The following is a 53750-nucleotide window of genomic DNA, read 5'->3' as shown; positions in this document are numbered from 1 at the left end:
GCGATCGCGAACGACCTGGACCGCTTCGACGGCTGGGCGGTCGAGCACGACGAGGACGTCGACGACTGGTTCGTGCAGGCGGTGCGCAACGGGCGCCGGGTCGGGCCGCTCGCGGTGATCAGCGCTCTGGACCACCGGACCCGGCCGGGCCCGGCGATCGTCGAGGAGTGGGAGCGTCGGGTCTCGTTCGTCGGCCAGACCCCGGCCGAGGCGTTCGCGATGGCCGCCGACTGGCTGGAGCGCCGCCCCGACATCGAGACCCTCGGCGACGTCGGCTGGCACCACACCGCCAGCGGCCATCAACTGCGCATCTATTTCCGGGGTTAGCGCTAGGCGGCCTGGTCCTTCAGGGAGCGCTCCAGGTCGGTGCGCATGGTGGCGAAATCCACGTGGTGGTCGGCGAGGATGCGGGCGGCCAGGCCCTCGCCCTCGCGCAGCAGGCCCAGCATGATGTGCTCGGGCGCGATGAAATTCTGGTGCAGCCGGATGGCCTCGCGCAGGGACAGCTCCAGCAGCTTCTTGGCGCGCGGCGAGAACGGGATGTGCCCGCCGGAGGCGTAGAGCTTGCCGAAGAAACCGCGCTTCCTCGGCGGTGGCTTCGGCAGCCGCAGCGCGCCCGCGCCGAAACTCTCCTCGATGGCGGCGCGCACCTTGTCGAGGTCGATGCCGATGGCCTTGAGGGCGGCCGCGTCCTCGGCGTCGGGGTCGGTGAAGGAGAGCTCGGGCGGCTCGATCACCCCGATCAGCCGCTGGACGTCGGCCTGGGCGGTGTCGCCGTCGAGGCCGTGCTCGCGGAGCAGCCGGGTGACCGTGCCGTCCTCGTCGCGGAGCATCGCGATCAGCACGTGCTCGGTGCCGATGTGCTCGTTGCCCAGATCGCGGGCCTCCTCCTGCGCGCCGATGACGACCTGGCGCGCGGCGGCGGTGAACCTCTCGAACATGTCAGTCCTCCCGTGGGTCGCGCGCCGGCATCAGGTGCGCGTGCTTCTTGTGGACGCCCTGCCGGGTCACCCCGAGCGCGTCGGCGATCTCCTGCCAGGACCAGCCGTTGCGGCGAGCGTTGGCCACCTGCAGGTGCTCGAGGCCCTCGAGCAGGCGGCGCAGTGCCACGACCGCACGCAGGCCGACCCGTGGATCGGCGCTGCCGGCGGCGGCGGCGAGGTCGGTTGCTTCAGTCATGCTGTCAACTTACGTTGACGAACGGCAAGCGTCAACCCCGGTTGACACGACGGGCAAAAAGAAGGGCCGGCGCGAACGCGCCGGCCCTTCTATCGCCAGGTCAGCCGCCGTAGGTGAGCTCCAGGCCGATGATGTCGTTGTAGGCCACCGACAGCTCGACCGGGCGCGGCACCGGCGCGGTGATCGCGAACGGTGTGCCCAGCGGGTCGATGATCTCGACGTATTTCCCGAGGCCCATCTCCATCGGGCCGGCCGCCACCCGGCCGCCCCGCCGGGCCACGTGGTCGACGAGCTCCAGGCAGTCGGCCACCTGGAACGACGGCTGCCAACGGAAGTCGTACCGCCCGGTGATCAGCCCGGCCACCGAGTCGTGCGCTTCCGTCAGCCACTCGCCACTGCCGAACTCGTGGGTCAGCGACCAGCCGAACACCGAGCCGTAGAATTCGGTCGCCGCACCGATGCCGTCGGTCAGCAGGTCGGACCAGGCCATCGTGCCCGGCTCGCCGCGCAGCTGCGCGCCGGCGAAACCGGCGGCCTGCCACAGACCGAAGATCGCGCCGGTCGAGTCGGCGACGATCGCGCTGCGCGCGCCGGGCCGTTCCTGCGGGCGGACCAGAGTGCGACCGTACGCGGCCTCGACGCGCTCGATCGTCTGCTCCAGGTCGGGCGCGGCCAGGTAGGTCAGCCAGCCCTCGGGTCGATCCGGGCGGCTCCGGGCGAGGCCGGCCACCGGGCGGCCGTCGAGCAGGAACCGGTCACCGTCGAGCTCCCAGTCGAACAGATCCGCATAGAACCTGGCCGCTCGGGCCGGGTCCGACGTCGTCAGTTCCGCCCAGCAGGGTGTCGATGGCGCAAAGCCTCTTATCCGCATGTGCCGCTCCAACGTGGATGCCCCGATTTAGTTGACCACCTTACGGCACCCAATACGCTTCGTCACTACCCCAGGGTTCAATGTCCGCTTTGGCGGGTGTTGTGGCTACGAAGAGTAATCGTTCAGGGGGACGGACGTTACATGACCGTTAAACACTCGGTCAGTCCGATGTGGAACGGAGCAGCAACTCGAACCACACCGTGGAGCCGCGGACCGACGGGTCGGTGCCCCACGAGTCGCTCAACTCCTCGATCAGACCCAGCCCGCGGCCGCGGCTGCTCATCGTGTCGGTGTGCGCGCGGATCACGCTGCCCCGGGTGCCGGTGTCGGCCACCGAGACCAGCAACCGCTCGGCGTTCAGGTCGATGTGCACCTGCGCCGGGGTGCCCGCGTGCAGCAGGGCGTTCGTGGTCAGCTCGCTGGTGCACAGGATCGCCGAACTGATCACCTGCTCGGGGACCGTCCACTCGCGCAGGCGGGTCGTCATCCACTGCCGGACCCGGCTCGGCCCGGTCGGCTCGGCCGCCACCAGCATCGTGGCCGACCGGCTCAGCGCCACCGCCCGCTCCACGGCGAGCACCGCCACGTCGTCGTCGGTCGAGCCGGGCACCGCGGTGGTGGCCAGCGCGCAGAGGTTTCGCGGGTCGCCGCTGGACGCTCCGGCGGCCACCGCCACCAGTGCGTCCAGGCCGTCGTTCAGCGCCCGGCCGCGCCGCTCGACCACGCCGTCGGAGAACATCAGGATCGAGTCGCCCGGCTCCAAGCGCACCTGCCCGGTCTGCCACCGGCCGCCCAGGCCCAGCGGCGCACCCGGCGGCACCTTGACCAGCTCGGCCGTCGGCGGCCCGCCGGCCACCCCGGCCCGGCGCAGTACCGGCGGCGGATGGCCCGCGCTGGCCATGGTGATCGTGCCGTCGGCCGGGTCGAGCACCCCGTAGACGACGGTCACGAAGATCTCCTCGTTGCGCGACTCGGCGCCCAGCGAACCGACCAGCCGGTCGAGCCCGGCCAGCACGCCCGGCGGGTCGGGCTCGGTCAGGGCGAGCGCCCGCAGCGCGGCCCGGACCTGGCCCATCACCGCGGCGGCGCGCACGTCGTGGCCGGCCACGTCGCCCAGCACGATCGCCAGCCGGCCGTCGGCCAGCCGGAAAGCGTCGTAGAAGTCGCCGCCCGCCGCGTTGCCGTCCACGCCGACGTCGTAGCGGGCCGCGATGCGGAACCGCTCCAGCTCGGGCAGGTGCTCCGGCAGCATGCTGCGCTGCAACAGCTGGGCCGTGCCGTGCTGCGCCTCGAACCGGCGGGCCCGCTCGGCCGCCTGCGCGACCAGCTGGGCCGCGGCGTTGAGCAGGGCGCGCTCGGCCGGCAACCAGGTGTGTGAGCTGCGGTAGCCGATGCTGAGCGCGCCGCTGAGCGAGGCGGTGCGCAACGGCAGCACGGCCAGCGCCCGGATGCGCCGCTCGTGCCGGTCGGTCGCCACCACCCGCAGCGGCTCGCCGTCGGGCACGAACGAGGGCTGGTTGGACCGGGCCGCCGCGACCAGCGGGGCGTGCGGGTCGTCGGACAGCCGCTTCCACACCGGGGGCAGTCGCTCGTCGGCCTCGTCGAGCATCTCGCCGCGGATGCGGCGGACCGCCCGGAACGTGTTGCCGTCGTCGACCGCGAACATGCAGAGGTCGACGTCGAAGGAGGCCATCGCGTAGCCCAGAACCACCCGGGCCACGTCGTCGACGGTCAGCGCGGCGGCCAGCCGGGAGGTCAGCTCGCTGAGATTTTGCAGGCGGCGGGTCACCTGGGTGGTCTCGGCGGCCACCGTCAGCACGCCGGCGACCGTGCCCTGCGAATCGCGCACCATTGAATGCCCGCGGGTGAAGAACGCCTGCTCCGGGCGGGTGCCCTCGGCGCGCACGACGGTCAGCTGGGTCTCCGGCTCGAGGAACGGCTGGCCGCTGCGGTAGACGTCCTCGACCACCCCGCCGATGCCCGGCGAGCGCCAGATCTCCCCGAAGGACTCGGCGGCGGGCCGGCCCAGGGCGGCCGGGTGCAGGGTGCCGATCAGATCCGCGTACGCGTCGTTGTAGATCAGCACGAACCGGTCGCCGTAGCAGAACGCCATCGGCATCGGCGAGGTCAGCACCAGCTCGACGGTCGCCGTGACGGCCGGGTCCCACCGGTCGCGCGGGCCCAGCGGAGTGCTCTCCCAGGCCAGGTCGTGGACGAGCTCGGCGCAGCCGGTGCGGCCGCCCGGCTGCGTGGGCAGCGTGGGCGTGTGCGAAGGGCTCACCCCACCCGTACCGGCCATGCTCAAAAGGGTAGCCCGACTCGGCCATTCGGACGATGCCCCACCGGCCGACCGTCCGATTGTTGACGGCACGGGCGGACCCGGATCACGGTCAGGCACGGGTTGAGCTTGGCAAATGCTTGTTTCCCTCACGTAAGGTCGCCGCCGTGATCGACGCGGAGCCCTTGATCGACCTGTCCGAGCCCCGCCACCACGAGCAGGTGACCCCGCGCGGCCGTCGCCGGCGGCGGGCCGCGATGCTCGCTCTGGCGGCGGTGGCCGCGCTCGTCGCCGGCGGTGCCGGTTACACCGTCGTGCACCGCGCCGCCGCGCCGGCGACCGCACCGGTGCCGGCCCCGACCACCCGGCCCGCCGTCGCACCCGACGCTCTCACCGCTCCCGGCGACCGTCCGTCGCCCGGCCTGGACCCGGTCCGGTCGCGCTGAGCCGCTGATCGGCACCGTCCGGAGGACGGGGTGCCTCGACGGGCGGAATCGTTCGTTTCGTCCTATGGTCGCAGTGCTGGCGGACGCCGAGCTGCCGGAAACCATGGGAGTGTGTGATGACCGGGAACGGGCTGGGCCAAGGGCTCAGCGACATGTGGCGATCGGTGCTGTTGTTCCTGCCTGCCGCGCTGGCCTTTGTCGTGATCCTGGTGGTCGGCTACATCGTGGCGCGACTGTTGCGGACCGTGGTGGCCAAGGGCCTGCGCCGGGCCGGCTTCGATCGGGCCGTGTCGCGCGGTGCGGTCGGGCGGGCGCTGCGGGGCGGCGGGATCAGCGCCACCGACCTGTGCGCGAAGATCGTCTTCTACGCGGTGCTGCTGTTCGCGCTGCAGCTCGCCTTCGGGATCTGGGGACCGAACCCGGTCAGCGACCTGCTCACGGCGCTGATCGCCTGGCTGCCGCGGGCCTTCGTGGCGATCGTGATCGTGGTGGTGGCCGCGGCGATCGCCGGAGCCGTGCACGACCTGATCGTCAGCGCGCTGGGTGGGCTCGCCTACGGGCGGCTGGTCGCCCGGGTGGTCGCCGTCGTGATCGTCGCGCTCGGCGTGATCGCCGCGCTGGACCAGGTGCGGATCGCGACCTCGGTGACCCAGCCGCTGCTCATCGCGGTGCTCGCGATGGTCGCCGGAGTGGTGATCGTCGGCGTCGGCGGTGGGCTGATCCGGCCGATGCAGCAGCGCTGGGAGACCTGGCTGGAGCGGGCCGGGGCCGAATCGTCGGTGATCCGCGAGCACGCGAAGGCGTACGCGGAGGAGCGGCGCGTTGCCGACGAGGCCCGCAAGGCGGAGGAGGAGCGGGTTGCCGAGGCCCGGCGGGCCGAGGAAGTGCGCCATGCCGAGGAGGCCCGGGCGGAGGAGACCCGCAAGACCGAGGAGAAGCGGCGGGCCGAGGAGGCCGGGCGGGCGCAGGAGGCCTGGCAGGCCGAGGAGAAGCGGCTCGCGGAGGAGCGCCGGCGGGCGGACGAGGCTCGCCGGGCCGAAGAGGCCCGGCACGAGGCGGCCCGGATGGCCGAGACCACCCAGGCGGTGACCGGTACGGTCGGCCGGGACGCCGCCGAGACACAGGTGGTGCGGGACGACTCGGCGGTGACGCAGGTCGTGGCCGACACCGGGCCGGGGGCGGCCACCACCGATGACATCTATCGGGAAGCGGGCTCTGCGGTGGCGGACGAGACCCAGGTGATTCCGCCGCCGCGGCAGGGACGGCCGCGGCGGGTGACCGACACCACGGTCGACCTGGAGGCGGTGGATGATCGACCGCACGTGGTGCCCGGGTTCGACCGGGACGACGATCCGGACAGCACCACGGTGATCAGCTCGGACACCGCCGACACCACGATCGTCAACCCAGGGCCGAACGCCGTGGTCATCGGCAGCGACTCGACCCAGGTGATCCCGCCGCTCGACGAGACGCCCGGCGAGACCGAACCGCCGCGCAAGGATCGGAAATAGCTGCACAGGGCCCGGAAATAGGAGAGGGGCCGGCGCCAGGAAAACCTGGCGCCGGCCCCGGTGTGACGGTAAGCCTGTAGCGGTGGTGGTTAGGTCAGTTGGCCGTGGGCAGGGTGCGGGCGAGGGAGCAGACCGCCAGCAGGCGCTGCATGACCCAGTCGTTGGCCGCCCAGTCGAGCGGGCCGACCGGCGGGCGCCAGCCGTGGGTGAAGGCGGCGTCGCGTACGCCCTCGGCGTACGCGGCCAGCAGCACCGCGGTCAGCGGGCGGGTGTCCGCCGAGAGGCTGTCGCGGACGCCGGCGGCGTGCTGGTCGACGAGTGCCATCAGACCCGGGTTGGTGTCGGCGGCGGCGAGGCCGCTGACTCCCACGGTGTCGTGCAGCTCGGCGAGGCAGGCGTTGGCGGAACGGAGGGCAGCACGGGCGGCGGCGCCGCTGAACAGGCCATTCATGAGGGAAAAGTTACGGAGCCCGGGGTAGTGAACGGTTCTCCCCAACGGTGCAGCTTGGTTGAGGATTCAGGAGGCGGGGGCATGCGCGACGACGGGCCGGATGAGGCGCACCGGCGGCCGGACGGGCTCGACGACCTGACGGTGCAGGCGCTGGGCAAGCTGAGTGAGGCGCTCGAGACGACCGAGCGGGCCCGCGGCCACCTCTACTCGATGCACCAGCTCACCGGCACGGCCGACTTCCAGCTGGACGAGGCGGTGTCGCTGTTCATGCAGGCCGGCCACGAGGAGTTGGCGGGCCGCATCCAGCGGGAGCTGATCGGGCGCAACGTCACCCCCGGCCACTGGACGTTTCAGCTGGTCGAGGAGTACGACGACGGGTACTGGTCGGAGCTTCGCGCGCTCGAGAAGGCGGCCCGGGACGAGTTGGCACAGGGCCGCCGTCATCTCTACGAGGCGGAGCTGAAGGAGCACCGGCGCACCCACGGGCGGCCGGGACACGAGGCCTGCTAGGCCCGGTCAGCCCTCCTCGACCGCTTCCGGGCGGCGGCGCTCGACGTCGTCGGCGAGGATCACGGTCGCGACGACCATGGCGACCACGACGGCGAAGAGCCAGGACGCGTCGTCGACGAACTTGGCGGCCAGTGGCGCCTGGAAGGCGGCCAGCAGGAAGCCGACCCAAGCGAGGCGGCGCTGACTTTCGGACAGGAAACCGGCAGATCGCATTCGGAAAGTTTGTCTCGATCCGGACGGATCGCCGTCACCCGTTCGGCCGATTCTCCGTTGTCCGATGGTGCCCCCTGCCTTGCGTCCATGCGGCTCAATGATTCGCCTCATCGTCGCATTGTCGCTGCTCAGCGCCGTGTCCGGATGTATGAACCGAAAACCCGTCCCGGTGCAACCGCCGCCGGGGGGCGATCACGTCGTCGCCGCGGCCCGGCTGGGCCGGACCGGTGGCTATCTCACCGTCCGGAACGCGGCGTCCCGGATCCGGGTGGTGCTGGCGACCCTGCCCGGCCTGCTCTACCGGATCAGCACGCCGGCCGACTCCGGGCTCACGCCCCGGGTCACCGGAGCGGGCGGCCGGGTCGGGGTGTCGCTGCTGCCGACCGGCGGGGACGGCCCGGACGAGGTGCGCATCGTGCTGAACCGGGAGGTGCGCTGGCAGATCAGCCTGCCCGCGGGGGCCGGTGAGCAGCAGCTGGACCTGCGGCGAGGCCGGATCTCCCGGCTCGACCTGGGTGCCTCCGGCCTGGTGGAGCTGAACCTGCCGGAACCGGACGGCGCGGTGCCGATCACGCTGGGCGGGGGAGTGGGCAGCGCGACCGTGACGGCCGAGGCGGGCACGCCGCTGCGGCTGCAACTCGATCAGGGCGCCGCGGCCTGGCCCGGCGGGCCGGCCGCCCCGCCGGGAACCGTCTGGCAGACCCTGGGCCGGCCGGCGGCTTCCGGACGGTACGCGATCAGGGCGCTCGCCCCGATCGGCACCCTGACGTTGCGCACGCGTCAGAAGGAGTAGGGCCCGAACCGGCCCCAGACCACCACGGCCGCCAGGATCAGCAGCACCACGTTGGCGGCGGCCATCTGGTTCTCCTTGCGGCGCACGTGCACCACGATCGCGCCGATCATGATGATGACCAGGCCGAGCGCGGCCAGCGGCACCAGGATCGGGGCGATGTCGAACGCGGCCGGCAGGATCAGCCCGATCGCGGCGAGCACCTCGGCGGCACCGATCAGCTTGATCGTGCTGTCGCTGACGTCGGTGGCCCAGCCCATCCCGGACTCGACCAGCTTGGACTTGGGCTGCAGCAGCTTCATCACGCCGGCGGCGAGGAAAGCCAGGGCGAGCAGGCCCGCGATGATCCACAAGACGACGTTCACAGGTCCTCCAGGACTTGATGAGTGAAGCGCAACCTACGCGACAATGACTTCACGGCGCAAGTGATCGTAACTTCACACGTTAAGCTACGATGGCGGGTATGGAGAGCGAACCGCGCTGGCTGGGGGCCGATGAGCAGGAGACCTGGATGGCTCTGGCCGGCGTCCTGATGCGGCTGCCCGGCGCGCTCGACGCCCAGTTGCAGCGCGACGCCGGTGTCACCCACTTCGAATACCTGGTGCTCTCCGGCCTGTCGATGCAGCCGGAGCGCACGATGCGGATGAGCGAGCTCGCGGTGGTCGCCGAGGGTTCGCTGCCCCGGCTGTCCCAGGTCGTCTCGCGGCTGGAGAAACGCGGCTGGGTGCGCCGCACCCCCGACCCGGCCGACGGCCGCTACACCCTGGCGATCCTGACCGACGAGGGCTGGGACAAGGTCGTCGCGACCGCGCCGGGGCACGTCGAGGCCGTGCGCCAGTTCGTGTTCGACCCCCTCACCAAGGCGCAGCAGCGGCAGCTCGGCGAGATCGGCCGCCGCATCATGCGGGTGGTCGCGCCCAGCGAGTCCTGCCCCTCCCGGAAGGCCGACTCATGAGTTCTCTCTTCAATCCGGCGGTCCCCGCGGGCGCCTACGACGAGTTCCTGTCTCGGCGCACTGGGAGAGCGCGCCGCTGATGCTGTCGTCGGCCGCGGCGCACACCCCGCTGGTCTACGACTTCGGCGGCTTCCACCCGAGCTACTACTCGATGACCTACGAGCTCGATCACGGCGCGTGGGTCCCGCTGATGGCGATGTACCCGCCGCTGTTCGTCACGCTGGGCGCCGCAACCGACCCGGAGGCGCCGGTGCGCACGGCGATCGAGGGCTACATGATGGGGTTCGCCAAGCGCTCGTTCCAGACCGTGGGCTGAGACGCACCCGGCCGGTCGCCGGGCCGGAAGCCCGGTGACCGGCCGATGTGGCAGTCAGGTCCCGCTGTAGCTACGGGACCGTTTCGATGCCCGTATTATTAATTTTGGTTTAGTTCGGACCGGTGTGGCCGGTGGTGCTGGGCTCGTCGTCGGTCGGTTCCGCGCCGGTCTCGTTGTCCGACGGGTCGTTCTGGCCGTCGGTGTCCCAGGTGGCCATCGCCTTGTCGAGCTCGGCCAGCGGGAGCTTTTCCTCGTCGCGCCACACGCCGTCGTCTGTCGGATGCGTCATGGCGTCAAGCTACCCCCGTCGGCGAGTGATCAACCCGGTCAGATGCCCGGGCGGTCGACCTGGCCGCGCCACGAACCGGTCTCGGTGCCGTCGCGGTCCTCGATGAACTCCTTGAAGCGCCGCAGGTCGCCCTTGACCCGGTGGTCGACGACGCCGAGCGCGGCGCCGGTCTTCTCGACCACGCCCTCCGGCTCGAAGTCCATCTGGACGGTGAGCCGGGTGTGGGTGTCGTCGAGGCGGTGGAAGGTCACCACGCCGGCCTGCTTCTCGCCGTCGGTCGCCTTCCAGGCCACCCGCTCGTCGGGGAGCTGCTCGGTGATCTCGGCGTCGAACTCGCGCTTGACGCCGGCGATCTCGGTCTTCCAGTGCAGGTGCGTCTCGTCGAGCTGGCGGATCTCCTGGACGCCGTCCATGAACCGGGGGAATTCCTCGAACTGGGTCCACTGGTTGTACGCGGTACGCACGGGTACATCGACGTCAACGGACTCGGTCACGGTAGTCATGGGTGCATCCCTTCCTTGCTGTGGTGTTGTTCAGGACGTGCCCGGGTGATCCAGTGCTAAACGAGGCGAGGGTCGATGAAAGTCACAGTCGATGCGATCGTGGTCGGTGCCGGGCACAACGGCCTGGTCGCCGCCAATCTGCTGGCCGATGCCGGGTGGTCGGTGGTGGTGGTCGAGGCCACCCCGCGGCCGGGCGGTGCGGTGCGTTCCGGATTTATCACCGCACCTGGGTATTTAAGTGATCTGTTCAGTTCGTTCTACCCGCTGGGGATCGCCTCCCCGGTCCTGCGTGACCTCGATCTGGGGCTGGACTGGCGACATGCACCGGACGTCTTCACGCACCTGCTGCCGGACGGCCGGGCCGCCACCGTAAATCGCGACATCTCGGTCACGATGGCGTCGATGGAGCAGTTCGCACCGGGTGACGGGGAGCGCTGGCGATCCGCCTACGAGGAGTGGCGCGGCATCTCCGGGCCGCTGGTGGAGGCGGTGCTCCGGCCCTTTCCGCCGGTGCGGGCCGGTGCCGCTCTCCTCGGCCGCCTGAAGGTGCCCGGCGCGGTCCGGATGGCGCGGCGGCTCGTGCTCTCGGTCCGCCAGCTCGGCAGTGAGCTCTTCCGCGGCGAAGGCGCGACCCTCGCCCTGGCGGGCTGCGCGCTGCACACCGATCTCTCGCCGGAAGAGGCCGGCGGCGGCGTCTACGGCTGGCTGCTCGCCATGCTCGGCCAGGAGGTCGGCTGGCCGGTCCCGGCCGGTGGCGCCCAGCGGATCACCGACGCGCTGGTGGACCGGCTGACCGCGCGCGGCGGAGAGATCATCTACGACGCTCCGGTGGAACGGGTGCTGATCGCCCGCGGCCGGGCGATGGGGGTGCGGACCGCGGGCGGCCAGGATCTGCGGGCCCGTCGCGCGGTGCTCGCCGACGTGCCGGCGCCCGCCCTCTACCTCGACCTGGTCGGGGAGCGCTGGTTGCCGCCGCGCATGGTCGACGATCTCACCCACTTCCGCTGGGACGGCGCCACCGTGAAGATCGACTGGGCGGTACGGGGCAAGATCCCGTGGCGGAACCCGGCGGCGGCCGGTGCCGGCACGGTGCACCTCGGCGCCGACCTCAACGGCCTGACCCGCTACTCCGCCGAACTGGCTACCGACACGGTGCCGGACAAGCCGTTCCTGCTGTTCGGCCAGATGACCACGGCCGACCCCCGGCACTCGCCACCCGGCACCGAGTCGGCCTGGGCCTACACCCACCTGCCGCACCGGGAGCACTGGGCCGCCGGCGAGATCGAGGAGCACGTCGCGCGGATGGAGGCGGTGGTCGAGGAGCACGCACCCGGCTTCGGTGGCCTGGTCGCCGGGCGCAACGTCTTCTCCCCGGCCGGCCTCGAACGGGAAAATCCGTCGCTGGTCGGCGGCTCGCTCGGCGGCGGCACCTCGGCCGCGTTCCAGCAGCTGTTCCTGCGCCCGGTGCCCGGCCTGGGCCGCGCCGACACCCCGGTGGACCGGCTGTTCCTGGCCGGTTCGTCGGCGCACCCGGGCGGCGGCGTGCACGGCGCGCCCGGTGCGAACGCGGCCCGCGCGGCCCTCGCCCGCGACCGCCGGATCGCCGGATCGGTCTACCGCGCGGTGATCTCCGCAGCTCATCGCGGGGTTCTAGGGTAAGACCGGGAGATAGGCTGCTGATGTTTACGGATTTGGGCTAGGGGCAACTGCACCGCGTACCGCAGCCCGACCGGAGGGACCACGTGCGCATCGCGATGATTTCTGAGCACGCCAGCCCCTTGGGCGACGGCGGCCAGCAGACCCATGTCGCCGACCTGTCCGCCGCCCTCGCCGAACAGGGTCACGAGGTGCGTGTTTATACGCGCCGGGACGACCCGGTGGTGGCCGACGAGGTCAGCACGCCGGGCGGCATCCGGGTCGTGCACGTGCCGGCCGGCCCCACCCACGTCGTGCCGCCCGACCTCCTCCTGCCGTACATGGGGGAGTTCGCCCGGTGGCTCGAGGACCGCTGGCGCAACGGCGGCTGGACACCCGAGGTCGTGCACGCCCACTTCTGGACCAGCGGCCTGGCCGCGGTCACCGCGGCCCGCCAGCTCGGCATCCCGGTGGTGCAGTCGTTCCACGAGCTGGGCGAGGCCACCGCGGCACCGGACGGCAAACCGTCGCGAGCCGGTTACGAACGGGCGCTCGGCCGGGCCGTCGACCGGGTGGTCGTGCAGACCCAGGACGAAGTGCGCGGACTCGTGCGGATCGGGGTGCCCCGGGCGCAGCTCACGGTGGTCCCGGCCGGGGTCGACAGCGAACGCTTCACCCCCGAGGGCCCGGCCGTCGAACGCGACCCGGCCCGCCCCCGCATCCTCTCGGTCGGCCGGCTGGTCGAGCGCAAGGGCTTCGGTGACGTCATCGAGGCCATGCGCTGGGTGCCCGGCGCCGAGGTGGTGGTCGTCGGTGGTCCCGCCGCCGACGCGCTGCCCGCCGACCCCGGCGCCCGCAAGCTGCGCGCCCTCGCCGAGAAACTGCACGTCGCCGACCGGTTCCGGCTGGTCGGCCGGGTGCCGGCGGCGGACATGCCGAGCTGGTACCGCTCGGCCGACGTCCTGGTGGCCGCGCCCTGGCAGGACGACCTGGAGTCGTCCGCGCTCGAGGCGATGGCCTGCGGGGTGCCGATCGTGGGCACCTCGGTGGGCGGCCTCACCGAGACCGTGGTCGACGGGCTCACCGGTGATCTCGTGCCGGCCCGTGACCCCCGGGCGCTCGGCGGTGCGCTGCGCCGGCTGGTCAACGACAAGGTCCGCCGGTTCGCGTACGCGACCGCCGCGCTCGACCGGGCCCGCCAGGCATACTCCTGGCGGCGGGTGGCCTCCCAGGTCGGCTCGGTCTACTCGGCCGTCGCCGGACTACGGCGAGGCAGCAGCCCCGACCCGAGCGAGACGAACGAGGCGATGGCGTAGTCCCGCATCCACCAACCGGTGGATCGGAAGGCTCGCCCGGTGGTCGATTCGCCGCGGCCGCGCTGATGTGACGCTCGATGCATGGCAGTCATCGAGGTCAATCATCTGCGGAAGCATTACGGGGACACGGTCGCGGTGCGGGATGTCTCGCTCACCGTCGAGAGTGGTGAGATCTTCGGCATCCTCGGCCCGAACGGCGCCGGCAAGACCACCACGATCGAGTGTGTGGCCGGTCTGCGCACCCCGGACGACGGCACGATCAGGGTGCTCGGCCGCGAGCCGCGCGACCCGGAGCTGCGCCGGCTCGTCGGTGTCCAGCTCCAGGAGTCGCAGCTCCCGGAGAAACTCACCGTGCGGGAGGCGCTCGAGCTCTACAGCGCCTTCTATCCCGAACCGGCCGACTGGCGGGCGCTGACCCGGGAGCTCGGCCTCAGCGAGAAACTCGGCACCCGGTACGCGAAACTCTCCGGCGGCCAGAAGCAGCGCCTCTCGATCGCGCTCGCCCTGATCGGCAACCCGAAGATCGCGATCCTCGACGAGCTGACCACCGGTCTCGACCCGCAGGCCCGCCGGGACACCTGGGCCCTGATCGAGTCGATCCGGGACACCGGCGTCACGATCGTGCTGGTCACCCACTTCATGGAGGAGGCCGAGCGGCTCTGCGACCGGATCGCCGTGATCGACCGCGGCCAGGTCGTCGCCCTCGACACCCCGGCCGGCCTGGTCGCCGGGATCGCCGTCGAGCAGACCATCCGCTTCCGGCCGTCGGCGCCGCTCGACGATGCCCTGTTCGCCCAGCTCGGTGAGGTGCGCGAGGTGCGCCACCACGGCAGCCAGCTCGAGGTCATCGGCACCGGCAACCTGCTGCACGCGGTCACCTCGCTGCTCGCCACCCACCAGATCATCGCCAACGACCTGCGGATCGAGCAGGCCAGCCTGGACGACGCGTTCGTCCGGCTGACCGGCCGGGACGGGACGGAGTGACCATGAGCGTCTTCGCCAAACTGACCATGACCGAGCTGAAGCTGAACGCCCGCGAACCGGTGACGGCCTTCTTCACGCTGCTCTTCCCGACCATCCTGGTGGTGATCCTGGGCAGCATCCCGGCCTTCCGGGAACCGTCGGACGACCTGGGCGGCATCCGGGTCATCGACGTCTACGTCGGCATCTCGGTGCTGCTGACCCTGGCCATGCTGGGCCTGCAGGTCGTGCCGATGGTGCTCGCCACCTACCGGGAGAAGGGCATTCTCCGGCGGCTCGGCACCACCCCGGTACGCCCGGTCCTGCTCCTCGCGGCGCAACTCGCCGCCGCCCTGCTCACCGCGGTGGTGTCGGTGACGCTGGCGCTCGCGGCCGGCCGGATCCTCTTCGACGTGCCGCTGCCGGCGCAGTTCGCCGGTTTCGTGGTCGCGTTCCTCCTCTCCGCGCTGGGTGTCTTCTCGATCGGGCTGTTCATCGCGGCCCTGGTGCCCACCGGCAAGGCCGGCAACTCGATCGGCACGCTGCTGTTCTTCCCGCTGATGTTCTTCGCCGGGCTGTGGACGCCGCGCGAGGTGATGCCGGACGTGCTGCAGCGGATCAGCGACTTCACCCCGCTCGGCGCCGGCGAGCGCGCGGTGCACGAGGCGATGACGGGCCACTGGCCCAGCGCGCTGTCGGCTACCGTGCTGGTGGGTTACCTGGTCGTGTTCGGGCTGGCGGCTTCCCGCCTGTTCCGCTGGTCCTGAAAGGGTGACGATGCGCCGGCTGGACAAGTGGCGTCGTTTGCTGACCTACGTGCCGTACGGTGCGCTGGCCTGTTCCACGGCGCTCGTGCCGGCCGGCACCGCGCATCTGCCCTACCCGGTGATCGCGGTGCTGGTGACGGTGACCGCGGCCTGGATGCTCTGGTGGGTGACCCTGCACCCGGCCTGGGAACTCGACCACCGCCGGATGACGATCTTCTTCGCCGTCCAGGTGGTCCTGATCTACCTGCTGGTCTGGTCCAGCCCGCTGTTCGGGTTCTTCGCCTGGACCGGCTATCTGTTCACCGCCTACGCCCTGCGGGGCAAGCGCGACCGGATGATCGGCGGCACCCTGGTCGCGTTCGCCACCGCGGTCTCCCAGGCCAACGGTTTCCAGGCGATCGACGACCCGGACTCGTGGGGCTACTTCTCGGTGGTTCTGCTGTTCAACCTGGTCATCGCGAACGCCATGACGTACCTGTCGACGATGACCGACGAGCAGTCGGAGAAGCGGGCCGAGATGATCGAGCAGCTGGCCGAGGCGAACGCCCGCCTGGAGGAAGCCCTCCGGGAGAACGCCGGCCTGCACGCCCAGCTGCTGGCCCAGGCCCGCGAGGCCGGTGTGCACGACGAACGGCAGCGGATGGCCGGCGAGATCCACGACGTGCTGGCCCAGGGCCTGACCGGCATCGTCACCCAGCTGGAGGCGGCCGACGCGGCCGCCACCGACCCGGCCGCCTGGCGCCGCCACCTCGGCACCGCCAAGGGCCTCGCCCGGGAAAGCCTGGCCGAGGCCCGCCGCTCGGTGCAGGCGCTGCGCCCGCAGACCCTGGAGGCGTCGGCGCTGCCCGAGGCGATCGACGAGGTCGTCACCGGCTGGTCCGCGCTCAACGGGGTGCAGGCCGCACTGATCACCACCGGGACGCCCCGCCCGCTGCTGCCCGAGATCGAGACGACGCTGCTGCGCACCGCACAGGAGGCCCTGGCCAACGTGGCCCGGCACGCCGAAGCGGGCCGGGTCGCGCTGACCCTGTCCTACATGGAGGACGTGGTGACGCTGGACGTACGCGACGACGGCACCGGTTTCGACCCGGCCGCACCGCGAAACACCTCGTCCTTCGGCCTCGCCGCGATGCGGGAACGGATCCTGCGCATCGCCGGGACCCTGGCGGTCGAGTCCGAACCGGGCGGCGGCACCGCCGTGTCGGCCTGCGTGCCGGCCATCACGATGGGGGTTACCGCGTGATCGGCCTGCTGATCGTCGACGACCATCCGGTGGTGCGGGATGGACTGCGCGGCATGTTCGCCGGCGACGACCGCTTCCGGGTGCTGGGCGAGGCCGGCAACGGCAAGGAAGCGCTGGCCGTCGCCCGGGCGGTCAGCCCCGACGTGGTGCTGATGGACCTGCGGATGCCCGAGATGGACGGGGTCAGCGCGATCGTGGCACTGCGCGAACAGGGCTCGACGGCCCGGGTGCTGGTGCTCACCACCTACGACACCGACCGGGACGTGCTGCCCGCGATCAAGGCCGGCGCGACCGGCTACCTCCTCAAGGACACACCGCGGGAGGAGTTGTTCCGGGCGGTCACGGCGGCCCACCGAGGCGAGTCGGTGCTGTCGCCGGCGGTGGCCGGCAAGCTCATGGGCTCGCTGCGCTCGCCGGCCAAGGAACCGCTGAGCCAGCGGGAGATCGAGGTGCTCACGCTGATCGCGCGGGGCAACAGCAACCGCGAGGCGGCCGCCCAGCTTTTCATCAGCGAGGCGACGGTCAAAACCCACTTACTGCACGCGTACGCGAAATTAGGCGTACGCGATCGGGCGGCCGCCGTGGCCGCGGCGTTCGAGCAGGGCCTACTTCGGCGGGAGTGAGCCCCGGTAGGTGCCGAACGACCACAGGTTGCCCTCCGGGTCGCGGGCCGCGAACTCGCGGGAGCCGTAGTCGGTCTCCTGCGGCGGCTGGATGATCTCGGCGCCGGCCCGGGCGGCCCGCTCGTGCAGGGCGTCGACGTCGTCGGTGACCACGTAGGCGCCGAACGTGCCGGGGCGCAGGGACCACTTGTCGTCCGGGCCGCGGTCGTGGGCGGAGCCCAGCATGATGCCGCCGCCGAGCGGCCAGGACAGCTGGGCGTGGTCGACCCGGTCGCCCTCGCCGTAGACGACGGCCTCCTCGAAGCCGAACGCCTCGACCAGGAAGCGGATCAGGGCGCGGGCGTCATCGGCCCGCAGCGTCGGCCAGACCTGGGGTGGTGGTGAGTCGCTCATGCTCCCGATCCTCGGTCATCAGTCGCGCGGTGGCTTGGACAAAACCGAACTCGTCGGCCACCCACCGCGTCGGCGTGCAACCGGCGAACGCCCGGAAGTCGCGGACCAGGTGGGACTGATCGGCGTAGCCGTGCGCGGCGGCCACGTCGGCCAGTCGGGTCGAGGGGCTCAGCGAACGGCGGGCGCGGTCGAATCGGGCGATCCGCGCGGCCTCCTTGGGCCGAAGGCCGATCTCGGCGCGGAACCGGTCGGTGAGATAGCGCGGGCTCCAGCCGACCTCGCCGGCGACGTCGGCGACCGACCGGGCCGCGCCGCCGCCGAGCAGCCGGTAGCACGCGTGCCGGATCTCCGGCGCCACCGCGACCGGGAACAGGCGCCGGCCCAGCACGTCGTCGATCGCCGCGAAACGGGCCGGCCAGGAGGACGCCGAACACAGGCGGTCGCGGATCTCGGCCACGATCGGCGCGCCCAGCACGGCGGCGGCATCCACGTCGATGCCCCCCAGCTCCGCGGCGGGCAGCCCGAACAGGGCCCGGCACCCCAGCGGCCGCAGCGCCACCTGCACCCCGGACTGCCGTCCGGGGTGGGTGAGCAATGCCGGGCGCAGGTGCAGGCCGCCGATCAGCGCGGCGTACCGGCCGGGCGTCTGGCGGGGGTCGGGGTGGGCGGCCACGTCCAGCGGGTCGTCCATGGTGAAAACCACGGTGAGGTACGGCGAGGGAAGGCCCCGATGGGTGGCCGGCGCCAGGCCGCGCTGCCGGTAGCCGGAGTAGAAACCGACGTACGGCAGCAGCGCGGCCGACGGCCTGGCCTGGGCGTACTCGTCGACGCTCACCCGTCGCAGCCTAGTCGGAGAGAGCCTTCGCCAGGTCGTCGCGGAAGGCCCGCTCGTCGTCGGTGACGTTCTCGCCGCCGAGGCCGAGCACACCGCCGGTGGAGGCGGCGCCGACCACCGATTCGGCGATCTCCACCAGCCAGTGCTTGTAGGTCTCCGCGTCGGCCTGCTCGGCCTTCGCGGTGAGCAGGGCGTTCGCCTCGGCGGCGCGGCCCAGCACGTCCTCGGCGTACCCGATCGGGTCGCTCGGTTCGATGACCGGTGCTTCCTCGCCCAGTTCGGGGTCGCCGACCTCGGAGAGCAGCTGGGCGGCGACCGCCGCGACCAGGGTGCTGGCCGACGCGCGGGCGTCCGAGATCACGTCGATGCCGGCCTCGCTCTCGTGCCGGGTCTTGCGGGCGCTGTCGGGGGTCGCGACGCTGGCCGCGGTGAGCACCGACTGCGGCAGCCCGACCAGCAGGCCCCATTCGGCGTCGGTGAAGCCCAGCTTCGTGTACAGCGGTTCGTCGGTCACAGATGATCCTCACGTTGTGGTGTGGCGGCGCGGGTTCTTCCTTACCCGGACCCGCCGTGGATCATCCACCCGACACCCCGAACGAGGTCTTTCGCCTCGGGAGAAGATTGAGGCATGAGCAACGACAACCTCTGGCTGCAGCGCACCGCCGCCGACCCGGGCCACTCGCAGTGGTACATCAAGCGGTTCCGGGACATGGCCGAGCGCGGCGACGACCTGGCCGGGGAGGCCCGCCTGATCGACGCGATGGTGCCGCGCGGCAGCCGGATCCTCGACGCCGGCTGCGGTCCGGGCCGGGTGGGCGGCCACCTCGCGGCGGCGGGCCACGACGTGACCGGCGTCGACATCGACCCGGAACTCATCGCCGCCGCGCGGGCCGACCATCCCGGCGCCACCTGGCTGGTCGGCGACCTGGCCGAGGTGAAACTGGAACCGCCGGGCTTCGACGTGATCGTCTGCGCCGGCAACGTGATGACCTTCCTGGACCCGTCCACCCGCACCGAGGTCCTGCGCAACTTCGCCGCCCACCTGGCCGTCGGCGGTCGCGCCGCGATCGGCTTCGGCGCCGCCCGCAACTACGAGTTCCACGACTTCTTCGAGGACGCGGCCACCGCCGGTCTGCGCCCCGAGGTGCTGCTGAGCACCTGGGACCTGCGTCCCTTCCACCCCGGCGCCGACTTCCTGGTCGCCCTGCTCGCCCGGGAGGAGCGCCCGCACTGAGCAAGTTCGTCGATTCCGCCACACCTTCGGATTTCCGCCGTCTTGGCGTCCCGGCCTTGCTCGGGACCTGAGTCGCCCCGCAACACTGAGCACGCCGGTGACGTGGACCACAGGTGCGGCAGTGGAGCGGAGACGCGATGAAACGACGGACCTTCCTCACCGCGGCGGGACTGGCCGGGCTGGCCGGCACCGGTGCCTGTAGCAGCGGCATCAAACGCAGTGAGTCGACCGGTTCGACCGGCACCCTGAAGCTCGGCTACGTCACCCCGCAGACCGGCGCGCTGGCCCCGTTCGGTGAGGCCGACACGTACGTGGTCGGGGCGGTCAAGGAGTGGTTCGCCAAGAACCCGCTGCGCGTCGGTGGGCAGGACCTCACGGTCGAGGTGCTGGTCAAGGATGCCCAGTCGGACTCGAAGCGGGCCGGCACGGTGGCCAGCGACCTGATCCTGTCGGACAAGGTCGACCTGATGCTGGTGTCGTCCACCCCGGACATCACCAACCCGGTGGCCGACCAGTGCGAGGCGAACGGGGTGCCGTGCATATCCACGGTCGCGCCCTGGCAGCCGTGGTTCCTCGGCCGCGGCGGGGCGGTGGGTGGCAAGAGCTTCACCTGGACGTACCACTTCTTCTGGGGTCTCGAGGACGTTGAGGCCGTCTACCAGGACATGTGGGCGGCGGCTGGGGCCGGCAAGAAGGCCGGCGGGCTCTTCCCGAACGACCCCGACGGCAACGCCTGGGGCGACCCGAAGACCGGGTTCCCGCCGGCCGTCGCCACGAACGGTTACTCGATCGTCGACCCGGGCCGGTTCGCGGTCGGCACCCAGGACTACTCGGCGCAGATCGCCCGCTTCAAGCAGGGCGGCGCGGACATCCTGCTGGGCGTGGTGGTGCCGCCCGACTTCACCAATTTCTGGAAGCAGGCCGCCCAGCAGGGTTACCGGCCGAGGATCGCGACGATCGCGAAGGCGTTGCTGTTCCCGTCGACCATCGAGGCGCTCGGCGATCTCGGGCAGAACCTCGGTACCGAGGTGTGGTGGTCGCCGACCCATCCCTTCACCAGCTCGCTGACCGGGCAGACGGCGGCCCAGCTCGCCGAGGCCTTCACCGCCTCCACCAAGAAGCAGTGGACGCAGCCGATCGGTTTCGTGCACGCCCTGTTCGAGGTGGCCGCCAAGGCGGTGGCGACGGCCGGGTCCACCGATCGTCAGGCCGTCGCCAACGCCCTCAAATCCCTCAAGCTGGACACCGTGGTGGGCTCGCTGGACTGGACGGCCGGCCCGGTTCCCAACGTCGCCAAGACGCCGCTGGTCGGGGGCCAGTGGCGGAAGGGCACGACGTACCCCTACGACCTGGTCGTCGTCAGTAATCCGCTGAAGACGGCGGTGCCGGTGGCCGGACAGGTCCAGCCGCTGTGACGACGCTGGTCGTCGACGGGTTACGGCGGCGGTTCGGGCCGCTGCTGGTGGCCGACGACATCTCGTTCCGGCTCGACGCCGGCCGGGCCCTCGGGGTGGTGGGTCCGAACGGGGCCGGCAAGTCCACCCTGCTCAACCTGATCAGCGGGGCACTGCGGCCCGAGGCCGGGACCGTCACGCTCGACGGCCGGGACGTCACGGCCCGGTCCGCCGACGAACGCTGCCGGCTGGGCATCGGCCGTACCCATCAGGTGCCGCGCCCCTTCACCGACCTGACCGTCTTCGAGAACGCGCTGGTCGCGGCGGGCGCGGGCGGCGGCCTGCGACGCACCGCGGCATATCGGGCGGCTTCTGCCGCCCTCGACCGGACCGGCCTGCGGAAGTACGCGAACGAACGGGCCGGCCGGCTGCCGCTGCTCGACCGCAAGCGCCTGGAACTGGCCCGGGCGCTCGCCACCGGCCCGAGCGTGCTGCTGCTCGACGAGATCGGCGGCGGCCTGACCGAGCCGGAACTGCGGATCCTCATCGACACGGTGATCGGCCTGCGCGGTGCGGGCCTGGCCGTGATCTGGATCGAGCACATCGTGCACGCCCTGGTCGAGGTGGTCGACGAGTTGCTCTGCCTGGCGACCGGCCGGGTCATCGCGCACGGTGAACCATCGGCCGTGCTGGGCAGCCGGGAGGTGCGGGAGGTCTATCTCGGCGAGGAGCTCGAGGAAGGCATCGCCGGATGACCGCGCTGCTGACCGTCGAGGATCTGGACGTGCGCTACGGCGACGCGCAGGCGCTGTTCGGGGTGGACGTGACCGTCGAGGCCGGCGAGACGCTCGCGGTGATCGGCGCGAACGGCGCCGGCAAGTCGACCCTGCTGAAGACGATCGCCGGTCTGCTGCGGCCCGGTCGCGGCCGGATCCGCTTCGACGGCCGCGACATCACCGGGCTGCCCGCGCACCGCCGTGCCCCGCTCGGCATCGCCCTGGTCCCCGAGGGCCGCCGGCTGTTCCCCAGCCTGACCGTCGAGGAGAACCTGCTGATCGGCGCCGGTCTGGCCAAGGCTCGGCCGGACCGGATCTACGAGTTGTTTCCGCACCTGGTGGCACTGCGCCGGCGCGGTGCCGGGCTGCTCTCCGGCGGCGAGCAGCAGGCCGTGGCGATCGGCCGCGCCCTGATGAGCGATCCCCGGCTGCTGCTGCTCGACGAGGTGTCGCTCGGCCTCGCCCCGATCGTGGTGAAGCAGCTGTACGCCGTGCTGCCGGCCATCACCGCGGCCGGCACCACGGTTCTCCTGGTCGAGCAGGACGTCAACCAGGCCCTGGCCGCGGCCGACCGGGTCCAGTGCCTGCTGGAGGGCCGGGTCGCGCTGGAAGCCGCGGCCGGCGACGTGTCCCGGGCCGCCGTCACCCGCGCCTACTTCGGAGTGTGACCCGATGACCTGGGTGAACGCGGTCGTGCAGGGAATCCTGCTGGGCGGCCTCTACGCGCTGTTCGCGACCGGCCTGTCGCTGATGTTCGGTGTCATGCGGATCGTCAACCTGGCGCACGGCGACCTCTCGGTGCTCGCCGCGTTCCTGGCCTTCGCGCTGATCGACGCCCTGCCGCTGAACGCGTTCGCCACGCTGGTCCTGGTGGTGCCGGCCATGGCCGCGCTGGGCTGGCTGCTCCAGCGGTTCGTGCTGCAGCGCAGCCTGGGCGCCGGGCAGCTGGCGCCGCTGCTGGTCACCTTCGGCCTGTCGGTGGTGCTGCAGAACGTGCTGCTGGAGGTGTTCTCGCCGGACAGCCGGGCGCTGGACATCGGCGGGCTGGGCACGGCCGGGCTACGCCTGTCCGGCAGTGTCTCGGTGGGCTGGTTCGGCGTCCTCTGCCTCGGGATCGCGATCGCCGTACTCGTCGGGCTCCAGCTCTTCCTCGCCCGCACCGCCTTCGGCCGCGCGATGCGCGCCACCAGCGACGATCAGGAGACGGTCCAGCTGATGGGGATCGACCACCGCCGGGTGTACGCGACGGCCACCGCGATCGCCTTCGCGACCCTGGCGGTCGCCGGAGTGCTGTTCGGCATGCGCACCACGTTCGACCCCTCGATCGGCCCGGCCCGGCTCATCTTCGCGTTCGAGGCGGTGATCATCGGAGGTCTGGGCAGCCTGTGGGGCACCCTGGCGGGCGGGGTGGTGCTCGGCGTCGCCCAGACCGTCGGCGCGCAGATCTCCCCGGCGTACTCGATTCTCGCCGGTCATCTGGTCTTCCTCGCGGTTCTGGTGCTGCGCCCGCAGGGCATCCTCCGGCCGGCGGCGGCCCGGTGACGGCCGTCGTCGTCACCCGGGCCGGCACCGCCGGTCGGGTCGGACTGTCCGCGGCCGGGCTGCTGGCGCTCCTGCTCGCCGCCGCGCCCTACCTGGTCACCTCGGACATCACGCACACGCTCGTCGACCTGTTCGTGTTCGTGGTCATCGCCACCATGTGGAACCTGCTGGCCGGCTACGGCGGACTGGTCTCGGTCGGCCAGCAGGCCTACCTGGGTGCCGGGGCCTACGCCGTGATCGCTCTCTCGGTGCACGGCGGGATCAACGCGTTCCTGGCCGTGCCGCTCGCCGCCCTGGCCGCCGGCCTGCTCGCGGTGCCGCTGTCGTTCCTGGCGTTCCGCCTGCACGGCGGCTACTTCGCGATCGGCACGTGGGTGCTGGCCGAGGTGGTCAAGCTGGTGACGGCCCAGATCGGTCCGCTCGGCAAGGGCTCCGGCGCCTCGCTCACCACGGTCTCCGGCTACGACCCGGACATCCGGGTGGCCTACACCTACTGGCTGGCGCTGGCCGTGGCGGCCGGCTCGGTGACCGCCGTCTACCTGCTCATCCGCACCCGGACCGGCCTGCAGCTGACGGCGATCCGGGACGACGGGATCGCGGCCGAGGCGGCCGGTGTGCGGGTGCGGCGGGCCAAACGGCTCGTCTATCTGATCGCCGGGACCGGCACCGGAGCGGCCGGGGCGATCGTCTGCCTGAACACCCTCACCGTGCAGCCGGAGAGCGTCTTCAGCGTGCAGTGGTCGGCGTACATGATCTTCATGGTGGTGGTCGGTGGCATCGGCACGATCGAGGGCCCGATCGTGGGGGCTCTGCTGTTCTTCGGGCTCCAGCAGGCCCTGTCCGCGCAGGGCCCGGTCTACCTGATCATCCTGGGCGCGGTGGGCGTCGCCGTGGTCCTGCTCGCCCCGCGCGGCCTGTGGGGCTCGACCGTCGGCCGCACATCGATCAGTGTCTTTCCGGTTGGGCACACCCTGCGCTAGCGTGTGATTGCCGACACACGGGGGTGAGCGTGCCGCAGCTGGTGAGCTTCAACACGGCCGAACTGCCCGCCGCCCAGCGCATCGCGCGCTGGGAGGACCACAACCGGGACGCCCTGATCGGCCTGCGCTGTCGCATGATCAGTGAAGTGCCGTTCGAGGGCAGCGAACTCAATCTCCAGCTCGACCGGATGCATCTGGCCCGGGTCCGCGGCACCTCGCACGTCGTCGAGCGCCCGGCCGAGGTGATCAGGTCGAGCCCGGCCGACGCGATCGCGGTCTACCTGACGGTTTTCGGCGAGGCGTTCTTCTACCACGACGACGGTGTCCTGACCCTGCGTCCCGGGCAGGCCCTGATCTGCGACGCCGATCGCCCGTTCATGCGCGGCTTCTCCCGCGGCCTGGAAGAGCTGGCGATCAAGGTGCCCCGGGCGACCTTCCGGGAGCTGACCGGGCTCGACGAGCTGGCCGCCCCGCTGGTGCGTGACTTCGCCCAGGGCGACGTGGCCGCCCGCACGTTCGCCCGGCTGATCGACCGCGCGCTGCGGCCCGGCAGCGACGAGCCGGTCGACGAGCGCACCGCCCTGCACCTCCTGGCCGGCATGACCGGGCGCACCGCGGCCGACCCGGGCACGGTGCACCTGGCCAACGCCCGCGCCTTCATCGAGGACCACCTGACCGACCCCGGCCTGAGCGCCTCCCGCGTCGCCGCCGGCATCGGCATCAGCGAACGGCACCTGTCCCGGGCGTTCGCCGCCACCGGCACCAGCCTTCCGCAGTTCGTCCTGGTGCGGCGGCTCGAACGCGCCCGTGGACTGCTCGTCGGCCGGCCGCGCACGACGATCGCCGAGGTGGCGGCGCGCTGCGGGTTCGGCTCCGCCGCCTACTTCTCGCAGGCGTTCCGGGCCCATTTCGGCGTGCGTGCGGCCGACGTACGCCGAAGTGCTGTTTAGGTCGTTGATTTCCGCCGCATCTTCGGATTTCCGCCGTGTTTCGGCCCGGCCCTTGCCGAGAGGGCGTCCCGGGTCCGCAGACTGATCACATGACGGTGACGACCGATGTGCTGATCGTGGGTTCAGGTCCGGCCGGGGCGGGTGCGGCCCTGCTGCTGTCGACCCTCGGAATTCCGAACATCATGATCACGAAGTACCGGTGGACGGCCAACACGCCGCGGGCGCACATCACCAACCAGCGGGCGATGGAGGTCTTCCGGGACGCCGGCATCGAGGCCCAGGTGCAGGCCGACGCCACCCCGCACGAGTTGATGGGCGACACCGTCTTCTGCACCTCGATCGCCGGCGAGGAGATCGGGCGCATCCTCACCTGGGGCACCCACCCGGTCCGCGAGGGCGACTACCGGGTCGCGTCGCCCTGCCTGCCGGTCGACATCCCGCAGAACTACCTCGAGCCGATCCTGGTGCGCAACGCGACCGAGCGCGGCACCCAGACCCGCTTCTCCACCGAATACCTCTCCCACGCCCAGGACGACGACGGCGTGGACGTGCTGGTCCGCGACCGGCTCACCGGCGAGGAGTACACGATCCGCGCCAAATACCTGATCGGCGCCGACGGGGCCCGCTCGATGGTCGCCGCCGACCTCGGCCTGCCGATGGAGGGCGCGATGGACATCGCCGGCTCGATGAACATCACCTTCAAGGCCGACCTTGCCGCGCACGTCGGGCACCGGCCGTCGGTGCTCTACTGGGTCATCCAGCCCGGCTCCAACGTGGGTGGGATCGGCGCCGGCCTGGTCCGGATGGTGCGGCCGTGGAACGAGTGGCTCATCGTCTGGGGCTACGACATCAACTCGCCGGCGCCGGTCGTCGACGAGGCCGCGGCCACCGCGATCGTCCGCAACCTGGTCGGGCTGCCCGACCTCGAGGTCGAGATCACCGGAACCTCCCTGTGGGGCAACAACGAGATGTACGCAACGCGGCTCCACGAGGGCCGGGTGTTCTGCGCCGGCGACGCCGTGCACCGCCACCCGCCGTCGAACGGGCTCGGCTCGAACACCTCGATCCAGGACGCCTACAACCTGGCCTGGAAGCTCGCCGCGGTGCTGCGCGGGCAGGCCGATCCGTCGTTGCTCGAGACCTATTCGACCGAACGCGCCCCGGTCGCCGAACAGATCGTCAAGCGGGCCAACAAGTCGTCGCGCGAGTTCGTCCAGTTCTTCGAGGTGCTCGGCCTGCTCGACGCGCGCGACGAGGCCGAGATGGCGGCCCGGATCGAGGAACGCAAGGCCAACACCCCCGGCGGCGCGGCCAAGCGGGCCGCCCTCGTGTCGGCCATGGAACTCAAGCACTACGAGTTCAACGCGCACGGCGTCGACCTCGGCCAGTTCTACTCCTCCGCCGCGGTGGTCCCCGACGGCAGCACGCGGCCGACCCCGCCGCGCGACCCGGAGCTGTACTACGAACCCTCCACCGTCCCGGGATCCCGGCTGCCGCACGTCTGGGTGGGCGACGCGAAGCGCCGGATGTCCACTCTCGACCTCGCCCCGATGACCCGGTTCACGCTGTTCACCGGCATCGCCGGGGAAGCCTGGGTGGCGGCCGCCGAGAAGGCCGGGGCGGAGCTGGGCGTACCGGTGACGGCCGTGGTGATCGGGCCCGGCCGCGCGGTGACCGACCTGTACTACGACTGGGCCCGGGTGCGGGAGATCGAGGAGGAGGGTGCGCTGCTGGTCCGCCCGGACAAGCACATCGGCTGGCGGTCGGTGCGGCTGCCGGCCGACCCGCACCGCGCCCTGCACGACGCCCTGACCGCGATCCTCGGCCGGTCATGAGCCTGCGCTTCACCCACGAGACGCTGCCGCAGCGGGTGGTGTTCGCGCCGCACGAGGTCCTTCCGGCGGAGATTGCGCGGCTGGGCGATCGTCCTCTGGTGATCGGGGACCGGTCCGGTCTGCTGCCGGACGCGTCGCACTTCACCGAGGTGGCCATGCACGTGCCGGTCGAGGTGGCCGAGCGAGCTCGTAAGGCCGCGCACGACGCCGACGTCCTGGTCAGCATCGGCGGCGGGTCGACCACCGGCCTGGCCAAGGCGATCGCGCTGACCACCGGTCTGCCGATCGTCGCGGTCCCGACCACCTACGCCGGTTCCGAGGCCACCGACGTGTGGGGGCTCACCGAGAACGGCCGCAAGACCACCGGATCCGACCGCCGCGTCCTTCCCCGGACCATCGTCTACGACGCCGCCCTGACGGCGTCCCTGCCGCTCGAGCTGGGCATCGCGTCCGGGCTGAACGCCGTGGCGCACTGCGTCGACTCGCTGTGGGCGCCGCGGGCCGACCCGATCAACCGGGCGCTCGCGCTCGCCGGCTTCCACGCCCTGACCGGCGGGCTTCCGCGGCTCGGCGAGTTCGCCGGCCGGGAACAGACGCTGTACGGCGCGTACCTGGCCGCGGTGGCCTTCGCCTCGGCCGGTTCCGGGCTGCACCACAAGATCTGCCACGTCCTCGGCGGCATGTACAACCTGCCGCACGCCCAGACGCACGCCGTGATGCTGCCGCACGTCCTCGCGCTCAACGCCGCCGCGGCCCCGGAGATCCCGCCGGCCGACCTGCGGCAGCTGCTCGATCGGGTGGACGCGCCACGCGCCCTGCGCGACTACGGGCTGCGCGAGGCCGACCTCCCGGCCGCCGTCGACGCGATCCTGGCCGCGGTGCCGCCCGGCAATCCCGTGCCGGTCACCACCGGCAACCTCACCGAACTGTTGCGCCGCGCGTGGGCCGGACAGGAGCCGCAATGAGCACCGAACAGGAAATCCGCGAGTCCCAGCTGGTCGACCGGGTCGTCGCGTCCTTCGCCGGCACCCCCGACCCGCGGCTGCGGGAGCTGATGCAGGCCCTCACCCGGCACCTGCACGCCTTCGTCCGCGAGGTGCGGCTGACCGAGGCGGAATGGCAACAGGCGATCGCCTTCCTCACCGCGACCGGCCACATCACCGACGACCGGCGGCAGGAGTTCATCCTGCTCTCCGACGTGCTCGGCGCGTCGATGCAGACCGTCACGGTCAACAATCAGGCGTACGGCGACGCCACCGAGGCCACCGTGTTCGGCCCGTTCTTCGTGCAGGGCTCCCCGGAGATCCCGCTCGGCGGCGACATCTCCGGCGGCGCCGCCGGGCAGCCGTGCTGGGTCGAGGGCACGGTCACCGACGCCGCGGGCAAGCCGGTGCCGCACGCGCGGATCGAGGTCTGGGAGGCCGACGACGACGGCTTCTACGACGTGCAGTACGGCGACGACCGGGTAGCCGCCCGCGGCCACCTGCACACCGACACCGACGGGAGCTACCGCTTCTGGGCGATCACTCCCACGCCGTACCCGATCCCGCACGACGGCCCGGTGGGCCGCCTCCTGGCCGCCACCGGCCGGTCCCCGATGCGGGCCTCACACCTGCACTTCCTGGTCGAAGCGCCGGGCCTGCGCACCCTGGTGACGCACATCTTCGTCCGCGGCGACGACCTGCTCGACTCGGACAGCGTCTTCGGCGTGCGCGATTCGCTGGTCAAGGACTTCGAACCGCAGGCGCCGTCCACGCCCACCCCGGACGGCCGTGACCTCGGCGACCAGCCGTGGTCGCGGGTGCGCTTCGACATCGTCCTGGCCCCGGCGGCCGGATAGCCGGCGAAAGACCGGCGAAAGTCTCGCCTTCGGCTCGTTTTCGGTGCTTCCCGGTGTGATGGGAGACCAGGGCGGGCGCTCGACGCCAACCCCCGGCTCGGGCGTCCGCCCCACCGTCACCGAGGAGAGCCATGACCGACCTTGCCGCCGATGCTGACGTGCGGTTGCTCGAACAGACCCTGTTCGAGGTGAAGAAGGTGATCGTCGGGCAGGACCGGCTGGTCGAGCGGCTGCTGACCGCGCTGCTCGCCGGCGGGCACTGCCTGCTCGAAGGAGTGCCGGGGGTGGCCAAGACCCTGGCCGCCGAAACCCTGGCGATCGCGGTGGGCGGCGCCTTCCACCGCATCCAGTTCACGCCCGACCTGGTGCCGTCGGACATCCTCGGCACCCGGATCTACCGGGCCAGCCGAGAGAGCTTCGACGTCGAGCTCGGCCCGGTGATGGCCAACCTGGTGCTGGCCGACGAGATCAACCGGGCGCCGGCGAAGGTGCAGTCGGCGCTGCTGGAGGTGATGGCCGAGGGGCACGTGTCGATCGGCGGCCGTACCTACCCCGTACCCCGGCCGTTCCTGGTCCTGGCCACCCAGAACCCGATCGAGAGCGAAGGCGTCTACCAGCTGCCCGAGGCGCAGCGGGACCGCTTCCTGATGCGGGTGGTGGTGGGCTACCCGAGCGAGCAGGAGGAACTCGGCATCCTGTACCGGATGGGCTCGACCCGGCCGGCCGCCGGCCCGGTGCTGGACACCGGCAAGCTCGCCGCGCTGCAGGCCCGGGCCCGGGACGTCTTCATCCACCACGCCCTGGCCGAATACGTCGTGCGGCTGGTGATGGCCACCCGCGACCCGGCGGCGGCCGGCCTCCCGGAGATCAAGGACCAGCTTGCGTACGGGGCCAGCCCGCGCGCCACCCTCGGACTGGTCGCCGCCGCCCGGGCACTCGCCCTGTTGCGTGGCCGCGACTACGTACTGCCCGGCGACCTGGTCGACATCGCCCCGGACGTGCTGGCACACCGGCTCGTGCTCTCGTTCGACGCGGTCGCCGACGACGTGCCGCCCGAGAGCATCGTGCGGCGCATCCTCGAGACCGTGCCGCTGCCGGTGATCGCGCCCGCGCAGCCGGACGCCGGCCCGGGTCTGGGGGTGGCGGCATGACCGAGCGAAGCGAGCGTCATGATCGCGTTTTGGGTCTTTCGCTCCTCAACGAAGGTAGGGGGGCGTGATGGACGGCGGGCTGTCACTTCGCCGGCTCGAGTTGATGATCACTCGGCGCCTGGACGGGCTGCTGCACGGCTCGTACCTCGGTCTGCTGCCCGGACCGGGCAGTGAGCCGGCCGGCAGCCGCGAATACCAGCCGGGCGAGGACGAGGTGCGGCGGATGGACTGGTCGGTGACCGCCCGCACCGCCGTCCCGCACGTGCGCACGATGGACGCCGACCGGGAACTCGCCACGTCGGTGCTGGTCGACGCGAGCGCCAGCATGGACTTCGGCACCGCCGACCTGGAGAAGCGGGAACTGGCGGTCGCCGCGGTCGCGGCGGTCGGCTTCCTCACCACCGGAGCCGGCAACCGGCTCGGCGCCCACGTGCTCACCGCGGACGGCGTCCGGCGGTTCCCGGCGCGCGGCGGACGCCTGCACCTGCTGGCCATCCTGCGCGCCCTGGGCACCGCGCCGCGGGCGGACACCGGGGCGCCCTCTCTGGCGGACGCGCTCGACGGTCTCCACGCGGCCGCCCGGCGTCGCGGACTGGTGGTGATCGTCTCCGACTTCCTCGACGGCCTCGACGAGGACGGTCTCGGCCCGGCCGCCCCGGCCTGGGAACGGCCGCTGCGCCGGCTCGCCACCCGGCACCAGGTGCTGGCCGTCCAGGTCGGCGACCCGCGCGAGCGGGAACTGCCCGACGTCGGCCTGCTGGCACTGGTCGACCCGGAGACCGGGCGCCGCCGCGAGGTCGCGACCGCGAGCCGGCGCCTGCGCCTGCGTTACGCCGCGGCCGCTCGACAACAACAAGACACGATCACCGCGGCCGTACGCCGATCCGGTGCCGCCCATCTGCGGTTGCGAACCGACCGCGACTGGGTGGCCGACATCGTCCGGCACGTACGAGCGCAGCGCCGCCTCGCCCTCGCTCCCCGCATCGGAGGTGCCCGAGCATGAACTGGCTTTCCCCGGAACGGCTGTGGCTGCTGGCCGGTGTCGCCGCACTGATCGTCGCGTACGTCATCGCGCAGCGCCGCCGCAGCCGATACGCCGTCCGATTCACCAATCTGAAGCTGCTCGACCGGGTCGCGCCGAAACGCCCGGGCTGGCGGCGGCACCTGCCGGCCGGCCTGTTCCTGGGCATGCTCGCCCTGCTGGTGGTCGGTTTCGCCCGCCCGCAGGCCGAGGTGCAGGTGCCCCGGGACCGGGCGACCGTACTCGTGGCCGTCGACGTGTCCGGCTCGATGGGTGCCACCGACGTCGCTCCCGACCGGCTGGCCGCGGCCAAGGCGGCCGCCCACGACTTCGTCGCCGACCTGCCCGAACAGTTCAACGTCGGGCTGGTCGCCTTCAGCGGGACCGCCTCGGTGCTGGTCCCGCCGGTCACCGACCGGGCCGCGGTCGGCGCCGGCATCGACCGGCTGGCCGAGGGGGTCGCCGGGCCCGGCGGCGGCACCGCCATCGGGGAAGCGATCGCCACCTCGCTGGAATCCATCCGCAGCCTCGACGCGCAGGCCGGCGAGGACATCCCGCCGGCCCGGGTGGTGCTGCTCTCCGACGGCGCCAACACCTCCGGGCAGAACCCGGACCAGGCGGCCGGGCTGGCCGCCGAACTGGGCGTGCCGGTGGACAGCATCTCGTTCGGCACCGCCGAAGGAGTGGTCTGGGGCAACACGCCGGTGCCGGTCGACGGCCAGACGTTGCAGGCGGTCGCGAACGCCACCGGCGGCAACTACTTCGAGGCCGGCAGCGCCGACGAGCTGCGGGACGCGTACGCCGACATCGGCAGCTCGGTCGGGCATCGCACGGTTACGCAGGACGTTTCGGCTCGCTTCATCGGCGCTGGGCTGGTGCTGGCTTTGCTGGCCGCGCTGGCGTCGATGTTCTGGTTCGCCCGTCTGCCCTGAGAGGAGACACCCGCCATGTCGACTGCCGGCCTGGGGCCCACGCCCCGCGGACCCGAGTTCGTCCCCCCACGAACGTTAGGAGCACCAACGTTAGCCGCACCAACGTTAGCCGCACCAACGTTAGGAGCACGAACGTTAGCCGCACCAACGTTAGCCGCACCAACGTTAGCCGCACGAACGTTAGGGCCGCTAACGTTAGGCCAACCAACGCTAGGGGCGCCAACGGATGCTCGGCGGTGGCCGATGCTGTTGCTTGCCGGCCTCACCGTGGTCGGGTTGTCGGCCGGCGCTGGCGGTGCAGCCGGCTACCTCGGCGCCCGCCCCGACACCCCGTCCCCGACCACCTCCACCACAACCACCGATCTGGTCGCCTCGGCCGCCCGGGTACTCCCCGGCGTCGTGTCCGTGCAGGTCCGCACCGTCTCCGGCGGCGCATCCGGGTCCGGCTTCGTCTTCGACGGCCGGGGCCACATAGTCACCAACAACCACGTCGTCGCGGCCGGCGGCGCGGTGACCATCGTCGGCTCGGACGGCCGGCGGCTCGACGCCGAGGTGGTCGACACCGACCCGGGCAACGACATCGCGGTGCTGCGGGTCTCCCCGTCGCCGGCCCTGCGCCCGCTGGCGTTCGCCGACCCGAGCCGCACCCGGGTGGGCGAACCGGTGCTGGCGGTGGGTTCCCCGCTGGGCCTGTCCGGCACCGTCACCGCGGGGATCATCAGTGCCGTCGACCGCGAGGTCCGGCTCGGCGGCAGCAGCCGGCAGACCGCGGTGCAGACCGACGCCTCCATCAATCCCGGCAATTCCGGCGGCCCGCTGGTCAACGCGCGCGGCGAGGTCGTCGGTGTGAACACCGCGATCGCCACCATGGAGGGTGGCGGGTCGATCGGCATCGGCTTCGCCGTTCCGATCGAGCGTGCCCGGCAGGTCGCCGACGGCATCATCGCGCGGGGATAGTCGAATCATGCGACTGCTGGTGGTGGAGGACGAGGAAGACCTGGCCGAGGGCCTGCGGGTGGGCCTTTCCCGTACGGGGTACGCGGTGGACGTCGCCGCGGACATCGCGCAGGCGTACGAGCAGCTGACCGTCAACGCGTACGACCTGATGCTGCTGGACGTCAACCTGCCGGACGGCGACGGCTTCGCGCTGTGCCGGTCGTTGCGCGCCGGCGCGATATCCACTCCCGGCGACGACGACCTGCGGGTGCTCATGCTGACGGCGCGCGGCGACCTCACCGACCGGGTGCGCGGCCTGGACGACGGTGCCGACGACTACCTGGTCAAACCGTTCCATCTGGCCGAGCTGCAGGCGCGGATCCGGGCCCTGCTGCGCCGCGACACCAACGGCACCACGGCCCGCCTCACGGTCGGCGACACCGTGCTTGACGCGGCCCGGCACGAGGTCACCGTACGTTCCGTACCGCTGATCCTGACCCGCAAGGAGTTCGGCGTCCTGGAGTACCTGATGACCCGGCCCGGCCGGGTCGTCTCCGGCGAGGAGTTGCTCGAGCACGTCTGGGACGCCAACGCCGACCCGTTCACCCAGACCGTCCGGGTCACCGTGGGGACGCTGCGCCGCAAGCTGGGGGAGGGTTCGATCGAAACCGTGGTGGGCAGCGGCTACCGGCTGACCGGGCGCCGGTCGTGAGGCGCCCGGAGATCGTCCGGTCGATCCGGTTCCGGCTGACCGTCGTCTACTCGACGCTGCTGTTCGCGGTCGGCGGCGCGGCGCTGGGCATCACCTACTTCGCAGTCGAGCGGACCACCTCACCGCAGCCGATCAACGAGCGCACCGCGAAGATCTACGAGAACTGGCGGTACGTGGGCACCACCACGGTCGCCGAGGTCAGCGAGATCGAAGCGGCGATCAACTACAACACCCTGCAAACTTTGCGTACGTATTCCCTGATCGCGCTGGGCGGCCTGTTCGTGGTCAGTCTCGGTGTCGGCTGGATTCTCTCCGGCCGGGTGCTGCGCCCGGTCGGGGCGATCACCCGCACCGCCCGCGAGATCCAGGCCACCGACCTGTCCCGCCGCATCCACCTGGACGGCCCGCGCGACGAACTGCGCGACCTGGCCGACACGATCGACTCCATGCTGGACCGTCTCGACCACGCGTTCCGCTCCCAGCGTCAACTCATCGACGACGCCTCGCACGAGCTGCGCAGCCCGCTCGCCATCATCCGCACCCACCTGGACGCCACCCTCACCGCCCCGGACGCCACCGCCCCGGAACGGACCCGCTCGGTGGAGGTGATCGACCGCGCCACCACCCGCATGTCCCGCCTGGTGGAAGACCTGCTGGCCACCGCCCGCCGGGACACCGACACCCTCACCGACACCGAGGCCGACCTGACCGCGATCGCCGGCGAGGCCGGCGAGGAGTGGTTCCTGCCGGACCGCCCGCTGCACCTGCGCTACGCCACCACCGACGGGCTGCGCCTGATCGGCGACGCCGACGCCCTGCGCCGCGCCGTGGGCAATCTGCTCTCCAACGCCGTACGCCTGGCCCCCGACCATTCAACCGTGACCGTCGCGACCGGCCGGACCGGCTCCTGGCTGTGGGTGGCCGTGGCCGACGAGGGCCCGGGCATATCCCCCGACGACCTGCCCCGCGTCTTCGACCGCTTCTGGCGGGGCGCCCAGCCCGACCGCCCGCGAGAACGCCGCACCGGCCTCGGCCTGGCCATCGTCCGCCAGATCGTCGAATCACACGGCGGCCAGGTAGCCGCCTTCTCCACCCTCGGCGAGGGAAGCACGTTCGTCCTCTGGCTCCCCGCCACCGACCGCACCGACGACAACCCGCCGCCCACCGCGAATCCGTGGAGCTAGATCGCTCCGAAGCTAGATTCGATCTAGCTTCGGACACGTCGCGCTAATTGGTGGTCAGCAGCTTGTTCTCGACGACGACCGGGACCGACAGGGTCTTGTAGCCGACCTCGTCGAACAGGACCGTCATGCGGTCCTCCTCGTAGCCCATCACCGTGCCGGCGCCCCACTCGCCGTGCTCGACCTTGCTGTGTACCGCGAACGGCTCGTCGGCGGCCTCGGCGGCCACCTCGGCGGCGGAGCCGCTGACGCAGTTGTCGCAGTGGCCGCAGGGCTTCTTCATCTCCTCGCCGAAGTAGGCCAGCAGGGTCTGGCTGCGGCACGCCTGGGCCTGGGCGAAGCCGCGCATCATGTCGGTGCGGGAGCGGGTGACCACCTGCTGACGTTCGTACTCCTTGACGGCCAGCGCCGCGGCGGCCGCCGGCAGCGGGGCGAAGTTCGGGACCGTCATCTTGTTGCCCGAGCCGGCCACCGCCGCGCCCACCTGTTCCAGCAGGCCCAGATAGGCGCCGAGCTTGCGCGGGCCCAGCCCGGTCTTCTCCTTCAGTGCCGTCTTGGTCAGCGGGCCGGTGCGCAGCGCCGCGGCCAGCTCGCGCAGCTCGGTCTCGTCGGGCGCGCCGCCGCTGAAGAAGCGCTGGATGGCCTCGTCCTCGGAGCGCCACAGCAGCATGGCGTGGGCCTGCTCGCCGTCCCGGCCGGAGCGGCCGATCTCCTGGAAGTAGCTGTCGGGGGAGTCGGGCAGGGCGACGTGGGCGACCCAGCGAATGTTGGCCTTGTCGATGCCCATGCCGAACGCCGACGTGGCCACCATGATGTCGATCTTGTCGGCGGTGAAGGCCTCGTGGCGTTCCTCGCGCAGCCCGCCCGCCATGCCGCCGTGGTAATAGGTCGCGTTGTAGCCGGCGGTCGACAAGCGCTCGGCCAGCTCCTCGGCGGCCCGCCGGGTGGCGACGTAGATGATGCCGGGCCGGGGCGCCGCGTCGATCAGCTGGGTGAGCCGGCGCCAGCGGTAGTCCTCGTCGGGGCAGTAGGCGACCTCGAGGAACAGGTTGCGCCGGTCCAGGCCGGAGACGTGGATCTCGGGTTTGCGCAGGCCGAGGCGCTCGATGATGTCGTCGCGGACCGGCGGTGACGCGGTCGCGGTCAGGGCCAGGACCGGTGGACGGCCCATCTCCTTGATCATCTCGCCGAGGGCCAGGAAGTCGGGCCGGAAGTCGTGCCCCCAGGCCGAGATGCAGTGCGCCTCGTCGATGGCGACCAGGCCGGGCTTCAGCGCGCGCACCTCGGCCAGCCGCTCCGGGTCGCTGAGCTGCTCGGGCGTGATGAACAGGAACTCGGCGCGGCCCTCGCGGATCTCCCGGATCGCCTCGCGCTGCTGATGCGGAGTCTCGGCCGAGCTGACCCGGACCGCGCGGATCTTCGGGTCGTTCCGCTCGTTCAGCGCGGCGATCTGGTCCTGCTGCAGGGCCAGCAGCGGGGAGATCACCACGGTCGGGCCGGGTAGCAGGACGGCCGGGATCTGGTAGATCGCCGACTTGCCGGCGCCGGTGGGCAGCACGACGAGGGCGTCGCGGCGGCGCAGCACGGCGCGCATCGGCTTGAACTGGCCGGGCCGCAGGGAAGGCCAGCCGAACTGTTGCCGGGCGACGCGGCGCAGACGAGGTCCGTACACGGGAAGTTTCATCGAGCGGCCATTGTGCCCCAGAGATGTTGCGATGAAACGGCTATTTCTTGCCGCCGAACATCCGGCGGATCGCCCAGAGGAGGAAGAGGGCGGCCAGGGCCACCCCGAGGAGGCGTACGGCGTGAACCTCGGACCAGTCGACGCCCGAACCGGCGGCCAGTGGTGTCTGCACGCGAGCATCGTATCGACTCTCAGCTAATAGGAAGGTTTGTTGACTAAATAGGGATTGGGTGTGACCATAGGTCGGCACAAACGGGGGTGCGCGCTCCCACGAGCAAGGACGCGAGTGGAAGTCGCGCGCGACGACGCGGAGGTACACGGGCCCATGCCCCACCAAGAATTGGCGAAGCTGGCGGCCACGGTGCTTCAGCCCGGTTTTGTGGGCACCACCGCACCCGACTGGGTTCGCCGGTGGCTCGGCGAAGGCCTCGGCGGCGTGGCGCTCTTCGCCCGCAACGTCGAGAGCCCGGCCCAGGTGGCCGCGCTCACCGCACAGTTACGGGCGGAACGGCCCGACGTGATCGTGGCGATCGACGAGGAGGCCGGTGACGTCACCCGGTTCGAGTCGCGGCACGGCAGCTCCCGCCCGGGCAACCTGGCCCTCGGCGCCATCGACGATCCCGAGCTGACCGAGGCGGTCGCCCGGGACCTCGGCTACGAGCTGGCCCACGCGGGCATCACGCTCGACTACGCACCGGACACCGATGTCAACAGCAACCCCGACAATCCGGTCATCGGCGTACGGGCATTCGGTGCCGAACCCCAGCTGGTCGCGCGCCACTCGGCCGCCTTCGTCCGGGGTATCCAGGACGCCGGCGTCGCCGCCTGCGCCAAGCACTTCCCGGGTCACGGCGACACCAGCGTCGACTCGCACCACGACGTGCCGCTGATCGATCGCGACCGGGCCGCCCTGGACGCCTGCGAGCTGCTGCCCTTTCGGGCCGCCATCGAGGCCGGCGTCAAGGTCGTGATGACCGGCCACCTGCTGGTCCCGGCGTACGACCCGGAGCTGCCCGCCACGCTGAGCCGGCGCATCCTGACCGACCTGCTCCGCACCGAGCTGGGCTTCGACGGCCTGATCGTCACCGACGGCATCGAGATGCAGGGCGTGGCCCGCAAGTACGGCCTGGCCGGCGCGACCGTGCGGGCCATCGCGGCCGGTGCCGACGCGATCTGCGTGGGCGGCGGCCTGGCCGGCGAGGACACCGCGATCGAGCTGCGCGACGCGATCGTGGCCGCGGTGCACAACGGCACGCTGCCGGCCGAGCGGCTGTACGACGCGGCGGCCCGGGTCGGCCGGCTCGCCGCCTGGACCACCGCCGCCCGCCGGGGCACCGGCGTGGCCGCCGTCCCGCGGAGCAACGGCAACGGCAACGGTGCGAAGCCCCAGCCCGGCTCGGCGGTCGGGTTCGACGCCGCCCGCCGCGCGGTCCGGGTCACCGCCGCCGACGGTGCCGCGTCGCTGCCGATCACGGGGGCCGCGCACGTCGTCGAGTTCGCGCCGCCGCGCAACATCGCGGTCGGCGAGGAGACCCCGTGGGGCGTCAGCGCGCCGCTGGACGACCTGCGCCCGGGCACCACGTCGATCCGGCTCACCGAGAGCTACCTGGCCGAGCTCACCGACCCGGCGGCGACCGTGCTCGCCGGGGGTGACGGCCGCACCCTCGTACTGGTGGTGCGCGACCTGCACCGGCACGCCTGGCTGGCCGACGTGATCACCGCGGTGCTGGCCCGGCGGCCGGACGCGATCGTGGTGGAGATGGGTGTGCCGGTGACGGTGCTCGGCGGCGTGCACATCGCCACCTACGGTGCGACGCGGGCCTGCGGCCGGGCCGCGGCCGAGCTGATCGCCGGGACCCCGGTGCCGGCGCCGCTCGCGGCGTAACTACGAAACGACGATGTCGTCGTAGGTCGGGTGCTCCTCGACGTACTTGGCGAAGAACGGGCAGAGCGGGACGACCTTGTCGCCTCGGGAACGCAGCAGCTCCAGCGTGCGCTGGGCCAGCTCGTTGCCGAGGCCCTGGCCGCGGAAGTCCCGGTTGACCTCGCTGTGCGTGATCACGATGGCGTCGGGGCGGAGACGGTACGCGGCCAGGCCGGCCTGTGCCCCGTCGACCAGCAGCTCGAAGCGGTGCTGCGCAGGGTTGTCACGAACCTCGATGTCGCTCACAGATCTCACCTTAGGGTCGCGCGGTGCCCGTACCCTTCAAGAGTGCTCAAGCCCACCCGGCGCGTCGCCGCCGCACTCAGCTCGGCCGTCCTCGGCCTCGCGCTCCTTGCCGGTTGCAGCAGTGACAACGTCAACTGCGGTCTCGATCAGTGCACGGTCACCATCGACCGTGAGGTCAACGCGAGCGCCAGCGTGCTCGGCGTGGAGGCGAAATTCATCAGTGCCGACGCCAACACGGTCACCCTGGACGTCGCGGGCGAGCAGATCAGCCTGACCAAGGGACAGCAGGCGGTCAATGTCGGCGGCCTCGCGGTGTCCCTCGACAGCATTACCGGCGACACCGTTAGTTTCCAGGTGTCACGTAACTGAGGTTTGTCGGACGTCCCGTTCGGTCAATGAGGGGGCATGTCCTCCGCCACGTCGAACGTCAAGCACACCGCATCGCGGGCCGCCGACAGCAAACCGCTGGAGATGGTGGCCCGGGCCGGCTTCGTCGGTTACGGCATCGTCCACCTGATCTTCGCGTGGATCGCCGTCCAGGTCGCCTTCGGCGGCTCCAAGCAGGAGAGCGACCAGTCCGGCGCGCTGCAGTCCCTGGCCGGCAACGGCTTCGGCAAGACCCTGCTCGTCCTGATCGCGATCGGCATGGTCGGTATGGCCATCTGGCAGGCCTTCGAGGCCGCCATCGGGGAGAGTGGCCCGCAGGACAAGGCCGCGATCGCCGAACGGGTCATCTCCGGCGTCCGCGCCATCCTCTATCTGGTGCTGGCCTGGTATGCGGTCAACGTTCTGCGTGGCGGCAACTCGTCGATGGCGCAGAACCAGCAGAACAAGTCGGCCGGCATCATGGCCCACTCGGGCGGCCGCTGGCTGGTCGGCTTCATCGGCCTGGTGGTCATCGGGGTCGGCGTCGGCATCTTCGTCTACGGCTACAAGAAGAAGTTCCTGAAGCACCTCAACACGCAAGAGATGGCTCCCTCGGTGCGAAAGTCCATCACCCGGCTCGGTATGGGTGGTTACACGGCCAAGGGCACCGCGTACGCCATTGCCGGCATCCTGGTCGTGGTCGCCGCCGTCAACTACGACCCGGAGAAGGCCCGCGGCCTCGACGCCGCGCTGAAGACGCTGGCCGGTCACCCGTGGGGCGTGTGGTTGCTCGCGCTGATCGGTCTCGGCATCGCCGCCTTCGGCATCTACTGCTTCGCACAGGCCAAATACCGGAAAGTGTGAGCCGACACCTATCTCGCCGGGAGAGGGTTGCGATCGGCGTCCGCCGGGGCAAGGTGGATCGCTGGTCCCCCTCGCAACCGGAGGAGATGACAAGTGCCTCACCTGTTGACCGCCCTACTGGTGGTCGTGGCGGCCACCGGTGCCACGATCGCGATCGTCGAGCTCCTGCACTGGTCGCTGGCCCGTTACGGCCGGCGTTCGGAACTCGCGGCCGATCTGGCCCGCACCGCCCACCATCCGTTCCTGGCCACGATCACCGTTTTCGCGATCCAGCAGGCCATCCGGGCCGCTGCGGGGGAGTTCCCCGGCCGCGGCCCGCTGCTGCACCTGCTGGTGATCCTGTTCATCGCCGGGTTCGCCTGGCTGGTGGCCGCGCTCGTGCTGGTCTTGGAGGACGCCGCGCTGGCCCGCTGGCGCACCGACGTGCCGGACAACCTGAAACGCCGCCGCTTCAAGACCCAGGTGGTGATCCTGCGGCGGGTCACCGTCGCCGCGATCGTGATCCTGACCCTGGGCGTGGTGCTGATGACCTTCCCGGGCATCCGGGCGCTCGGCGCCAGCGTGCTGGCTTCGGCCGGCCTGGTCAGCGTCGTGGCGGCGCTGGCCGCGCAGAGCACCCTCGGCAACGTCTTCGCCGGCCTGCAGCTCGCCTTCAGCGATGCGGTGCGGGTGGACGACGTGGTGGTGGTCGAGGGTGAGTGGGGGCGGATCGAGGAGCTCACCCTCACCTACGTGGCCGTGCAGATCTGGGACGACCGCCGGCTGCTGCTGCCCACCTCGTACTTCACCACCAAGCCCTTCCAGAACTGGACCCGGACCGGATCGGCGGTGCTCGGCACGGCCGAGCTGGACGTGGACTGGGCCACCGACATCGAGCCGCTGCGCGCCGAGCTGCGGACGGTCTGCGAAGGCTCGCAGCTGTGGGACGGCCGGGTGTGCGTGCTGCAGGTGACCGACGCCGTCGGCGGCATGGTCCGGCTGCGTGCGCTGGTCTCCGCGGCGGATGCCGGGGCGCTGTTCGACCTGCGCTGCCTGGTACGCGAGCGTCTCGTGACATACGTGTGGCAGAACCAGCGCGCGAGTCTCCCGCGAGTGCGCGCCGACCTGACGCCACCCGGCTCCGCGCCGCTGCACCCGGCGCCCCGTCCGGAGGCGGACGGTGACATCTCGAACGACGGCCGCGTGTTCTCCGGCGGCCTCGACGGTGAGTCGCGCGGCAACCAGTTCGCCGGTCCGGACACTCCGGTGGTAAGCCGCCGGTGACACCTTTCCTGCAACAGGATTGACGGCCAGTTGATCAGGGCATAAACCCTGTTGTGGGGAAAGGGGTACGACGATGGCCGATGTCCTGAACGGTAAGCCTGCTCGACCGGTCGCGGAGCAGTCCACCGCGGAGTTGGTGCAGCGGGCGAGTGAGCAACTGTCCCGGCTGGTTCGTGACGAGATAGCACTGGCCAAGGCGGAGCTCGCCGAGAAGGGCAAGCACGCGGGCATCGGAGTCGGCCTGTTCGGCACGAGTGGTGTGCTGGCGCTCTACGGCATCGGTGCCGCGATCGCCACGCTGATCATCGTGTTCGACCTGTTCCTGCCGCTCTGGCTGGCCGCCCTGATCTGGACGGTCGCGCTCTTCCTGATCGCCGGTGTACTGGCCCTGGTGGGCAAGAATCAGGTGACCAAAGCCGTGCCGCCGGAGCCCCAGGCCGCGATCGAGAGCGTCAAGGCCGACGTGGACGAGGTAAAGCACGCCGTCCGGGATCGGGGAAGAGCATGAGCGAGACGGCCAAGGAACCCAAGCCCACGATCGAGGAACTGCGGGCCGAGATCAAGCAGACCCGCACCGAGCTGGGCGAGACTGTGCAGGCCCTGGCCGCGAAGGCGGACGTGAAGGCCCGCGCGAAGGACCAGGTCGAGGTCGCCAAGGTGCGGGCCCGGGAGGCGGTGGCCACCTCGCCGGTGCCGCTGCCGCTGGTGTTCGCCGGCCTCGTCGCGGTCGTCGGGATCATTCTGGTGGTTCGTGGGAGGAACCGTTGAGCAAGGTAGGCAAGATCGCATACAAGCCCGTCGGCATCCTGCTCGGCATCGCGGCCGGCTCTCTGGCCGGCTTCGCGTTCAAGGAGGTCTGGAAGATCGCCACCGGTGACGACGACGCTCCTAACGCGACGGACGAGGACCGTGGCTGGGGCGAGATCCTCGCGGCCGCCGCGGTGCAGGGCGCAATCTTCGCGCTCGTGAAGGCGGCCGTCGATCGCGGCGGTGCCGCGAGTGTTCGCAAACTGACCGGCCAATGGCCGGACTAGAAGCCTCTGACCGGTACGGCCTCCCACATCGCGAGAGCGAAGTGGGGGGCCTTTTCCATATCAGCCGACGTGTATTCGACTGGCTCGAGGGGGAGCTTTGCGGGCACCTTTTCGGGTACAGTGTGGCCAGTTTTTGCGTATGTGGTTCGCTGCTTCCGTCAAGACCCGAGTTGCGACGGATGGGACGTCCTCTGCAAGGTCTGCCTCAAACGGCGCCGCTGCTCGAAAACGGTCAACGGCCCGGGCTGCGGAACGGGGCCGGCATTTCCAGAGGGAGAGTTCAGTATGGCGCAAGGAACCGTGAAGTGGTTCAACGCAGACAAGGGCTTCGGCTTCATCACCGTCGATGGTGGGGGTGCTGACGTGTTCGTCCACTTCTCGGCCATCCAGGCGAGCGGCTACCGCAGTCTGGAAGAGAACCAGCGGGTCGAATTCGAGATCGCCCAGGGCCAGAAGGGCCCGCAGGCGGAGCAGGTTCGCCCGCTCTGAGACCACCACGCCGGTCCTCGTGACCGGCCGTCGATCGCCTGGCGGAGATCGGCTTCTACAAACAACAAGCCCCCGCGCTGCATAGCGCGGGGGCTTTCTTATACGTCTTATCTTTTGGATCGAGATCGGACACGCTCGCCGATCACGACCATGATCAGACCGAACAGGGCAAGAGCCCCACCGACGAATGTCCAGGCTTGTTTACCACTCATCTTGCTGTCGGTGAGAATATCCAGGCCCTGAAGTGTCCACAGTCCGCCGAGGACCAAGGCGAGGATGCCGACCACCATCGGCAGCCAGCCTTTGAGTTTAGGGCCTGGTGCCGGTTCGTTCACCATTTGTCATGCACCGCCGGCCGGATCAACTCGTCGTAAACCTCGTTGACCGCCTGCAGCGTCTCGGCCGGCAACGGCGCGAGGCCGGCCGCCGCCGCGTTGGCTTTCGCCTGGGCGGGATTGCGGGCGCCGGGGATCACCACGGTGACCGCGGGCTGGTCGACGATCCAGCGCAGAGCGAACTGGGCCATCGTAGCGCCGGCCGGGACCAGCGGGCGCAGCCGGCGCACGGCCTCGAGGCCGGTCGCGAAGTCGACGCCGGAGAACGTCTCGCCGACGTCGAACGCCTCGCCGTGCCGGTTGTAGTTGCGGTGGTCCTCGGCCGAGAACGTGGTGTGCTCGTCGTACTTGCCGGACAGCAGGCCGCTGGCCAGCGGCACCCGGGCGATGATGCCGACGCCCGCCGCGGCCGCGGCCGGCAGCACCCGCTCGAGCGGCTTGAGCCGGAACGCGTTGAAGATGATCTGGACGCTCGCGGTGCCCGGTCGGGCGATGGCGGCGAGGGCCTCGTCGACCTTCTCGACGCTCACGCCGTACGCCCGGATCCGCTCTTCCTGGACCAGGGTGTCGAGAGCGTCGTAGACCTCGTCGGAGGAGAACACCGGGGTGGGCGGGCAGTGCAGCTGGACCAGGTCGAGCGTGTCCACGCCGAGGTTGGCGCGGGAGCGGTCGGTCCAGGCGCGGAAGTTGTCGAGCGTGTAGTTGCCGACCTCCTGCGCCACCCGGCGGCCCATCTTGGTGGCGACGGTCAGCTGCGGTTTGTCTTTGACGAAGGAGCCGACGATCTGCTCGCTGCGGCCGTCGCCGTAGACGTCGGCGGTGTCGATGAACGTGACGCCCGCGTCGACCGCCGCCTGCAGGGTCGCGTGCGCGTCGGACTCACTGACCTCACCCCAGTCGGCGCCGAGCTGCCAGGCGCCCAGGCCGATCACGCCGACGGTGCGGCCCATCCTCGAAAAGGTGCGATTCTCCACGGCGAAACCCTACCGTCTTCTCTGCTATCTTCTTGCAAGACGTACGTACGGTTTGGAGGCTTGCTGATGTGGGATCCCGCCGTTTACCGCCGCTTCGGAGCCGAACGCTCCCGCCCGTTCTTCGATCTGACCAGCCGGATCGACGCCGCCCGCCCGCGCGCGGTGGTCGATCTCGGCTGCGGCCCGGGTGAGCTGACGCTGACGCTCGCCGAGCGCTGGCCGGACGCGCGGGTCACCGGGGTCGACTCGTCCGCCGAGATGATCGACAAGGCGGTCGCGCACGACGGCGCCGCCTGGTTCCAGGTCGGCGACGTGCGCGACTGGAAACCCGGCCCGGACGTCGACGTGCTGGTCACCAACGCCACCCTGCAGTGGGTCGACGGGCACCGCGAGCTGCTCGCCCGCTGGGCCGCCGAGCTGCCGTCCGGCGCCTGGCTCGCCATGCAGGTTCCCGGCAACTTCGACGCCCCCTCGCACCGGCTGCTGCGCGCGATGGCCGGCACCTACGGCATCGCCCACGTGACGAGGGAGGCGCCGGTCGACCATCCGACCGGATACGCGGAACTCCTTCTCGGGGCGGGCGCGCAGGTCGACGCGTGGGAAACCACCTATCTGCACCTTCTGCCGGATTCAATGGAGGAGCACCCGGTCCTGCGCTGGATGGAGGGCACGGCGTTGCGGCCCGTCAAGGCGGCCCTGGACGAGAATGCCTGGCAGAGCTTCCGCGCCGATCTGGGGCGGGAGCTGGCCGCCGCCTACCCGGCGGCACACGGCCACGTCGCGTTCCCGTTCCGGCGGATCTTCGTCGTCGCGCGGACCGCCTAGAGGAGAGGAACCACGGGTGACCGACCTGACCTCGTTCATCGCCGGGCTGCCGAAGGCCGAGCTGCACGTGCACCACGTGGGCTCGGCCTCGCCGCGCATCGTGGCCGAACTGGCCGCCCGGCACGAGGGCCGGTCGCCGGTGCCGGCCGACCCCGCCGCGCTGGCCGACTACTTCGCGTTCAGCGACTTCGCGCACTTCATCGAGGTGTACCTGACCGTCGTCGACCTGATCCGCGACGACGAGGACGTCCGGATGCTCACCTACGAGGTGGCCCGCGAACTGGCCCGTCAGCAGGTGCGGTACGCGGAGCTGACCATCACGCCGTACTCCAGCGTGAAGCGGGGCATCGCGGCGAAGGCGTTCTGCGAGGCCATCGAGGACGCCCGCCGGGGTGCCGCCGCCGACTTCGGCATCGAGCTGCGCTGGTGCTTCGACATCCCGGGTGAGGCCGGCCTGGCCGCGGCCGAGGAGACCCTGCGGGTGGCGCTCGACGAGAAGCCCGAGGGTCTGATCAGTTTCGGCCTGGGCGGGCCGGAGATCGGCGTACCGCGGCCGCAGTTCAAGCCGTACTTCGACCAGGCGCGAGCGGCCGGTCTGCACAGCGCGCCGCACGCCGGCGAGACCACCGGGCCGGACACGATCTGGTCGGCGCTGCACGACCTCGGCGCCGAGCGGATCGGGCACGGCATCTCCGCGATCCGGGACGACAAGCTGGTCGCCTACCTCGCCGAGCACCGGATCCCGCTGGAGATCAGCCCGACCTCCAACGTGCGCACCCGCGCGGTCGCGAGCATCGAGGAGCACCCGCTGCCGCTGTTCGCGGAAGCGGGCGTGCCGTTCAGCATCAACTCGGACGATCCGCCGATGTTCGGCACCACGCTCGAGGAGGAGTACGCGGTCGCGGCCCGGCTGCTCGACCTCGACGTGCGCGGCGTGGCCGGGCTGGCCACGGCCTCGGTCGAACAGAGCTTCCTCTCCCCGGCCGGGAAGAAAGCCCTGATCGCCGAGATCGACACCTACACCGCTCACAACCTCGCGTAGAGAGGTTCCTGCCAGACCGCGAGCACCACGACGATGCCGATGGTGAGGATCGCGATCCAGCGAATCAGTCGCCGTTTGTTGAACCGGGCCGGGCCCTCGTCGGGCTCGGTCTGGCGTCTTTCCAGGGTGTCGCGCATCTAGCCGTCGCCTCCGGTCAGTCGGGTACCGCTGTCCAGCTCTGGTGGCGCTGACCGTTGCCGTTCTGAAGCACCAGCACCCGGTGCGCGCCGAAGCGTTGCTCACCCACCCCCGCCACCAGGTCACCGACCGTGGTGCGCAGGGTGAAGCCGTAATCCGAGGCCTGCAGCTGCCAGCGGGCCCCGTCGTCGGTGCCGCAGTCGCCCTGGATGAGGGGATTGCCGGCGACCGGGTTGCCGTCCAGCGGCACGACGCACTTGCCGGTGGCCCGGGAGACCAGCGAGTACGAGCCGTTGCCGGCCGGCACCAGCTGCCACTGCTGCTGGGCGTTGCCGTCGGTCTCGCTCAGGGTCAGCGGCGTGCCGTTCGCGGTGCGGGCCGCGTAGAGATCGGCGGCGCCACCGGTCAGCGCGTTGGTCAGGGTGAACCAGGTGTTCTGCGCCGGCCGGGCGGCAGGAGCGGTCTCCACCGTCCCCTTTGCCGCGTACGCGCTGCCGGACTTGATCGTCACCTGGTACTTCGCGTCCGGGCGGAGACCGATCAGCCGGGCCCGGGTCGCCTTCGTGGTGGCGATCGGGGAGTCCCCGACCCACACCTCGTAGGTCGCGGTGGGCGCCGCCGCGCTCCAGGTCAGCCGCACCGAACTGCTGTCCGCGTCGCGCACCTCGACCACGGCCTGGACCGGGGCCTGAGCGACCGCGTTGGTGACCGGCTTGGCCCGGGCACGGACCGGCTCGGCGGACGGGTCGGCATTGCCCGGCTGCTGGCCGGTCTGCGCCTCGCCGGTGGCGGGCGGCGCCGGGACGGTCGGCGTGGCGCCGGCCCCCGGGTCGGCCGTGGCCGGAGCAGTCGTGGTGGCACCCGGGGCCGGGGCCGAGGCGACGTCGCTGGGGGTGGTGTCCGGTGCCGGCGCGCCGAGAGCGTCCGGGATGTCGTCACCGCCGTCGCTGCGCAGCAGGAACTCGCTGGTCGCGATGTTCCAGTTCTTCGCGAGGTAGCCGCCCGGCTTCGGGTCGGTGCTGAAGTAGTCGTCGTGACCGCAGTCGAGGCGGTTCTCGTGCTTCTTCGGGCACACGTTGCGCACCGCCTTGCCCGAGCGGTCGGGGTTGCACAGCAGGTCGTAGTCGTCCAGGCAGCCGCCGGCGCCGCTCGAGTTGGGCGTGTCGATCAGCACCGCGCCGAGCGTCTGGGTCAGCTCCCGGGCCGCCATCACCGAACTCCAGCAGCCGGCGTCGACCCGGCCGTAGGACGGTCCGCCGTTGTTGCGGTTGCCCAGGCCGGCCCGGCGGTCGGCGATGAACGTCGAGATGCCGCAGTAGACGTTGGCGTCCGCGAACATCAGGTATTTGCGGTCGTTGCGGTTGTAACCGAGCGTCTGCAGCGCCTTGACGCTGGTCGCGAACGAGGAGAGCTGGTCGGGCGCCAACTGCACCTCGGCCACGTCGACCCGGCACTGCGGAGTCGTCACGAACCGGATGTGCCGGGAGCCGCCGGTCTCACCAGCGCTCTCGTCGAAGATCTGGTCGACCCCGGCGGTCCAGGTGCGGATCGAGCCGAGGAAGTCGGTGTACCGCGACGGGGTGCCGAACTCGTGCAGGTAGAGCACCTGGATGCGCTTGCCGCTGCGGCCGTCGGCCTCGCAGGCGACCCCGTTGGAACCCATGATGAAATCGGCCTCGCCGGGCGCCGCGTCCGGCACCAGAGCCGGGGCGTCCGCGGTCAGTGCGCTGCCGCCCAGGTCGCGGGCGATCTCGGCGTCGCTCGGCACGGTGGCCGACTCCAGGGTCGGCATGACCGGCTCGGGGGCCTTCGACGTCACCGGGACGACGTCGCGGCGCACCGACAGGCCGGCCGGGGCCGGGTCGGGGCCGGCCGTGCAGGTCTGCTCGTCCAACTGGTAGGTGCCGGCGCAGATCGCGTCGGTCTTGGCGGTCTGCAGTCCCTCGTAGACCAGGCCCTGACCGGGGTCGTCCTCGGGCACCGAGGTCAGCTCGAGCTGCTGCGAGCTGCCGCCGGTCACCTCCTCGACCACGCTCGGTCCGACCACGCCGCCGATGCCGAGCACCGCGAGCCCCAGGCCGACCGGCAGCAGCCGGTGGGTCCAGGGGCGCTCCATCCGGCGATGCGCGCTCGGGGCGAGCGGCCGGCGGGTGATCGGCAAATCCTCTCCTTGCCTGGCGGGTGCGCGGTGAGAGGCGGCTATGGGGTTACCGCCTCCCACCGCGCGCTGACTCCGCCGGTTCGTTTCGCGGGGACGATTTGCGGGCTCCGAACCGGAGAGCCGGATGGGATCGGTGGGAAGACTGCCAGTCCGGCCACGCCAGCGGAACGCCTTTAATCCATTTCTAAGCAACTGTTGCACCGTCTTGCGTAATCGGGCTCACTCGGACCTGCCCGGCCTGTTCGTCCGTTCCCGGGCCATCCGGCCGACCAGTCCGAAACGGCTGGCCTGCTTGGGGACCGCGTCGGCGTCGGACAGCAGCATCACCACGCTGGCCCCGCCCATCGCGGACCGGGCGAGGCTGACCGAACCGCCGGTGGCCTGCGCCGCACGGCGGGCGATGTCGAGCCCGAGCCCGGTCGAGCCCTGGTCGCTCTGGCCACGCTGCATCGCCTTCTCCGGGTCGGGGATCCCTGGCCCCGCGTCCTCGACACGGACCGCAACCCAGCCGTCACGCCGGGAGATGCCCACCTCGAATGCGGTGCCCTGCGGTGTGTAGCGGAACACATTACCGAGGACGGCATCCAATGCGGCGGCCAGTTCGGCCCGGGCGACCGGAACCGGAATCCGCAGATGCGCACCGATGACTTTGTACTGCCTGTTCTGGTCTCCGGCCAGCGCGGACCAGAACATCATCCGTTCGCGTACGACCTCGCTGGCGTCGCACAAACCGTCCGCGACGGTCTCCGCGACCTGCGCCGCCACCGCCTTCCGAGTGGTGTTGATCAGCTCGTTCACCTCACCCTCGAGGGTCACGATCGCCTGCCGGATGCGCCGGATCCCGCGCCGCCGGTCCAGCTCGGCATCGTCGAGCATGCCGACCTGGGTGTCGTCCGGGTCGAGCGCCTCGGCGTCCAGCCGCAGCGCGGTCAGCGGGGTGCGCAGCCGGTGCGACAGGTCGGCGACGAACTCACGTTCGTTGGTGCGGGCGGTCACCAGCCGGTCGGCCATGCGGTTGAACGCGTACCCGGCCTCGGCCAGCTCGCGCGGACCGGACGGCTGGATGCGGACGCCCAGATCGCCGTCGCCGACCTTGAGAGCCGCCTGCACCAGGTTGCGGGCGGAGCTGACCGCACCTCGGGCGAGCCGGTCGACCACGAAGACCGAGCCGGCGATCAGGCCCAGCGCGATGCCGAGCAGCAGCAGCCAGTTACGGCCGGTGTGGCCGTCGAGATCGGCCGCCGGTACGAAGATCTCGACGACCGACGTCTTGCCGGCCACGGTCACCGGCTCCAGGCGTACCACCCCATCGGAGATGTCGATGGTGCGGATGTCGCCGCTGTCGGCCGTGCGTTGCACCTCGGCCGCGCTGACCCGGCCCGGCACGTTCCCGGTCGGCGGATGCACCACCGCGCCGCCCGCGGCGGTGATCGCGGCGGCGAGGCCCTTCTGATTGGTACCCGCGGCGATCGCGCCGGCCACCGTGGCGCTGTGCCGTTCGGCCGTCGCCATGACCTGGTCACGGTGGTCGGAACGCAGCTCCCAGCCGAGCGGGATGAGGAAAGCGAGGGCGGCGACCGCCGTGGTGGCCGCGGTCATCGCGGCCAGCCGGGACCTCAGTCCGGCGCCACCAACCGGAATCCGACCCCCCGCACGGTGCGCAGGTAGCGCGGCTTCGCCGCGGATTCGCCCAGTTTCCGCCTCAGCCAATAAAGGTGGACGTCGATCGTCTGGTCCTCGCCGACCGATGGCTGTCGCCATACCTCCTCCAACAGCTCACGACGGGAGACCACCCGGCCCGGGCGGGCCGCGAGGTATGCCAGCAGGTCGAATTCCTTGCGGGTCAGGGCCAGCGTCTGATCGCCCAGGCTCGCGCTGCGCTCACCGATGTCGACCCGGAGCTCGCCGACCTCGTGCACGGCCGGCTGCGCGGTGCGGCTGGCCCGGCCCACCCGGCGCAGCACCGTGGCGATGCGCGCATCGAGGTGGGCGCCGGTGAACGGCTTGACCATGTAGTCGTCGGCGCCGGCCCGCAGCAACCGGACCACCGTCTGCTCGTCGTCACGCGCGGTGGCGATGATGATCGGGACGTCGGTGATGCCGCGCAGCATGCGCAGCGCGTCCGAACCGTCCAGATCGGGCAGTCCGAGGTCGAGCACCACCAGGTCGGGCGTTTCGGCGGCGACCCGGCGCAACGCGTCCAGCGCGGTGCCCACGGCGTGCACGGCGTGGCCCCGATCGGTCAAGGATCGGAGCATCGCGCCACGCACGACGTGATCGTCCTCGACGAGCAACACCGTGGCCATGCGAAGACCGTAGCGCCAAGCGCGGGTGGCGCCTAACCCGTGATTGAGGGACACCTTTCGATCACTCAGCGTGTTCGAATACCATCCGATGTGCCGATGTCGTTCACTTTGTTTCCCGGTACAAGGCTGGCTCTCGCGCTGGAGAGCCTGGCCGGTCTGAGCGTGGGCGACGCGCTCGGCAGTGCCGGGGGGCCGTCGCCGTCTTCCGACATTTCCGATCTGCCGCTCGGGCCGTGGGAGTGGACCGACGACACCGAGGAAGCGTGCTGCCTGGTCGCCGTGCTCGCCGACCGTGAGTTCGATCGCGATGCGTTCGCCGAACTGCTCGGCCGCCACCACGATCCCGGCCGGGGCTACGGCCGGGGTGCGTTGATCGTGCTGGGCGAGATCCGCGACGGGCTACCCTGGCCGATCGCGTCGGCCGCCGCCTTCGACGGGCAGGGCTCGGCGGGAAACGGCGCCGCGATGCGGGCCGCACCGCTCGGCGCCTGGCATGCCGACTCCCTCGTGCACGCGGCCGCGCAGGGTGCGCGGGCCGCCGAGGTCACGCATGCGCATGCCGACGGCATCGCCGGGGGAGTGGCCGTGAGCGTGGCGGCGGCCGCGGCGGCCGCCGGGCGGCTCGACGGCGACCGGCCGGACCTGATCCGGATCGTGGCCGCACACAGCCCCGACGGCCGCGTGCGGGACGGCCTGCTGGCCGCGGCCCGGCTGGCCGGCGCGGCTCCGCGCGGCGAACGCCACGCGCCCGGCGTGCGGCGCGCGGCGGTGGCACAGGCCGCTCGCGAGCTGGGCAACGGCGTCCGGGCCATGGCGGCCGACACCGTGCCGTTCGCGATCTGGGTGGCCGACCGCTTCCTCGACGACTATCCGGCCGCGATCGGCGCGTGCATCGACGCGGGCGGTGACGTGGACACCACCTGCGCGATCGCGGGCGGCATCGTGGCCGCGTACACCGGTCTGGACGGCATTCCGCCGGCCTGGCTCTCGGCCCGGGAACCGCTGCCGGGTTGGCTGGCCGCGGCGACAGCCGCGGGCGAAGGACCGTAGTCTGCTCAACGTGACGGAGCAGCAAGTCGAGACCGGCGAACCGGACGGGCTGGAGCGGCTGTGGACCCCGCACCGGATGACCTACATCACCGGCGAGGACCGGCCCGACGGCTGCGCCTTCTGCCTGGCGCCCGGCCTGCCCGAGGCGGAGAGCCTGGTGGTGGCGCGCGGCGAGCTCGTCTACGCGGTGCTCAACCTCTATCCGTACAACCCGGGGCACGTGCTCATCTGCCCTTACCGGCACGTGGCCGACTACACCGAGCTCACCGAACCCGAGACGGTGGAGGTGGCCGCCTTCACCCGGACGGCGATGCGGGTCATCCGGTCGGTGAGCAGCCCGCACGGCTTCAACCTGGGGATGAACCAGGGCTCGGTGGCCGGCGCCGGCATCGCCGCGCACCTGCACCAGCACGTGGTGCCGCGGTGGGGCGGCGACGGCAACTTCATGCCGGTGATCGGCCGCACCAAGGTGCTGCCTCAGCTGCTGGCCGACACCCGGCTCATGTTCGCGAAGGCGTGGCCAGTGCCCTGATCCCGGCCACGATCTCCTCCGGGGTGGGCGCGGTCGCCGGGTCGGTCAGCCACTGGGTCAGCACCCCGGACATCAGTGCCATCTGCACCGAGCCGACCGTGCGCACCGTCCGGCCGTCGAGCTGATCCTCCGGCGTGCCGGTGATCAGTGCGGCCATGCCCCGCCGCCCCTGCTCGATGCCGCCGGCGAGCTGCCCCCGCAGCTGCGGGTTGTGCTCGGCCTGGAACATCACCTCGAAGCTGGCCAGCCACAGCGGGCGATGCGCGGTGATCGAGCCGATGATCCGGCGCCAGACGCCGACCATCGGGTCCTCCCCGTCGACGGCCGGGCCGGTGAGCGCGGTGAACACGGCGTCGCCCCACTCCTCCATGGCGCTCAGCATCGCGGTGGTCATCAAGGCCTCGGTGGAGCCGTAGTGGTAGCCGATCGAGCCGAGGTTGGTGCCGGACAGCGCCACGATGTCGCGCGCGGTCGTCCGGGCGTAGCCCTTCTCATACAGCGCCCGCTTGGCCCCGGCCAGCAGATTCTCCTTGTGCCCCACAATCGCGATCCTAACTTCTATACAAACGTATAAGACGTTTGTATAGTACTCCCATGACGACCTCACGGGTACTCATCTCCGGAGCCGGCGTTGCCGGTCCCGCCCTGGCGCTGGGCCTGCGCCGCCGCGGCTTCGACGTCACCATCGTGGAGCGGGCGCCGGCCCTGCGCGTCGGCGGCTACAAGGTGGACGTGCGCGGTGCGGGCACCGAGGTGCTCAAGCGGCTCGGTGTCTACGACGCCTGCCGCGCCCTCGACTGCGGCATGAAGCAGATCACCTACGTGAAGAAGGACGGCCGGCCGATCGCCGCCCTCCCGGCCAGCCTGCTGATGGGCCGGCGCGGCGACGACATCGAGCTCATGCGCGGCGACATCGGCCAGGTGCTGTATGACGAGACCGCCGCCGACGTGGAATACGTGTTCGGCGACTCGATCACCGGCCTGACCGACGGTCCCGAGGGGGTCGACGTGGCGTTCGAGCGGGGGGCGCCACGCCGATTCGACTACGTGGTCGGGGCCGACGGCCTGCACTCCAACACCCGGCGACTGGCGTTCGGCGAGGTCGAGCCGGTCCACCTGGGCGCGTACATCTCGATCTTCGAGGCCCCCAACCACCTCGGCATCGACCGCGAGGAGTTCATGTACTTCCGCCCCGGGCGCCTGGCCTTCGCGTACGCCATGGGCCCGGACCAGCCCGCCAAGGTCGGCCTGACCTTCGCGTCCCCGCCGCTGGACTATGACCGCCGTGCCGTCGTTGCCCAGAAGGCGCTGGTCAAGGAGGCCTTCAGCGGCCTCGGCTGGGAGACCGACAGGTTCCTGGAGTCGATCGACGCGGCCGGCGACTTCTACTTCGACTCACTGAGCCAGGTTCACCTGAAGGGCTGGTCGTCGGGCCGGGTGGTCCTGCTGGGCGACGCCGCGCACTGCCCGTCCCCGTCCTCCGGGCAGGGGACAAGCCTGGCCTTGGTGGGGGCCTATGTCCTGGCCGAAACTCTGGGCAAGCCAGGCGGCTTCGACGAGTACGAAGCGACGTTGCGTCCGTATGTGGAGAAGAACATGGAGTTCGGCCGGAAGATGGCTAAGGACATGGTGCCGGGTGGGCGTCTGGCGATCGCGTTCCGTAGTTATGGCATGCGCACCCTGAAGTATCACCCGCGCAAGGAGCAGGTGATCGACAAGGTTCTGGCCCCGATGCACGAGGCTGCTAATGCGATCGTCCTTTAGGCCGGGGGGTTAAGACCGCGGGGCTCCGCCCCACACCCCGGCCGGGCGCTCGGAGATCGGCCTGCCGGTTGGCTTCCGGTTGGGCGCGGGGCTGGTCTCAACCAACCCCAAAACCAGAAACCCGTCGTCGCCCCACGCCCGGCAACTGGCCCAAGGCATAAACGCGCAAGCTTTTAAAGCTGTTG

Annotated in this window: 64 protein-coding genes (1 of these 64 running past the window's edge); 42 read left to right on the top strand and 22 right to left on the bottom strand. The window is 71.2% G+C overall.

Annotated features, from left to right (window positions below; genetic code table 11):
• Window positions 1-327: the 3' portion of a hypothetical protein gene (locus Ato02nite_RS10090; RefSeq protein WP_213006165.1), read on the top strand. It extends 78 nt beyond the left edge of the window; only the last 327 of its 405 coding nucleotides appear in the window; the start codon falls outside the window, past its left edge; it ends in the stop codon at window positions 325-327.
• Window positions 328-329: 2 nt separating this feature from the next.
• Here the strand turns inward: Ato02nite_RS10090 and Ato02nite_RS53225 are convergent, their stop codons facing one another.
• The 4 genes from Ato02nite_RS53225 to Ato02nite_RS10070 all read right to left on the bottom strand — a co-directional run bounded on the left by Ato02nite_RS53225 (window position 330) and on the right by Ato02nite_RS10070 (window position 4349).
• Window positions 330-941: a Clp protease N-terminal domain-containing protein gene (locus tag Ato02nite_RS53225; protein WP_213006164.1), complete on the bottom strand. Its 612-nt coding sequence runs from the start codon at window positions 939-941 to the stop codon at window positions 330-332.
• A 1-nt stretch (window position 942) separates the two neighbouring features.
• Window positions 943-1179, bottom strand: a complete 237-nt coding sequence (locus tag Ato02nite_RS10080; RefSeq protein ID WP_213006163.1) for a helix-turn-helix domain-containing protein — start codon at window positions 1177-1179, stop codon at window positions 943-945.
• A gap of 100 nt (window positions 1180-1279) precedes the next feature.
• Window positions 1280-2050, bottom strand: a complete 771-nt coding sequence (locus Ato02nite_RS10075; RefSeq protein WP_213006162.1) for a VOC family protein — start codon at window positions 2048-2050, stop codon at window positions 1280-1282.
• 160 nt (window positions 2051-2210) lie between these two features.
• A complete protein-coding gene (locus tag Ato02nite_RS10070) occupies window positions 2211-4349 on the bottom strand; it encodes an ATP-binding SpoIIE family protein phosphatase (RefSeq protein ID WP_213006161.1) in 2139 nt (712 codons plus the stop codon).
• A gap of 146 nt (window positions 4350-4495) precedes the next feature.
• Between Ato02nite_RS10070 and Ato02nite_RS10065 the strand changes: the two genes are divergently transcribed.
• Together Ato02nite_RS10065 and Ato02nite_RS10060 are read left to right on the top strand one after the other, a co-directional pair.
• A complete protein-coding gene (locus tag Ato02nite_RS10065; protein ID WP_213006160.1) occupies window positions 4496-4774 on the top strand; it encodes a hypothetical protein in 279 nt (92 codons plus the stop codon).
• Window positions 4775-4890: 116 nt separating this feature from the next.
• The gene (locus Ato02nite_RS10060) at window positions 4891-6285 is read left to right on the top strand and encodes a mechanosensitive ion channel family protein (RefSeq protein WP_246606413.1); all 1395 of its coding nucleotides are present in this window, start codon (window positions 4891-4893) and stop codon (window positions 6283-6285) included.
• Between the two features lie 94 nt (window positions 6286-6379).
• On the opposite strand, the gene Ato02nite_RS10055 is transcribed toward Ato02nite_RS10060, so the two are convergent.
• Window positions 6380-6736: a DUF6401 family natural product biosynthesis protein gene (locus tag Ato02nite_RS10055; RefSeq protein ID WP_213006159.1), complete on the bottom strand. Its 357-nt coding sequence runs from the start codon at window positions 6734-6736 to the stop codon at window positions 6380-6382.
• Window positions 6737-6817: 81 nt separating this feature from the next.
• On the opposite strand from Ato02nite_RS10055, the gene Ato02nite_RS10050 reads away from it, so the two are divergent.
• On the top strand, window positions 6818-7246 hold the full coding sequence (locus Ato02nite_RS10050; RefSeq protein ID WP_213006158.1) for a hypothetical protein: 429 nt from the start codon (window positions 6818-6820) through the stop codon (window positions 7244-7246).
• A gap of 6 nt (window positions 7247-7252) precedes the next feature.
• On the opposite strand, the gene Ato02nite_RS10045 is transcribed toward Ato02nite_RS10050, so the two are convergent.
• Window positions 7253-7459, bottom strand: coding sequence for a hypothetical protein (locus Ato02nite_RS10045; RefSeq protein ID WP_213006157.1), 207 nt, complete (start codon window positions 7457-7459; stop codon window positions 7253-7255).
• Between the two features lie 97 nt (window positions 7460-7556).
• Between Ato02nite_RS10045 and Ato02nite_RS10040 the strand changes: the two genes are divergently transcribed.
• Window positions 7557-8252, top strand: a complete 696-nt coding sequence (locus Ato02nite_RS10040; protein WP_246606412.1) for a toast rack family protein — start codon at window positions 7557-7559, stop codon at window positions 8250-8252.
• Here Ato02nite_RS10040 and Ato02nite_RS10035 read toward each other — a convergent pair.
• Window positions 8240-8614, bottom strand: a complete 375-nt coding sequence (locus Ato02nite_RS10035; RefSeq protein WP_213006156.1) for a DoxX family protein — start codon at window positions 8612-8614, stop codon at window positions 8240-8242. The two genes, Ato02nite_RS10040 and Ato02nite_RS10035, sit on opposite strands and share 13 nt — an antisense overlap.
• 98 nt (window positions 8615-8712) lie before the next feature.
• On the opposite strand from Ato02nite_RS10035, the gene Ato02nite_RS10030 reads away from it, so the two are divergent.
• Window positions 8713-9204: a MarR family winged helix-turn-helix transcriptional regulator gene (locus Ato02nite_RS10030; protein ID WP_213006155.1), complete on the top strand. Its 492-nt coding sequence runs from the start codon at window positions 8713-8715 to the stop codon at window positions 9202-9204.
• Window positions 9205-9283: 79 nt separating this feature from the next.
• On the top strand, window positions 9284-9520 hold the full coding sequence (locus Ato02nite_RS10025) for a hypothetical protein (RefSeq protein WP_213006154.1): 237 nt from the start codon (window positions 9284-9286) through the stop codon (window positions 9518-9520).
• Between the two features lie 109 nt (window positions 9521-9629).
• Here Ato02nite_RS10025 and Ato02nite_RS10020 read toward each other — a convergent pair whose 3' ends face one another.
• The gene (locus Ato02nite_RS10020; protein ID WP_213006153.1) at window positions 9630-9809 is read right to left on the bottom strand and encodes a hypothetical protein; all 180 of its coding nucleotides are present in this window, start codon (window positions 9807-9809) and stop codon (window positions 9630-9632) included.
• Window positions 9810-9847: 38 nt separating this feature from the next.
• Window positions 9848-10312, bottom strand: coding sequence for an SRPBCC family protein (locus tag Ato02nite_RS10015; protein WP_213006152.1), 465 nt, complete (start codon window positions 10310-10312; stop codon window positions 9848-9850).
• Between the two features lie 75 nt (window positions 10313-10387).
• Here Ato02nite_RS10015 and Ato02nite_RS10010 point away from each other — a divergent pair, with 75 nt between their 5' ends.
• From Ato02nite_RS10010 to Ato02nite_RS09985, 6 genes are all read left to right on the top strand, one after another.
• Window positions 10388-11971: a phytoene desaturase family protein gene (locus tag Ato02nite_RS10010; RefSeq protein WP_213006151.1), complete on the top strand. Its 1584-nt coding sequence runs from the start codon at window positions 10388-10390 to the stop codon at window positions 11969-11971.
• Window positions 11972-12054: 83 nt separating this feature from the next.
• Window positions 12055-13263: a glycosyltransferase gene (locus Ato02nite_RS10005; RefSeq protein ID WP_213006150.1), complete on the top strand. Its 1209-nt coding sequence runs from the start codon at window positions 12055-12057 to the stop codon at window positions 13261-13263.
• Window positions 13264-13344: 81 nt separating this feature from the next.
• Window positions 13345-14247 (top strand): ABC transporter ATP-binding protein, encoded by a 903-nt coding sequence (locus tag Ato02nite_RS10000; RefSeq protein ID WP_213006149.1) that lies wholly within the window; start codon window positions 13345-13347, stop codon window positions 14245-14247.
• Window positions 14248-14249: 2 nt separating this feature from the next.
• Window positions 14250-14990: an ABC transporter permease gene (locus tag Ato02nite_RS09995; RefSeq protein ID WP_213006148.1), complete on the top strand. Its 741-nt coding sequence runs from the start codon at window positions 14250-14252 to the stop codon at window positions 14988-14990.
• 10 nt (window positions 14991-15000) lie between these two features.
• Window positions 15001-16233, top strand: coding sequence for a sensor histidine kinase (locus Ato02nite_RS09990; protein ID WP_213006207.1), 1233 nt, complete (start codon window positions 15001-15003; stop codon window positions 16231-16233).
• Window positions 16230-16856, top strand: a complete 627-nt coding sequence (locus Ato02nite_RS09985) for a response regulator (RefSeq protein WP_213006147.1) — start codon at window positions 16230-16232, stop codon at window positions 16854-16856. Before Ato02nite_RS09990 ends, Ato02nite_RS09985 begins: the two co-directional genes overlap by 4 nt.
• Here the strand turns inward: Ato02nite_RS09985 and Ato02nite_RS09980 are convergent.
• From Ato02nite_RS09980 to Ato02nite_RS09970, 3 genes are read right to left on the bottom strand one after another with little or no spacing between them, the layout of a single operon-like run.
• Window positions 16839-17249, bottom strand: a complete 411-nt coding sequence (locus tag Ato02nite_RS09980; RefSeq protein ID WP_213006146.1) for a VOC family protein — start codon at window positions 17247-17249, stop codon at window positions 16839-16841. The two genes, Ato02nite_RS09985 and Ato02nite_RS09980, sit on opposite strands and share 18 nt — an antisense overlap.
• Window positions 17200-18084: a helix-turn-helix domain-containing protein gene (locus Ato02nite_RS09975; protein ID WP_213006145.1), complete on the bottom strand. Its 885-nt coding sequence runs from the start codon at window positions 18082-18084 to the stop codon at window positions 17200-17202. Before Ato02nite_RS09975 ends, Ato02nite_RS09980 begins: the two co-directional genes overlap by 50 nt.
• 10 nt (window positions 18085-18094) lie before the next feature.
• Window positions 18095-18598, bottom strand: a complete 504-nt coding sequence (locus Ato02nite_RS09970; RefSeq protein WP_213006144.1) for a hypothetical protein — start codon at window positions 18596-18598, stop codon at window positions 18095-18097.
• A gap of 114 nt (window positions 18599-18712) precedes the next feature.
• On the opposite strand from Ato02nite_RS09970, the gene Ato02nite_RS09965 reads away from it, so the two are divergent.
• The 16 genes from Ato02nite_RS09965 (at window position 18713) to Ato02nite_RS09890 (ending at window position 34571) form a co-directional block, all read left to right on the top strand.
• Window positions 18713-19318: a class I SAM-dependent methyltransferase gene (locus Ato02nite_RS09965; RefSeq protein ID WP_213006143.1), complete on the top strand. Its 606-nt coding sequence runs from the start codon at window positions 18713-18715 to the stop codon at window positions 19316-19318.
• Between the two features lie 137 nt (window positions 19319-19455).
• Window positions 19456-20733 (top strand): ABC transporter substrate-binding protein, encoded by a 1278-nt coding sequence (locus Ato02nite_RS09960; RefSeq protein ID WP_213006142.1) that lies wholly within the window; start codon window positions 19456-19458, stop codon window positions 20731-20733.
• On the top strand, window positions 20730-21467 hold the full coding sequence (locus Ato02nite_RS09955) for an ABC transporter ATP-binding protein (protein ID WP_213006141.1): 738 nt from the start codon (window positions 20730-20732) through the stop codon (window positions 21465-21467). The genes Ato02nite_RS09960 and Ato02nite_RS09955 overlap by 4 nt, the downstream gene beginning before the upstream one ends.
• Window positions 21464-22156, top strand: a complete 693-nt coding sequence (locus Ato02nite_RS09950; protein WP_213006140.1) for an ABC transporter ATP-binding protein — start codon at window positions 21464-21466, stop codon at window positions 22154-22156. The genes Ato02nite_RS09955 and Ato02nite_RS09950 overlap by 4 nt, the downstream gene beginning before the upstream one ends.
• A 4-nt stretch (window positions 22157-22160) precedes the next feature.
• Window positions 22161-23030 (top strand): branched-chain amino acid ABC transporter permease, encoded by an 870-nt coding sequence (locus Ato02nite_RS09945; protein WP_213006139.1) that lies wholly within the window; start codon window positions 22161-22163, stop codon window positions 23028-23030.
• A complete protein-coding gene (locus Ato02nite_RS09940) occupies window positions 23027-24010 on the top strand; it encodes a branched-chain amino acid ABC transporter permease (RefSeq protein WP_213006138.1) in 984 nt (327 codons plus the stop codon). The genes Ato02nite_RS09945 and Ato02nite_RS09940 overlap by 4 nt, the downstream gene beginning before the upstream one ends.
• Before the next feature lie 29 nt (window positions 24011-24039).
• A complete protein-coding gene (locus Ato02nite_RS09935) occupies window positions 24040-24960 on the top strand; it encodes an AraC family transcriptional regulator (RefSeq protein WP_213006137.1) in 921 nt (306 codons plus the stop codon).
• Between the two features lie 89 nt (window positions 24961-25049).
• A complete protein-coding gene (locus tag Ato02nite_RS09930; protein WP_213006136.1) occupies window positions 25050-26795 on the top strand; it encodes an FAD-dependent oxidoreductase in 1746 nt (581 codons plus the stop codon).
• Window positions 26792-27760 carry a maleylacetate reductase gene (locus tag Ato02nite_RS09925; protein WP_213006135.1) on the top strand — a complete coding sequence of 323 codons (969 nt, stop codon included), beginning with the start codon at window positions 26792-26794 and terminating at the stop codon, window positions 27758-27760. Before Ato02nite_RS09930 ends, Ato02nite_RS09925 begins: the two co-directional genes overlap by 4 nt.
• On the top strand, window positions 27757-28635 hold the full coding sequence (locus tag Ato02nite_RS09920) for an intradiol ring-cleavage dioxygenase (RefSeq protein WP_213006134.1): 879 nt from the start codon (window positions 27757-27759) through the stop codon (window positions 28633-28635). Before Ato02nite_RS09925 ends, Ato02nite_RS09920 begins: the two co-directional genes overlap by 4 nt.
• A gap of 131 nt (window positions 28636-28766) precedes the next feature.
• Complete coding sequence (locus tag Ato02nite_RS09915) at window positions 28767-29786, top strand: AAA family ATPase (protein ID WP_213006133.1); 1020 nt, start codon at window positions 28767-28769, stop codon at window positions 29784-29786.
• A 67-nt stretch (window positions 29787-29853) separates the two neighbouring features.
• Entirely contained in the window at window positions 29854-30789 is a 936-nt protein-coding gene (locus tag Ato02nite_RS09910) for a DUF58 domain-containing protein (protein WP_213006206.1), read from the top strand.
• Entirely contained in the window at window positions 30786-31739 is a 954-nt protein-coding gene (locus Ato02nite_RS09905; RefSeq protein ID WP_213006132.1) for a VWA domain-containing protein, read from the top strand. Before Ato02nite_RS09910 ends, Ato02nite_RS09905 begins: the two co-directional genes overlap by 4 nt.
• A 15-nt stretch (window positions 31740-31754) precedes the next feature.
• Complete coding sequence (locus tag Ato02nite_RS09900) at window positions 31755-32696, top strand: S1C family serine protease (RefSeq protein ID WP_438873029.1); 942 nt, start codon at window positions 31755-31757, stop codon at window positions 32694-32696.
• Window positions 32697-32703: 7 nt separating this feature from the next.
• The gene (locus Ato02nite_RS09895) at window positions 32704-33387 is read left to right on the top strand and encodes a response regulator transcription factor (RefSeq protein WP_213006130.1); all 684 of its coding nucleotides are present in this window, start codon (window positions 32704-32706) and stop codon (window positions 33385-33387) included.
• A complete protein-coding gene (locus Ato02nite_RS09890) occupies window positions 33384-34571 on the top strand; it encodes a sensor histidine kinase (protein ID WP_213006129.1) in 1188 nt (395 codons plus the stop codon). Before Ato02nite_RS09895 ends, Ato02nite_RS09890 begins: the two co-directional genes overlap by 4 nt.
• Window positions 34572-34614: 43 nt before the next feature.
• Here the strand turns inward: Ato02nite_RS09890 and Ato02nite_RS09885 are convergent, their stop codons facing one another.
• The gene (locus tag Ato02nite_RS09885; protein ID WP_213006128.1) at window positions 34615-36252 is read right to left on the bottom strand and encodes a RecQ family ATP-dependent DNA helicase; all 1638 of its coding nucleotides are present in this window, start codon (window positions 36250-36252) and stop codon (window positions 34615-34617) included.
• Window positions 36253-36292: 40 nt separating this feature from the next.
• Window positions 36293-36424, bottom strand: coding sequence for a hypothetical protein (locus tag Ato02nite_RS52480; protein ID WP_281419713.1), 132 nt, complete (start codon window positions 36422-36424; stop codon window positions 36293-36295).
• Window positions 36425-36577: 153 nt separating this feature from the next.
• On the opposite strand from Ato02nite_RS52480, the gene Ato02nite_RS09880 reads away from it, so the two are divergent.
• Complete coding sequence (locus Ato02nite_RS09880) at window positions 36578-38137, top strand: glycoside hydrolase family 3 protein (RefSeq protein WP_213006127.1); 1560 nt, start codon at window positions 36578-36580, stop codon at window positions 38135-38137.
• Here Ato02nite_RS09880 and Ato02nite_RS09875 read toward each other — a convergent pair whose 3' ends face one another.
• The gene (locus tag Ato02nite_RS09875) at window positions 38138-38422 is read right to left on the bottom strand and encodes a GNAT family N-acetyltransferase (protein ID WP_213006126.1); all 285 of its coding nucleotides are present in this window, start codon (window positions 38420-38422) and stop codon (window positions 38138-38140) included.
• A gap of 42 nt (window positions 38423-38464) precedes the next feature.
• Here Ato02nite_RS09875 and Ato02nite_RS09870 point away from each other — a divergent pair, with 42 nt between their 5' ends.
• The 7 genes from Ato02nite_RS09870 (at window position 38465) to Ato02nite_RS09840 (ending at window position 42438) form a co-directional block, all read left to right on the top strand.
• A complete protein-coding gene (locus Ato02nite_RS09870; RefSeq protein ID WP_213006125.1) occupies window positions 38465-38791 on the top strand; it encodes a hypothetical protein in 327 nt (108 codons plus the stop codon).
• Window positions 38792-38827: 36 nt separating this feature from the next.
• Window positions 38828-39652 (top strand): DUF1206 domain-containing protein, encoded by an 825-nt coding sequence (locus tag Ato02nite_RS09865; protein WP_213006124.1) that lies wholly within the window; start codon window positions 38828-38830, stop codon window positions 39650-39652.
• 93 nt (window positions 39653-39745) lie between these two features.
• On the top strand, window positions 39746-40915 hold the full coding sequence (locus Ato02nite_RS09860) for a mechanosensitive ion channel family protein (RefSeq protein ID WP_213006123.1): 1170 nt from the start codon (window positions 39746-39748) through the stop codon (window positions 40913-40915).
• Window positions 40916-40988: 73 nt separating this feature from the next.
• Window positions 40989-41423 carry a phage holin family protein gene (locus tag Ato02nite_RS09855; RefSeq protein WP_213006122.1) on the top strand — a complete coding sequence of 145 codons (435 nt, stop codon included), beginning with the start codon at window positions 40989-40991 and terminating at the stop codon, window positions 41421-41423.
• Complete coding sequence (locus tag Ato02nite_RS09850; RefSeq protein ID WP_213006121.1) at window positions 41420-41683, top strand: DUF3618 domain-containing protein; 264 nt, start codon at window positions 41420-41422, stop codon at window positions 41681-41683. The genes Ato02nite_RS09855 and Ato02nite_RS09850 overlap by 4 nt, the downstream gene beginning before the upstream one ends.
• The gene (locus tag Ato02nite_RS09845; protein WP_213006120.1) at window positions 41680-41949 is read left to right on the top strand and encodes a DUF4235 domain-containing protein; all 270 of its coding nucleotides are present in this window, start codon (window positions 41680-41682) and stop codon (window positions 41947-41949) included. The genes Ato02nite_RS09850 and Ato02nite_RS09845 overlap by 4 nt, the downstream gene beginning before the upstream one ends.
• 285 nt (window positions 41950-42234) lie before the next feature.
• Window positions 42235-42438: a cold-shock protein gene (locus Ato02nite_RS09840; protein WP_213006119.1), complete on the top strand. Its 204-nt coding sequence runs from the start codon at window positions 42235-42237 to the stop codon at window positions 42436-42438.
• A gap of 107 nt (window positions 42439-42545) precedes the next feature.
• Here the strand turns inward: Ato02nite_RS09840 and Ato02nite_RS09835 are convergent, their stop codons facing one another.
• Both Ato02nite_RS09835 and Ato02nite_RS09830 read right to left on the bottom strand, forming a co-directional pair.
• Window positions 42546-42776: a hypothetical protein gene (locus tag Ato02nite_RS09835; protein ID WP_213006118.1), complete on the bottom strand. Its 231-nt coding sequence runs from the start codon at window positions 42774-42776 to the stop codon at window positions 42546-42548.
• Window positions 42770-43747: an aldo/keto reductase gene (locus Ato02nite_RS09830; protein WP_213006117.1), complete on the bottom strand. Its 978-nt coding sequence runs from the start codon at window positions 43745-43747 to the stop codon at window positions 42770-42772. The genes Ato02nite_RS09835 and Ato02nite_RS09830 overlap by 7 nt, the downstream gene beginning before the upstream one ends.
• 66 nt (window positions 43748-43813) lie before the next feature.
• Here Ato02nite_RS09830 and Ato02nite_RS09825 point away from each other — a divergent pair, with 66 nt between their 5' ends.
• Both Ato02nite_RS09825 and Ato02nite_RS09820 read left to right on the top strand, forming a co-directional pair.
• Window positions 43814-44572 (top strand): trans-aconitate 2-methyltransferase, encoded by a 759-nt coding sequence (locus Ato02nite_RS09825; protein WP_213006116.1) that lies wholly within the window; start codon window positions 43814-43816, stop codon window positions 44570-44572.
• A 16-nt stretch (window positions 44573-44588) separates the two neighbouring features.
• On the top strand, window positions 44589-45614 hold the full coding sequence (locus Ato02nite_RS09820) for an adenosine deaminase (RefSeq protein ID WP_213006115.1): 1026 nt from the start codon (window positions 44589-44591) through the stop codon (window positions 45612-45614).
• Here Ato02nite_RS09820 and Ato02nite_RS09815 read toward each other — a convergent pair.
• The 4 genes from Ato02nite_RS09815 to Ato02nite_RS09800 all read right to left on the bottom strand — a co-directional run bounded on the left by Ato02nite_RS09815 (window position 45599) and on the right by Ato02nite_RS09800 (window position 50219).
• The gene (locus tag Ato02nite_RS09815) at window positions 45599-45751 is read right to left on the bottom strand and encodes a hypothetical protein (RefSeq protein ID WP_213006114.1); all 153 of its coding nucleotides are present in this window, start codon (window positions 45749-45751) and stop codon (window positions 45599-45601) included. The two genes, Ato02nite_RS09820 and Ato02nite_RS09815, sit on opposite strands and share 16 nt — an antisense overlap.
• Before the next feature lie 17 nt (window positions 45752-45768).
• Window positions 45769-47913, bottom strand: coding sequence for an RICIN domain-containing protein (locus Ato02nite_RS09810; RefSeq protein ID WP_246606411.1), 2145 nt, complete (start codon window positions 47911-47913; stop codon window positions 45769-45771).
• Between the two features lie 219 nt (window positions 47914-48132).
• On the bottom strand, window positions 48133-49512 hold the full coding sequence (locus Ato02nite_RS09805; RefSeq protein WP_213006113.1) for a HAMP domain-containing sensor histidine kinase: 1380 nt from the start codon (window positions 49510-49512) through the stop codon (window positions 48133-48135).
• 17 nt (window positions 49513-49529) lie between these two features.
• Window positions 49530-50219 carry a response regulator transcription factor gene (locus Ato02nite_RS09800; RefSeq protein ID WP_213006112.1) on the bottom strand — a complete coding sequence of 230 codons (690 nt, stop codon included), beginning with the start codon at window positions 50217-50219 and terminating at the stop codon, window positions 49530-49532.
• A gap of 96 nt (window positions 50220-50315) precedes the next feature.
• Here Ato02nite_RS09800 and Ato02nite_RS09795 point away from each other — a divergent pair, with 96 nt between their 5' ends.
• Entirely contained in the window at window positions 50316-51269 is a 954-nt protein-coding gene (locus Ato02nite_RS09795) for an ADP-ribosylglycohydrolase family protein (RefSeq protein ID WP_213006111.1), read from the top strand.
• 76 nt (window positions 51270-51345) lie between these two features.
• Window positions 51346-51801 (top strand): HIT family protein, encoded by a 456-nt coding sequence (locus Ato02nite_RS09790; RefSeq protein ID WP_213006204.1) that lies wholly within the window; start codon window positions 51346-51348, stop codon window positions 51799-51801.
• Here the strand turns inward: Ato02nite_RS09790 and Ato02nite_RS09785 are convergent.
• Window positions 51770-52342 (bottom strand): TetR/AcrR family transcriptional regulator, encoded by a 573-nt coding sequence (locus Ato02nite_RS09785; protein ID WP_213006110.1) that lies wholly within the window; start codon window positions 52340-52342, stop codon window positions 51770-51772. The genes Ato02nite_RS09790 and Ato02nite_RS09785 overlap by 32 nt on opposite strands.
• A 53-nt stretch (window positions 52343-52395) precedes the next feature.
• Between Ato02nite_RS09785 and Ato02nite_RS09780 the strand changes: the two genes are divergently transcribed.
• The gene (locus tag Ato02nite_RS09780) at window positions 52396-53565 is read left to right on the top strand and encodes an FAD-dependent monooxygenase (RefSeq protein WP_213006109.1); all 1170 of its coding nucleotides are present in this window, start codon (window positions 52396-52398) and stop codon (window positions 53563-53565) included.
• Window positions 53566-53750: the final 185 nt, after the last annotated feature.

This window comes from Paractinoplanes toevensis (assembly GCF_018332695.1).
Classification (GTDB): Bacteria; Actinomycetota; Actinomycetes; order Mycobacteriales; family Micromonosporaceae; genus Actinoplanes; species Actinoplanes toevensis.
Note: the sequence above shows the minus strand (reverse complement) of the source record. Positions and strands in the feature narration are given on the sequence as shown.

Coding starts and splice junctions, on each gene's coding strand:
- Ato02nite_RS09855 (WP_213006122.1), top strand. CDS start 40,989: ATGGCCGATGTCCTGAACGGTAAGCCTGCTCGACCGGTCGCGGAGCAG.
- Ato02nite_RS09980 (WP_213006146.1), bottom strand. CDS start 17,249: ATGAGCGACTCACCACCACCCCAGGTCTGGCCGACGCTGCGGGCCGAT.
- Ato02nite_RS09850 (WP_213006121.1), top strand. CDS start 41,420: ATGAGCGAGACGGCCAAGGAACCCAAGCCCACGATCGAGGAACTGCGG.
- Ato02nite_RS09905 (WP_213006132.1), top strand. CDS start 30,786: ATGAACTGGCTTTCCCCGGAACGGCTGTGGCTGCTGGCCGGTGTCGCC.
- Ato02nite_RS10075 (WP_213006162.1), bottom strand. CDS start 2,050: ATGCGGATAAGAGGCTTTGCGCCATCGACACCCTGCTGGGCGGAACTG.
- Ato02nite_RS09795 (WP_213006111.1), top strand. CDS start 50,316: ATGTCGTTCACTTTGTTTCCCGGTACAAGGCTGGCTCTCGCGCTGGAG.
- Ato02nite_RS10030 (WP_213006155.1), top strand. CDS start 8,713: ATGGAGAGCGAACCGCGCTGGCTGGGGGCCGATGAGCAGGAGACCTGG.
- Ato02nite_RS09790 (WP_213006204.1), top strand. CDS start 51,346: ATGACCTACATCACCGGCGAGGACCGGCCCGACGGCTGCGCCTTCTGC.
- Ato02nite_RS09950 (WP_213006140.1), top strand. CDS start 21,464: ATGACCGCGCTGCTGACCGTCGAGGATCTGGACGTGCGCTACGGCGAC.
- Ato02nite_RS10045 (WP_213006157.1), bottom strand. CDS start 7,459: ATGCGATCTGCCGGTTTCCTGTCCGAAAGTCAGCGCCGCCTCGCTTGG.
- Ato02nite_RS53225 (WP_213006164.1), bottom strand. CDS start 941: ATGTTCGAGAGGTTCACCGCCGCCGCGCGCCAGGTCGTCATCGGCGCG.
- Ato02nite_RS09990 (WP_213006207.1), top strand. CDS start 15,001: ATGCGCCGGCTGGACAAGTGGCGTCGTTTGCTGACCTACGTGCCGTAC.
- Ato02nite_RS10000 (WP_213006149.1), top strand. CDS start 13,345: ATGGCAGTCATCGAGGTCAATCATCTGCGGAAGCATTACGGGGACACG.
- Ato02nite_RS09780 (WP_213006109.1), top strand. CDS start 52,396: ATGACGACCTCACGGGTACTCATCTCCGGAGCCGGCGTTGCCGGTCCC.
- Ato02nite_RS09835 (WP_213006118.1), bottom strand. CDS start 42,776: ATGGTGAACGAACCGGCACCAGGCCCTAAACTCAAAGGCTGGCTGCCG.
- Ato02nite_RS09915 (WP_213006133.1), top strand. CDS start 28,767: ATGACCGACCTTGCCGCCGATGCTGACGTGCGGTTGCTCGAACAGACC.
- Ato02nite_RS09815 (WP_213006114.1), bottom strand. CDS start 45,751: ATGCGCGACACCCTGGAAAGACGCCAGACCGAGCCCGACGAGGGCCCG.
- Ato02nite_RS09965 (WP_213006143.1), top strand. CDS start 18,713: ATGAGCAACGACAACCTCTGGCTGCAGCGCACCGCCGCCGACCCGGGC.
- Ato02nite_RS09885 (WP_213006128.1), bottom strand. CDS start 36,252: ATGAAACTTCCCGTGTACGGACCTCGTCTGCGCCGCGTCGCCCGGCAA.
- Ato02nite_RS09840 (WP_213006119.1), top strand. CDS start 42,235: ATGGCGCAAGGAACCGTGAAGTGGTTCAACGCAGACAAGGGCTTCGGC.
- Ato02nite_RS10050 (WP_213006158.1), top strand. CDS start 6,818: ATGCGCGACGACGGGCCGGATGAGGCGCACCGGCGGCCGGACGGGCTC.
- Ato02nite_RS09900 (WP_438873029.1), top strand. CDS start 31,755: ATGTCGACTGCCGGCCTGGGGCCCACGCCCCGCGGACCCGAGTTCGTC.
- Ato02nite_RS10080 (WP_213006163.1), bottom strand. CDS start 1,179: ATGACTGAAGCAACCGACCTCGCCGCCGCCGCCGGCAGCGCCGATCCA.
- Ato02nite_RS09825 (WP_213006116.1), top strand. CDS start 43,814: ATGTGGGATCCCGCCGTTTACCGCCGCTTCGGAGCCGAACGCTCCCGC.
- Ato02nite_RS09920 (WP_213006134.1), top strand. CDS start 27,757: ATGAGCACCGAACAGGAAATCCGCGAGTCCCAGCTGGTCGACCGGGTC.
- Ato02nite_RS09880 (WP_213006127.1), top strand. CDS start 36,578: ATGCCCCACCAAGAATTGGCGAAGCTGGCGGCCACGGTGCTTCAGCCC.
- Ato02nite_RS09930 (WP_213006136.1), top strand. CDS start 25,050: ATGACGGTGACGACCGATGTGCTGATCGTGGGTTCAGGTCCGGCCGGG.
- Ato02nite_RS09925 (WP_213006135.1), top strand. CDS start 26,792: ATGAGCCTGCGCTTCACCCACGAGACGCTGCCGCAGCGGGTGGTGTTC.
- Ato02nite_RS10015 (WP_213006152.1), bottom strand. CDS start 10,312: ATGACTACCGTGACCGAGTCCGTTGACGTCGATGTACCCGTGCGTACC.
- Ato02nite_RS10040 (WP_246606412.1), top strand. CDS start 7,557: ATGATTCGCCTCATCGTCGCATTGTCGCTGCTCAGCGCCGTGTCCGGA.
- Ato02nite_RS09800 (WP_213006112.1), bottom strand. CDS start 50,219: ATGGCCACGGTGTTGCTCGTCGAGGACGATCACGTCGTGCGTGGCGCG.
- Ato02nite_RS09805 (WP_213006113.1), bottom strand. CDS start 49,512: ATGACCGCGGCCACCACGGCGGTCGCCGCCCTCGCTTTCCTCATCCCG.
- Ato02nite_RS10010 (WP_213006151.1), top strand. CDS start 10,388: ATGAAAGTCACAGTCGATGCGATCGTGGTCGGTGCCGGGCACAACGGC.
- Ato02nite_RS09865 (WP_213006124.1), top strand. CDS start 38,828: ATGTCCTCCGCCACGTCGAACGTCAAGCACACCGCATCGCGGGCCGCC.
- Ato02nite_RS10025 (WP_213006154.1), top strand. CDS start 9,284: ATGCTGTCGTCGGCCGCGGCGCACACCCCGCTGGTCTACGACTTCGGC.
- Ato02nite_RS10060 (WP_246606413.1), top strand. CDS start 4,891: ATGACCGGGAACGGGCTGGGCCAAGGGCTCAGCGACATGTGGCGATCG.
- Ato02nite_RS09910 (WP_213006206.1), top strand. CDS start 29,854: ATGGACGGCGGGCTGTCACTTCGCCGGCTCGAGTTGATGATCACTCGG.
- Ato02nite_RS10020 (WP_213006153.1), bottom strand. CDS start 9,809: ATGACGCATCCGACAGACGACGGCGTGTGGCGCGACGAGGAAAAGCTC.
- Ato02nite_RS09960 (WP_213006142.1), top strand. CDS start 19,456: ATGAAACGACGGACCTTCCTCACCGCGGCGGGACTGGCCGGGCTGGCC.
- Ato02nite_RS10070 (WP_213006161.1), bottom strand. CDS start 4,349: ATGGCCGGTACGGGTGGGGTGAGCCCTTCGCACACGCCCACGCTGCCC.
- Ato02nite_RS10055 (WP_213006159.1), bottom strand. CDS start 6,736: ATGAATGGCCTGTTCAGCGGCGCCGCCGCCCGTGCTGCCCTCCGTTCC.
- Ato02nite_RS09895 (WP_213006130.1), top strand. CDS start 32,704: ATGCGACTGCTGGTGGTGGAGGACGAGGAAGACCTGGCCGAGGGCCTG.
- Ato02nite_RS09995 (WP_213006148.1), top strand. CDS start 14,250: ATGAGCGTCTTCGCCAAACTGACCATGACCGAGCTGAAGCTGAACGCC.
- Ato02nite_RS09945 (WP_213006139.1), top strand. CDS start 22,161: ATGACCTGGGTGAACGCGGTCGTGCAGGGAATCCTGCTGGGCGGCCTC.